Raw genomic sequence first — 57671 nt, 5'->3', positions numbered from 1 at the left:
TTTCGGTACGAACGGAGTGTTCGTACATATCGCAGGTGAGGAGGAGTTGCTGGCGCGTTATGTTTGCACCATGGACGAAGACCGGCACACTTTGCCCGAGATTCCGACCGGTGCCGCAAGTGTCCTCCTCTTAGAGGGAGATTGGCGAACCTATAGTTCAAGTCCCCAGCGAGCTGCAAAGCGCGAAGCTGATCGCGGGAGCTACATGTGGGATGCGCTTATTGAGTATCAGGCGTCATTCGTGCGTGCAGGGACAGCGGTCGGGTTCCCGGGAGAGTCGGCGGACACTATCGATCACGAGCGAATTTTGCGGGCCCTCGCGGCTGAGCGACGGCAGACAAGGCGCGAGCTTGCGGAACATTTTCGATTTGCGCTCTCGAAGAGCGAGCCGGGTAAAAAGTTCGCGCGCATGGTTTTGAGCAGTGGCAATAAATCTGCGGCATACGTATTTCTTACTATGCCTAAGCCGTCTGATATCGATTATGAAGAATATAGGGAAATACGCACGGCTTCATTGCTCGCATACTGTCATGGTATCAAGCAACGTTTTCCTTTCGTGACTGAAGCGGTCGGCATAGCGTCTGAGCCCGTATCAGAGGCGATATCCTCGCAAGACTTCCTGTATGTTGATCTCACAGGGGAGTTGAGCGCCGAGGAGGCTGCTACCTGGAAGGCCGCGATGGAGGAACTCGATGTATTTCAGACTCCTCCCGAGGACTTGACCTGCTTTGCGACAAAAGACCACGAGTTCCCGCTGCCTTTCGAATTCCAAGGCCCGTCGTTCTATGAGTATGGCTCGGGTATCCCAATGAACAGGGCCGAGCGCCGCAGGATGGCGCGGGAGGTTCGGAGAGAAGCTAAGCAGTCGAACAAGCGGAAGCGATAGATGGCAGGCTACGGCGTTGAAGGCGTGGAGATCACGCCCTTATGTTCGTGCGCTTGCGGAAACCGTGAGTCTTGTTTGTACATACTCGATTTCTGTTCGAGTTCTTGTGGCGTTTGGTTGGAGATTTTTGAGGCGGCGCCGAGTGTCAGTCAATCGTCTGATATTTTCTGCACTCGATTGCAAGGCACGATGTATCGACATGGTTACTGGCCTGACGTTGACTGAAGCGGACGTGTGCTGACTGAACGATCATCGTCTCATTTCTTACGAGTGCTTTTGACAGCGAGTGCGGCAATCGTCAACTGGTCATGCAATCAAGTGCACGAGCCTCTTCGATTGCAATCAAATGCAGATGTCTAACCGAAGTTGTTTCGCTGCTCGCTCAGGGAATCCGCTCATCAATTTTGATGGATTCCACCATGGAGCTATGCAAGATTTCAGGCTTGCGCGAAACGTCTGCTTGTACTTCTTGGGCACGTTCGACAAGGCGGATGGGACGCCTTGGCAAATGGCTTGATCGACGAATACTTTCCATGCCAGTGGATCTTTCTGAACACTGTCCTTGAGTTTTGAAATACAAAGAACTAGAACGTCGGAAAACAGGTTGTTCAGTTCGGAAAGATAAGTAACGGGCAGATTTTTGCCATTCACTCTTTCCTCAATCCGAAGAAGAATCGAGAATTTGCTGGGTAGTCCTTTAGCTTTCAATTGCTTGGCTTTGTCGTATACGCAAAGCTGGCGAGGTGATTTTTTTGATCCAACATAGCTGGTGCCATCATAACTTGGTGGCCATTTGCCCGCGCTATTCGGTCGCGATCGTGGCTGATAGTACAAGTGCTCGTTCCATTTCTTCCCGACGAAGTCAACTGCCACTTCGAACTCTCTAAGATAGCCTTTGATGAGGGTGGTGCGGTATTGGGCGGGACCGAGGATTTCTGATTTGTAAATAAACTCTTCGAAAGCCTTGGGGGAAAGTCGCTGCGGGAATATTGTGTACCGGACAAAATAGTCTCCGTAGGTGCTGAGCAGATCAACCTGTATATTTCCACTCAGGAAGATCGCTGTGGATCTTTTGACTGATTTTTTGCTTGTTGGATAGAACGCCTTGGTGCCATACATCTTACAAAGGGTCTTCAGGGAATTAAGTGCTTCCAAGTAGACTTTCTTAGTAATTTTCTTTTGGATGACAGTGCGATCCAATCTGGAAACAAGGCAAACAGTCATTTGAGCCACTCCGTTGGCTTTTCCCTAAGACCTTTTCCTCACGCGCGCCTGTTGTTGTGTCGATGGGGGCGCGATGCGGATTACGGTGGGGTTCGACGCGGCGCGAAATATTGACCCGTGTGATGTCCCGTCTACCCTGTGGTAGATCCGCGATTGCAGGCTTCAGTTGCGTGAGTTGGTTATGGCGTTGTGCCGACTCGACGAGTCGGTCAGCACAACGTGAGGTAATCATTTTTCGAGAAATTCCTTGACCACTTCAGTTCGCCAATATGGGCGCCCGTCGTTTCCGCAGGGGGGCGGGACGCGCCCCTTTTTGAGCCGCTGATAGAACGCGCTAGCGGAGATTTCGCCTAGATACCATTGGAAGTGTGCTACCCGAACTCGCCCGGGTTGATCTAACGAAACAGCGGGGCGTTTGGGCATCGTGTGCCCATTGGGTCGCTTGCGTTGTACCGTTGCCGCCGAGCCAGGACCGGCTGCGGGTTTGCCAGAGAAGGTTACGGTCATATCATGCGCTCCAACGATGGGGCGCACGACGCGCCGCCAGTTAAAAAAACCGGCGATCAATTACGCTCGTGGGAAATTGAGCGCCGGGAGTGCGAACGAACCCTTGCGGGCTCATCGTGATCCACTCCATTGGCGCGATGAGGTTCTGCTTGCTTGTGATATTAGGATGCCACGCGTTGATTCAAGATGCAAACGCCTAAAAAAATCTATGCGACATTCATCTGAAGTACAGCAACATTTTCGGAGTTTGCGGCGCTCAGCAATTCAAGCCGGGTGCCGAGTTTCTGCCAGGCCTCTCGCATTTGCGGCTCGTAGTTATACGTCTGATAAGTTCGCCGAATTCGATTTTCATCAACATGGTTGAGGGTTCGCTCGATTACTTCCGGGAGCACATTTAGCGACTGCATCAGCGTTGCTGCGGTCCGACGGAGATCATGTGACGTCCATTTCTCGTTACCCAACTCCAGCGCATGTGCGTGTTTCACTGTTCGCTTCGCATGAGCGTCGCGCGTGCAAAATCGCAGTTGTCTATCGGCAATCTGCTTGGTGATGCTCTTGCAATCGATGTGACTTTCTCCGCGAGCCGCAGGCATGAGCCAGATGTTGCTGTCGGAGATCGCGAGCAGGGCTTCCACGTGCTCCAGAGCGAATGGCGAAAGGAAGATGGTGTGTGGCTTCGCGTTCTTGGAGTGCTCGGCCGGGATGCGCCATGTGCCGGCATCTACATCGATGTCAGCTCGCCGCGCCTTAGAAAGCTCCCCAACACGAGCGCCCGTAGCCAGCATCAACCACACTGCGTGCCGAGTGGCTTCCGGCAGCCCACTGGAGCAAAGCGCCTTGGGCAGTGCACGCAGTTCGTCTGTCGAGAGCGTGCGATTTCGTTCGGTTTCTTTCCCCCCAGCGTGTTTTTTCTCAATACCGGCAGCGGGGTTGGATGGGATGAGTTCCCGCACGACGGCGAAGCCGAACATTTGTCTCAATTCTGCCAGTAGTCGATTCGCAAGCCGCATGGCGCCTCGGTTCCGGGCGCGATCGAGTACACACATAACGTTCGCGCGCGTCACGTCTGCGGCATATCGCGTTCCCATGACAGGCATGACGTCTTTTTCAAACCCCCGCCGGGTTTCTGCCCCTTTGTCCTTCCTCTTGGTAAGGTCTTTATCTGCCCACTCCTCGAACAACTTGCGAACAGTGGGGCGGGCAAGCTGGCTTTCGAGATCTGTAATCCTCGCCGACTGCTCGGCGCGTGCCCTGAGCTTGGTCGCTCGTTTTTCCTGCGCTGGATCGATCCCCTGTTGGATCAACCTGCGGGCTGCATCTCGCTTGAGTCGAATGTCACCTAGTGCTGCTGTCGGCCACGTACCGCACGAGAGTTCGTGAAACTTACCCTCGCGCTTGTAGGTATAGGCGAAGCTGACGGAGATCCGCCCGGACTTCCCCAACCGAACGCGGCCTTTCAGATTTCCCGTGTCGCGGAGGACTCTGCCATCGTCGGTTGGCGTGAGTCCTTTCAATCCCAGAGCAGTGAGAGCTTTCATAGACTCCTCCCTTTTCCCCCTACGTTTCCCCCTACCGATGCGTCGGTTGGAGTAGGGGGAAACGGGATGCAAACGCATGGCAACGATCCGCTGTCCCCCATGCCTAATAGATGTGCAGCAAGAGCCAGGATTTTCAAGGGCAGGTCAGGTTGCTGGAGCGCCTAAATGGGGTGCAGGTGGTCGGAGGTTCAAATCCTCTCGCCCCGACCAGATAAAGAACCCGCGTCAGCTCAGGCTGACGCGGTTTTTTTCTTGCCGGTCGCTTTTTTGCACATCGCGGCGCGGCCCCGGTAAAATGCAAGGTTGATCCACGGAAAGCGCCGTGATTTAGCGGAAGAGGATTCCCCGAACATGACTGATCTTCGTCTTACCATGCGGTTCGCTGCAGTGCTCGCCACCGGCGCGCTCGTCGCCGGTTGCGGTACGTCGTCGCCCACGAAAGTGGACTACAAGAGCGATTCGAAATCGAAGGAAGCGTCGCTCGCAGTGCCGCCCAACATGCTCGACGAGACGGCCGATCAGCGTTCGCTGCCGCCCCAGGGCGGCGCGACTTCCCTGTCCGCGCTTCAGCAGGTCCAGCAGGCCGCGCCTGCGCTGGACACCGTTGCTCCGGCCGTCGCCGGCATGCATATCCAGCGCGACGGCACCGAGAGCTGGCTCGTGATCGACGGCAAGCAGCCCGCCGACGTCTGGCCGCAGGTTCGCCGCTTCTGGCAGGAACAGGGCTTCCTGCTCGTCGTCGACCAGCGCGACAAGGGCGTGATGGAAACCGACTGGAACGAAACCCATCCGCAGATCAACGACGGCCTGATCCGCAGCGTGATCTCGAAGGCGATGGGCAACTCGTACGTGACGGCCGAGCGCAACAAGTACCGTACGCGTCTCGATTCGGCACCGAATGGCGGCACCTACGTGTTCATCAGCCAGAAGGGGATGCGCGAAGCGATCACGGGCTCGAACAACGATTCGAGCAAGTGGGAAGCGAAGCCGAATGATCCGGCGCTCGAGACCGAATACCTGAAGCGATTGATGGCCGTGCTCGCACAGAACGAGCAGCGTGCGAAGAACGGCGAGCCCCCAATCGCGAACATCAAGGACAACACGGTACCGGTGGCCAAGGACAAGAAGGCCGACGACGCATCGTCGAAGGCTGCTGCAGCGATTGCCGCGCAAAACGTCTCCCGCACGTCGGCGCAAGGCAACGATGCGGCCGATGCTGCCGTCCCGTCGGAAGTCACGCTCGGCGAGCCGTACGACCGGTCGTGGCTGCACGTCGGTCTCGCGCTCGATCGTGCGAACTTCACCGTCGACGATCGTGATCGCACGAAGGGCCTGTATTTCGTGCGCTATGTCGATCCGAAGGATCTGACTTCGGCCGAGCAGGGCTTCTGGAGCCAGTTGTTCCACGGCAAGAAGGAAAAGCAGGCGAAGCAGTACCGTGTCAACGTGAAGGCACTCACGGCCGACCAGACGCGCGTCGCGATCGTCGACGATTCGGGCGCGATCGATACGTCGTCGCCGGCTCGCCAGATCATGGGGCTGCTCGTGAATCAGCTTCGCTGATCTCGACGTTTCTCCGCATCAATGAAAAGCCCGCCACATGGCGGGCTTTTTTCATGGCCAATCGCCGGCGCGCACGAGTGGTGGAGGTTCGGTCCCTCCTCGTGACGTTACGTAACATCCGTGCGTTACGGCGGCGAAACACCGGCCGTATCGTCGGCGTTCAAAAATTTATCCTTATAAATCAATTGGATGGTTGATTCGCGTCAGTTGGCACGCAACCTGCTTTATATGTTGGAATTGTTGAAACAGGGAGGATGGCGTCAGATGCCGGGCGTGCGCCGTGAGCGCCCGATCAACGGTATCGACGTCTTCGAATGTCGACGCGGCAAGCGTCGGCGCAACGGATGACGATCCGCGCCAGCGTGCGGATCTCGATGGCCCCGTCGCCTATCCTCGTAGGGCGACGGTTTCGCCCGCGCTTCTCTGAAGCGCGGGCTATTTTTTTGGGGGGGGGGCCGTCGTGCGGTGCCGTCCGGGCGCAGCCGATGCACGATTCGCGTATTCTCGGGCTTTTCCAGATGAAGGGGAGCGGGAATGGCGGAAATTGCAGTCGTGGCGCTGATCGTGGCGAAGCCGGGCGCCGAGGAGGAGTTGCGTGCTCAGCTCGAAGCGATCGTCGAGCCGACCCGCAACGAAGCAGGAGCGTTGCAGTACGACCTGCATCGGGACCTGAAGGAGCCGGCGCGATTCGTATTCGTCGAGCGCTGGGAAAGCGAGGAGGCACTGGCTGCTCATGCGCGTTCCGCGCACATTCTCGCTTATCGGGAAGCGGCCGCGGACTGGATCGAGCGTTCCGAAATCCGCGTGCTGTCGAAGCTCGTCTGAGCCGGGCGGGGCGACCGGACGTGTCCGGTCGCGGGGTGCGTCAGTGCGACGTGTTGGGTACGTCGAGGATCAGGATGATCGTCCAGTCGGCGTCGCCGTCGTGATGGTACTGGCGCTCGGCGACGATGAACGGTTGCTGCTTGCCTTGCGGGCCGAGGAAAAGCACGTCGCCCTCCATCGGCAGGCATTCGATCGGCGGCAGCGCAAGGAACGCGTCAGCCGAGCCGCGGGGCATCAGTTGCTTGATCTGGCGAGTGGCGGCTTCGGTCCACTCGATGTCGAGTTGAATGTTGCTCATGCTGTCCTCCGCACCGGGGTGCGCACGGGTGGAAAATTTCGGTGCGCGACTTTAGCACAGCGCACGGGCACCGCAACCAAAAAAGCCGAACCCGGTTGCCCGGATTCGGCTTTTCGCTTGTGCGGTGCCGTCGAACTTACTGGCTGGCAGCGTCTGCGGCCTTGGCAGCCTTCTTGCCGGCCTTCTTCGCAGCAGCCTTGTGGTGAGCAGCCTTCTTGCCGTGGTGATGCTCTTCCTGCATCGCCGGCTGTGCAGCTTCAGTCGCTTGCTGCTGCTGCAGCGCCTGTGCGCGTTGCTCGATCTCGGAGATCTTGGCCGGATCGGTAATCGTCTTGATTTCCGTGCTCTCTTGCGCATACGCTGCGCCAGTCAGCGCCGACATCGCTACCAGGATAGCCAGGGACGTCTTCTTCATTGCTTTACCTCCGCTAAGTGGTGATGAACCCGAGTGTTGCCGTTTTGTCTGGCGACTGCAATCGAGTGCGTGTCGAGTGTAACAAAAGTGACGGATCAATGTGCACCGGATCGTGGCGCGACGCAAGGTCCCGTTGAAGTCGCGCAACACTTCGCTCACTCCGTCACGCGCCTGCCATCGTCGCCGTCGCGGTCATTTCCGCTGCGGTTTCCCGGAGCCGTCAGAACCACCCGAGCCATCGATAGACATGGAACTGCGCGATGCCGACCAGTTCGTGCAGCGCCTGCTCGGCGTTGACCACATTGCGCCAGTGCGGCAGCCAGCCCGTTTGCGCACGCCGGCGATTCGCATAAACGGGCTGCGGATCGATCCCGAACCGGTGGAAATCGAGCAATGCGCGGCGCATCTGGTATGAGGAGGTGACGAGAATGCGTGCGTCGTCATACTGTGAGCGTAGTATAGACGCAGTGAATTTCGCGTTTTCGTAGGTTGTGCGGCTATCCGGCTCCAGCACGAGGTCCGCGGGCGCGACGCCTTCGGCGACGAGTTGGCGCCCGTATACGGCAGCCTCGGTTTCGCCGTGATGCTGCGGGTCGCCGCCCGACATCACCACGGTGCAGCGCTCGGCTTGCTGCCGGCAGGTGCGGTAGAGCGCTGCGACCTTGTGGATGCGGGCGGTTCCGTCGGGTGGCGGTCGCAGCCCGGAGTCGCCGTGTTTCGTACCTGCGCCGATGAGAATCAGTGTGGTCCGTCCATGCATGTCCGGGTGCTCGACGGGTTCGACGCCCGCCTCGGTCCAGGCGATCAGCGGCGCGGCGAGCCAGCCTGTCGCGAGCAGCCAGAACAACGCAGCGGCGGCGATCGAGATGATTCGTCGCCGTTTGCGGCAGAGCATGAAACAGATGAAGAGAAGTACAAATGAATCGAACAGAATCAATTTGATTGGGGTATGGTGTCTTTTTATGGACGGCTGACGATCCGGCCCTGACGCGACGCCGAACGTCGGCATCCAGAATCGGTGGTGGTATCGGCGGGCGGAGAAGCCGCCCGGCGCGCCGCTTCGCATTGTCGCTGCACTTTAAGAAAGAATCGAGATGGCCACGTATTCCAACGAAGCGGTGCTCGACGCATTGAGACGAGTGCAGTACCGCCAGGTACCGTGGGCGCGCCGCCCGGGCGTGTTCGAGTATCTCCGTTCGCTCGGGCTGATGGACACGGTCAGGCAGAAAACCGTTGCCCCCGCGCCGGGCTTCCATGCACCGGTCGATATTGCCGTACTGACCGAAAGCGGTCGAGCCGAATTCTCGCGCCTCGAGCGCGACGAGAAATTACTTTCCTGGACCGATCGCCGCATGGCCGACTACGCACTGAGCGAAGCGAGTGCCGTGGCGATTCTCGAAAGCCGCCTGTAGCGGTCGATCATCCCGTCACGCGCATCGCCGCGCGGCTGGCGATAACCAAAAAAAGCCCGTATCGCGAGGATACGGGCGTACCGGATACTTTTGCTGTTGCCACGCTGTGCTCATGGCAACGTTGTGACTCGTCGCGTGCGGCGCAGTTCCCGACCGTGGGCATTTTCTTTGGCGAAATCCCGAAATTGGCAGGACTACGGATGACGCGGGACGTCGGTCGGCTGCGAGCCGATGCGCGCTCGCGCGTTGCTGGCGATGTCGCCGCGCAGGTCGCCACGCGGCACGGTTTGCCGGCTAGGCAGGTTGGCGGACGGCGGCTGGCGGAGGGTGTTCCGGTGATCCTGCTGGCGGTGGGGCGGCTTCACGCGATCGTCGGCGTGGGCCGGAGCGGACAACGCCACGGAAATGACAATGCCGCATGCGACGAGCAGTGACATTGGTTTCATGGCGGGGCTCCCTTCAAGCCGTCGACGCGGCCTGTTGATAATTCGCTAAGGTAAGCGTGGGAGCGCAGGCTTGCTGTAAATATTGGTAAATAGATGTATCGCGGCACGTCAACGGTAATCGACGGCAACGCACGCGTCGCGGACAGGTCGCGTCGCTGAAAGAAACCGGGCGGCCGAAGCCGCCCGATCGAGCATTCGTTACGCCATCTTGACGGGCGCGCGCCAGGATTCCGGATTGGTCCAGAAGGCGCCGCGCAGCCGGTCGCGGCTCGGCGGTGCGGGCGGCTTCGCGGCGCTTGCGCCGATGCGCCCGCGCAGGGAGATCTGCCGGCCGCTCGTGCCGAGTCGTTTCACGATTTCGGCGAGCGTGCCGTCCGCCTGCCATTCGTCGAAGCGACGGCGGCAAGTCGGCGGCGACGGATAGCGGCCCGGCAGCTTCGACCAGCCTTCACCCGTCGACAGCACCCACAGCACGGCGTTCACCACCGAGCGGGCTTCCACGCGGGGGCGGCCGCGCCGCTCACTCCGTGCGGGTTCAGAGCAAAACAGACCCTCGACCAGCGCCCACTCGTTATCTCTCAAATCGTCGAACAGCATCATGTCCTCACCTCAGCGAAGCTAACTCCGGTGCGCTGCCCTGCGCCGCGCACTCTTCAAGCACTCGATCGTCGAGTGCCGGGTGAGGGCGTCCGGTTGGCCGGCAGCGGCGTTTCTGCTCTTCCGTCCGACGAAACCTGCGCCCTGTGCGTCAGGTAATGCACGAAGCGTGCCATGTCGGAGGTAATTCCCTCGAGAGCCGCTTGGCAGCGAGCTAACGGCTAAGTCAGCTAGGGGCGTATAAGACGCCAAAATAACCCGCCAGCAAATCGGGACAATCACCAATCTTGTGCAGTTCGCCCGCACCACGTGCGTTCGCTGACGTATTGCACCGCAGCGAAACATGTGGGGCAGGTGCCTGATTCGCACATCGAAGCCGGATTCGCGCATTAAAATCGCGCATCGATATCGACGATTGATGAGGTCAGGAAATGAACGTCACGCTGCGTCAGCTTCGCGTCTTCATCGAGGTCGCGCGGCTCAAGAGCTTCAGTCGCGCGGGCGACGAGATCGGGCTCACGCAGTCCGCGGTCAGTCGCTGCGTGCGCGAGCTCGAGGCCGAGCTCGGGTTGAAGCTGATCGACCGCACGACGCGCGACGTGCAGCTGACCGATGTCGGTGCAAACCTGATCGCGAGCGTGTCCCGTCTGCTCGACGATCTCGACGACACGCTGCGCGAGATTCGCGAGATCGGCGAGCAGCGCCGAGGGCGCGTGATCGTCGCGGCCAGTCCGACGATCGCGTGCCGGTTGATGCCGCGCGTGGTTGCGTCGTGCGAGCGCCAGTTTCCGTTCGTGACGCTGGGTTTGCGCGACGACGTGCAGAGCGACGTGTTGCGCAAGGTGAAGTCGAGCGAGGTCGATTTCGGCGTCGTGATCGGCCCGCTCACGGTGGCCGATCTCGTCTGCGAATCGTTGATGACCGATTCGTTCTGCCTGGTCGCGCGTGCCGACCATCCGCTCGCGGCGCGTGCCGAGGTGCCCTGGACGGCGCTGGACGGCGAGCGCCTCGTGCTCCTCGATCATGCATCGGGAAGCCGGCCGCTGATCGATGCCGCGCTGGCCGCCCATCGTGTCAACGCGACGGTCATGCAGGAGCTCGGGCATTCGGCGACCGTGTTCGGACTCGTCGAGGCCGGCGTCGGCGTGAGCGTGCAGCCGTGGCTGTCGCTGCCGCTACCGGCCGGCTCGACGCTCGTCGCGCGGCCGCTCACGCCACGCACCGAGCGCACGGTCGAACTCGTGCGCCGCCGCGACCGGTCGTTGTCGCCCGCTGCGCAGGCGATCTGGGAACTCGTGCGGCAGATGCCGGCGAGGGCGGAGGACCTCGACTGACGCGCATCGACGTGCGCCGGCCCTGCTTGCGGGCCGGTACACTACGCGGATCGTGTTCCTCGAAGGCGGTTCTCGATGGTGCATTCCGCAGATTCTCTTCCGCGGGCCGGCGCGCCGGCGGCCCGCGACGCCGTGCACGCGTTGCGTCCGTCGCTGATCCGGGAAGTGGCAAACGCCGGCTTTGGCGTGCCGGACATGCTGCCGTTCTGGTTCGGCGAATCCGATCGCGTGACACCGGACTTCATCCGCGCGGCCGCCGCGGCGGCGCTGCGCGATGGCGTGACCTTCTACACGCACAACCTTGGCACTGCGCCGTTGCGCACCGCGATCGCGTCCTACGTCAGCGCCCGTCACGGGGCGACGGCGGCCGACACCGTGGCCGTGACGAGTTCGGGCGTGAGCGCGCTGATGCTGGCCGCGCAGATGCTGGTCGGTCCGGGCGAGCGCGTCGTCGCGGTCACGCCGCTGTGGCCGAATCTCGTCGAGATTCCGAAGATCCTTGGGGCGCAGGTCGAATGCGTCCCGCTCGGCTATGGCGATGCGGGCTGGCAGCTCGATGTCGGGCGGCTGCTTGCGGCGCTGACGCCCGATACGCGGATGCTGCTGATCAACTCGCCGAACAATCCGACCGGCTGGACGATGTCGCGCAACGACCAGCAAGCCGTGCTCGCCCATTGCCGCCGCCACGGTATCTGGCTGGTTGCCGACGAGGTGTACGAGCGGCTCGCGTTCGACGCAGGCGGCGCGGACGGCGCGCCATCGTTCCTCGACATCGCATCGCGCGACGAGCGGGTCGTCGTCGTGAATTCGTTTTCGAAAGCGTGGGCGATGACGGGCTGGCGCCTGGGGTGGCTCATCGCGCCGGCAGCGGTGATGGTTGACCTGTCGAAGCTCGTCGAATACAACACGTCGTGTGCGCCAGGCTTCGTGCAGGCCGCGGGTGAGGCCGCGCTGCGCGATGGCGAGCCGTTCGTGCGATCGTTCGTCGCGGCACTGCGCGATGCGCGCGATCACCTGGTCGCCGCGCTGCGCACCTTGCCGGGTGTCGAGGTGCCGCCTCCGACGGGCGCGATGTACCTGTTTCTGCGCCTGCCGGGTGCGTCAGACAGCCTCGCGTTCTGCAAGACGCTGGTGCGCGAGGCGGGGCTCGGCCTCGCGCCTGGGCGTGCATTCGGCCAGGAGGGGGAAGGGTTCGTGCGCTGGTGCTACGCGTGCGATCCGGCGCGCCTCGACGCGGGTGTCGAGCGGTTGCGGCGGTTCCTCGCACGGGGCGTGGCCGACCGCTGAAGCGGGGCCGGAGCGGGCGCGGCGCGCTGGCGGCAACCCGTTCGGCTCATCTTTACGCACCGGGCAATTTTGCGTAATATGGCGCTCAGTCACGCGGTTCCGTCGTTGAGCCGTGCTGTTCCGTCCGGTTTGGGCCTGGCCTGAAGTTGGTTCGCCGCCCCCGGTTCGTGCTCCCATCAATATGACCGATCAGAATCGGGCGAGCGCGTCTTCCGTTCCTTTCGTCTGTTTGTTGATCCGGTTCGTTTGACCACAGGGTCTGGCCTAGCTGCATGAATACCCAAGAGGCGAAGATCGTCCTCGAGACTGCTTTGATCTGCGCGCAGGAACCGCTGAAACTCGGCGATTTGCGCAAGCTCTTTGCCGACGGCGTGTCGGCTGACACGGTCCGCACGTTGCTCGAAGATCTGAAACAGGATTGGTCCGGCCGCGGCGTCGAACTGGTGGCGCTGGCAACCGGATGGCGCTTCCAGAGCAAGCCGGCGATGCGTCACTATCTCGACCGCCTGCATCCCGAGAAGCCGCCGAAATATTCGCGTGCGGTGCTCGAAACGCTCGCGATCATCGCGTACCGGCAACCTGTCACGCGCGGCGACATCGAAGAGATTCGCGGCGTGACGGTCAATACGCAGGTGGTCAAGCAACTCGAGGATCGCGGCTGGATCGAAGTGATCGGTCATCGCGACGTGCCGGGACGCCCGGCGCTGTATGCGACGACCAAGCAGTTCCTCGACGACCTCGGCCTGAAGGCGCTCGATGATCTGCCTGCCCTCGAAGAGCCGGCCGCGAACATCGAGGCCGCGCTGCTTGCGCAGCAGGCGATGGATTTCGACGAGGGCATGCCGGTTGCCGGCGACGCCGCGGACGACGCGCCGCAAACGGATGAAGCATCCGCCGGTCAATCGGCCGGCTTGCCGGATGATCCCGCGGCGGACGTCGCGTCGACGCATGAAATCGCGAGCCGCGATACGCTCGATGCTGTCCGCGGGCAAACGGAACAAATGGAACAGGCTGGCGCCGAAGCAGTGCCGGCCGGTGTGCAGCCCGAGCCGCTGCGTGCGGATTGGAGCGAGGAAGATCGCAAGCCGGCTGCCGAAGCGGTTGCCGGAGACGGAGCGGAGGCGGCCGGCGACACGCCCGGCGAGGCTGGCCAGGCCGGCGCCCCCCGTTCCCGTCCTGCGGACGACGAGATGCTGGACGACACGTCCGACAGTCTCGCCGATGCCGTACGAAGCGCCAGTGCACCCATCGGTGCCGATGCGCTGCCGGACGACGAAGCAGAACCTGAACAGCGTCGCGCCTGATCGCGGCCAACTTCTTGCCGCGCCCGCGCCGGGCGCGAGACCTGACATTTTGAGGTTGTTTTGACAGATATCCACGATATTGAATCGTCCGCGCCTGCCGTGCAGGCAGCGCGTGCCGACGATGCACCGGAGCAGGGCGCTTCGGCCGAGGGTGGCGACGAGCGTCCCCGCCGCGGTCTGCGGCGAGGCCCGCGCAGCCTGATCGCGCGGCGTCGCGCGGCAGCCAAGTCGAAGGGCGCCGAAGGCGAGCCGCAGGGCGGCGAAGGCGCTGACGCGCAGCCGGCCGAGGCCGCCGAAGCGCAGCAGCCGACGCGTGCGCCGCGCAAGGAAGGTGCGGCCAAGGGGGCTCGCAAGCCGGCGGCCAAGCGCGAAGGCGCGGCCAAGGCTCAGGGCGGCCAGGGTCGTCGCGGCAGCGCGCCGAAGGCTGAAGGCGGTGCGGCAAAGGTGGAAGGCGATGCGTCCCAGGACGAACTGTTCGCCTACGTGACGTCGCCGGCATTCGACGCGGACAACTCCGCGGGCGGTAGCGGCGTGCGTGCGCCGATGCTGCGTCGCGGCCGTAGCCAGCCGGCGAACAAGCGCGTGCTGTCGCCGGACGACGACGCGCCGAAGCTTCACAAGGTGCTGGCGGAAGCGGGCATGGGCTCGCGTCGCGAAATGGAAGAGCTGATCGTCGCCGGCCGCGTGTCGGTGAATGGCGAGCCCGCGCACATTGGCCAGCGCATCATGCCGACCGACCAGGTGCGGATCAACGGCAAGCCGGTCAAGCGCAAGCTGCCGAACAAGCCGCCGCGCGTGCTGCTGTACCACAAGCCGACGGGCGAGATCGTCAGCCACGCGGATCCGGAAGGCCGTCCGTCGGTGTTCGACCGCCTGCCGCCGATGAAGACGGCGAAATGGCTCGCGGTGGGCCGCCTCGACTTCAATACCGAAGGTCTGCTGATGCTGACGACTTCGGGTGACCTCGCAAACCGCTTCATGCATCCGCGCTACAGCGTCGAGCGCGAGTACGCGGTGCGTGTCGTCGGCGAACTGGCCGAAGGCATGCGGCAGAAGCTGCTGCACGGCGTCGAGCTCGATGACGGCCCGGCGAACTTCCTGCGCATCCGCGACGGCGGCGGCGAAGGCACGAACCACTGGTATCACGTTGCGCTGGCCGAAGGCCGCAACCGCGAAGTGCGCCGGATGTTCGAGGCGGTCGGCCTGATGGTGAGCCGCCTGATCCGTACGCGTCACGGCCCGATTCCGCTGCCGCGCGGCCTGAAGCGCGGTCGTTGGGAAGAGCTCGACGACACGCAGGTGCGCAAGCTGATGGCGACCGTCGGCCTGAAGGCGCCGTCCGAGGAGAAGGGCAAGCGCGCCGGTGCAGGCCAGGCAGAGCGTCGCCAGCCCGATCCGATGCAGACGTCGATGGGCTTCATCGGCCGCGAGCCGGTGCTGACGACGCACGGGCAGCTGGATCAGCCGCGTCGTGGTGGTGGTCGTCGTGGCGGGCCGGGCCTGCCGGGTCTGAGCGGCTACGGCAGCCTGCCGGTCGCACCGTCGGGCTACGGCAATCGCGCCGGCGGCGGCCGGGATGGCAACCGTGCGGGCGGAGGCGGACGCGATGGCAATCGCCCTGGCGGTGGCCGTGGCGATGTCGACGGCAACCGCGCGTCGTATGGCGCAGGCCCCAAGCGCGACGGCGCGGGCCCCAAGCGTGGCGGCAGCAAGGGCGGTAACCGCAACCCGAACGGCAATCGTGCCGAGGGCGCCGGCAACGGCGGCGGCCCGCGCGGCGGTCAGCGTCCGCAGCGCAGCCGCACGCGCAGCCGCTGAGCATTCAGGCATGCGGCGCAAGGCCGCCGGTGTGCCGGCCGGATCGGCATCCGGCCGGTCCTGCCGGCGCGAGGCATTGCGTTTATTGCTTTCGACTGTATATATGTCACGCGGTGCTGGATGGCCGCCGGCATAACCGATCACCGGCATGCCACGATGGCGCCGGTCGATCATGCAGCCCGATTTCGCATTTTTGGACCCGTAAAGGCAGGCGACATGCTGCTTTTACCGGCTGGCTTGGCGTTTGCGCCAAAAATCGCTATAATCGCGGAGTCGCTGGGCGTACGGATTCAATGTGCGGCTCAGGTGCGACCACCAGTAAGAAGATGGGCGTTCCGCCCATTTTTTTTTGCTGAAACGGTTAGGCATCTCGGGTAGCGCTTCCTGCGCCGGCTAAGGCGCGCGCCCGCGGGTGAATCGCGAGCGGCGGGCGCGAACACCTGAGAGGACACAGTGCAACTGACGGAACTGATAGAAACCACGGTCACCGGGCTCGGCTACGAGTTGGTGGATCTCGAGCGCACCGGGCGCGGCATGCTTTGCATCTATATCGATCAGCCTGCCGGCATCTCGCTCGAAGATTGCGAAAAGGTCACGCGTCAGCTCCAGCACGTCTTGACGGTCGAAAACATCGATTACGAACGGCTCGAAGTCTCGTCCCCGGGGCTCGACCGCCCGTTGAAGAAGCTGGCCGACTTCGAGCGCTTCGCCGGCAGCGAAGTTTCCGTGACCTTGAAAAAGCCGCTGGACGGGCGCAAGACGTACCGGGGCATTCTGCACGCGCCGAATGGCGAAACGATCGGTTTGGAATTTGAGAGGAAGAAGGGCGAGGCGGCCATGCTGGATTTCACGCTGGCCGATATCGACAAAGCCCGCCTGATTCCGCAAGTTGACTTTAGGAGCCGCAAATAATGAGTCGCGAAGTGTTGATGCTGGTGGATGCGCTGGCGCGCGAGAAAAACGTCGACAAGGATGTGGTGCTGGGCGCCCTCGAGGCTGCGCTCGCGTCCGCTTCCAAGAAGCTGTTCGACGAAGGCGCCGAAATCCGCGTCCATATCGATCGCGAAAGCGGCGAGCACGAAACCTTCCGTCGCTGGCTCGTCGTGCCCGATGAGGCAGGTTTGCAGGAGCCGGATCGCGAGATCCTGCTGTTCGAAGCACGTGAGCAGAAGCCCGACGTCGAAGTCGGCGAGTATGTCGAGGAACCCGTTCCGTCGATCGAGTTCGGTCGCATCGGCGCGCAGGCCGCCAAGCAGGTGATCCTGCAGAAGGTGCGCGACGCCGAGCGCGAGCAGATCCTGAACGACTACCTCGAGCGTGGTGAAAAGATCATGACGGGTACGGTGAAGCGCCTCGACAAGGGCAACTTCATCGTCGAATCGGGCCGTGTCGAGGCGCTGCTGCGCCGCGATCAGCTGATCCCGAAGGAAAACCTGCGCGTGGGCGACCGCGTGCGCGCTTACATCGCGAAGGTCGACCGCACCGCGCGCGGCCCGCAGATCGAGCTGTCGCGTACGGCGCCCGAGTTCCTGATGAAGCTGTTCGAGATGGAAGTGCCGGAAATCGAGCAGGGCCTGCTCGAGATCAAGGCGGCTGCCCGCGACCCGGGCGTGCGCGCGAAGATCGGCGTCATCGCGTACGACAAGCGGATCGATCCGATCGGCACCTGCGTCGGCATCCGCGGTTCCCGCGTGCAGGCCGTGCGCAACGAGCTCGGTGGCGAAAACATCGACATCGTGCTATGGTCGGAGGATCCCGCCCAGTTCGTGATCGGCGCGCTCGCGCCGGCAGCTGTCCAGTCGATTGTCGTCGATGAAGAAAAGCACTCGATGGACGTCGTCGTCGACGAGAACGAGCTGGCTGTCGCGATCGGCCGCAGCGGTCAGAACGTTCGTCTCGCAGGCGAACTGACCGGCTGGCAGATCAACATCATGACGCCGGACGAATCCGCCCTGAAGCAGGGTGAAGAGCGCGACCGGCTGCGTGCACTGTTCATGGCGCGTCTCGACGTCGACGAAGAAGTTGCCGACATCCTGATCGACGAAGGCTTCACGAGCCTGGAAGAGATCGCGTACGTGCCGCTCAACGAAATGCTCGAAATCGAGGCGTTCGACGAGGACACCGTGCACGAACTGCGCAACCGCGCACGCGACGCGCTGTTGACGATGGCCATCGCGAACGAAGAAAAGGTCGAGAACGCAGCGCTGGATCTCAAGAGCCTCGACGGCATCACGCCGGAGCTGCTCGCGAAGCTGGCCGAACACGGCGTGCAGACGCGCGACGATCTCGCCGAGCTGGCTGTAGATGAACTGGTCGACATGACCGGAATGGAAGAGGATGCCGCTAAGGCGTTGATCATGAAAGCACGTGAACATTGGTTCCAGTGAGAAATGACCATGGCGCACTGATTTGATGGCGGCCGTATGGCCTGACCCGATGCTAACCGCAAGGAATCGGTCCTTGCACTAAGAGGAATGAATGGCGAGTAACAACGTAGCCCAATTTGCCGCGGAACTGAAAATGCCTGCTGGTGTGCTGCTCGAACAGCTGCAGGCAGCGGGCGTCCAGAAAGCGAGTGAAGACGATGCGCTGTCCGAAACGGACAAGGCGCGTCTGCTCGATCATTTGCGCAAGTCGCACGGCGCAACCGACGGCGACAAGCGCAAGATCACGCTGACCCGCAAGCATACGTCGGAGATCAAGCAATCTGACGCGACGGGCAAGGCTCGCACCATTCAGGTCGAGGTCCGCAAGAAGCGTACGTTCGTCAAGCGCGACGACGTGAGTGAGGGTGCGGAACAGGGTCAGGCGCAGGTCGCCGAAGCGGACGACGATGCGGAACTGAAGCGTCGCGAAGAAGAAGCGCGCCGTGAGGCCGAGCTGCTCGAGAAGCAGGCGCAGGAGCTTCGCGAGCGTCAGGAACGCCTCGAGCGCGAGGAAGCAGAGCGCCGCGCCCGCGAGGAAGCGGCTGAAGCCGAGCGTCGTCGCGCCGAGGAAGAGGCAGCGACGAAGCGTGCTGCGGCCGAAGCTGCGGCCGCTCAGCAGCAGGCAGCCGCACAGCAGGCTGCAGCAGCCGAGCAGCAGGAAGCGGCGAGCACGCAGTCCGCGCAGGACGAAGCACGCGCAGCCGCCGAACGTGCGGCTCAGCGCGAAGCGGCGAAGAAGGCTGAAGACGCTGCCCGCGAGGCGGCGGACAAGGCGCGCGCCGAGCAGGAAGAGATCAGCAAGCGTCGTGCGGCGGCAGAAGCCGAAGCGCGTGCGATTCGCGAAATGATGAACACGCCGCGCAAGGCCGTGGTCAAGGCAGTCGAGCCGCCGAAGCCGGTCGAGCCGCCGAAGCCGGCCGAAGCGAAGGGCACGCTGCACAAACCGGCGAAGCCGGAAGGTGCGCAGGCGCGTCCGGCCGTGAAGAAGCCGGCCGGTGCAGCACCGGCAACGACGCAGGCGCCGGCAGGCGCGGGCGACCGCAACAAGAAGCCGGGCGCAGGCAAGGGCGGCTGGCAGGACGACGCGTCGAAGCGTCGCGGCATCAAGACGCGCGGCGATTCGAGCGGCGGCGTCGACCGCGGCTGGCGCGGCGGCCCGAAGGGTCGCGGCCGTCACCAGGACAGCTCGACGTTCCAGGCGCCGACCGAACCGATCGTCCGCGAAGTGCACGTGCCGGAAACCGTGTCGGTTGCCGACCTCGCGCACAAGATGTCGGTCAAGGCCTCTGAAGTCATCAAGGTGATGATGAAGATGGGCCAGATGGTCACGATCAACCAGGTGCTGGACCAGGAAACGGCGATGATCATCGTCGAGGAACTGGGCCACCGCGCGGTTGCCGCGAAGCTGGACGATCCGGAAGCGCTGCTCGTCGAAGGCGAAACGGGTACCGATGCGGAGCAACTGCCGCGTCCGCCGGTCGTCACGGTCATGGGTCACGTCGACCACGGCAAGACCTCGCTGCTCGACCACATCCGCCGCGCGAAGGTTGCTGCTGGCGAAGCGGGCGGCATTACGCAGCACATCGGCGCTTATCACGTCGAGACGCCGCGTGGCGTCATCACGTTCCTCGATACGCCGGGTCACGAAGCGTTCACGGCAATGCGTGCACGCGGCGCGAAGGCGACCGACATCGTGGTGCTGGTGGTGGCAGCCGACGACGGTGTGATGCCGCAGACGAAGGAAGCCATCGCCCACGCGAAGGCAGGTGGTGTGCCGATCGTCGTCGCGATCAACAAGATCGACAAGCCGGACGCGAATCTCGATCGCGTCAAGCAGGAGCTGGTCGCGGAAGGCGTCGTGCCGGAAGAGTACGGTGGCGATTCGCCGTTCGTGCCGGTTTCGGCGAAGACGGGCGCGGGTATCGACGATCTGCTCGAGAACGTGCTGCTGCAAGCCGAAGTGCTGGAACTGAAGGCACCGGTCGAGGCGCCGGCCAAGGGCATCGTGATCGAAGCGAAGCTCGACAAGGGCAAGGGCCCGGTCGCGACGATCCTGGTGCAGTCCGGTACGCTGAACCGAGGCGACGTCGTGCTGGCGGGTACGGCTTACGGCCGCGTGCGCGCGATGCTCGACGAGAACGGCAAGCCGACGAAGGAAGCCGGCCCGTCGATCCCGGTCGAAATCCAGGGTCTGTCGGAAGTGCCGGGTGCGGGCGAGGAAGTGATCGTGCTGCCGGACGAGCGCAAGGCGCGTGAAATCGCACTGTTCCGTCAAGGCAAGTTCCGCGACGTGAAGCTTGCGAAGCAGCAGGCCGCGAAGCTGGAAAGCATGCTCGAGCAGATGGGCGAAGGCGAAGTGCAGAACCTGCCGCTCATCATCAAGGCGGACGTGCAGGGCTCGCAGGAAGCACTCGTGCAGTCGCTGCTCAAGCTGTCGACCGACGAAGTGCGCGTGCAGATCGTGCACAGCGCGGTGGGTGGCATCAGCGAAAACGACGTCAACCTCGCAACGGCATCGAAGGCGGTCATCATCGGTTTCAACACGCGTGCAGATGCACAGGCGCGCAAGCTGGCCGAGTCGAACGGCATCGACATCCGTTACTACAACATCATCTATGACGCAGTGGATGAGGTGAAGGCGGCAATGTCGGGCATGCTGGCGCCGGAGAAGCGCGAAGTCATCACCGGCATGGTCGAGGTGCGCCAGGTCTTCAAGGTACCGAAGATCGGTGCAGTCGCCGGCTGTATGGTGACGGACGGTATCGTCAAGCGCTCGTCGTCGGTGCGCGTGCTGCGCAACAACGTCGTGATCTTCACGGGCGAACTCGAATCGCTGAAGCGCTTCAAGGACGACGTGAAGGAAGTGAAGCAAGGCTTCGAGTGCGGTATGTCGGTGAAGAACTTCAACGACATCGTCGAAGGCGACCAGTTCGAAGTCTTCGAAGTGACCGAAGTCGCGCGTACGCTGTAACCCTCGCGCATCGGCTCATGGGCGGGGCAGGCTTGGGCCTGTCCCGCCCATTTTCATGTGGCGTGCCAACACTGGCCGCCGCTTTATCCTGATAAACGGATCACGGATCGATCATGTCCAGGAAACGTACTTCCCCCAATCGTAACGTGCAGATCGCTGACCAGATTCAGCGCGATCTGTCCGAACTCATCATGCGCGAGGTCAAGGATCCGCGCATCGGCATCGTGACCATCCAGAGCGTGGAACTCACGCCGGATTACGCACACGCGAAGGTCTACTTCACCGCGTTGACCGGCGATCCGGACAAGACGCAGGAAGCGCTGAACCACGCGTCGGGTCACTTGCACAACCTGTTGTTCAAGCGCCTGCACATCCATACGGTGCCGACGCTGCATTTCCACTACGACCAGACGATCGAGAAGGCCGTGGAAATGTCGCGCCTGATCAAGGAAGCGAACTCGACGCGCGCGAAGGATGACGACGAGGCCGACGCGGCCGCCAAGGACGACTGAGCTTGACCGGCCTATGACGACTGCAGCATCCCAACGTCCGCGCGTGCCCCGGCGCGTGCTGGATGGCGTCCTCCTGCTCGACAAGCCCGTCGGCCTGTCGAGCAACGACGCGCTGATTCGCGCGAAGCGTCTGCTGCTCGCGAAGAAAGCCGGTCACACCGGCACGCTCGATCCGCTGGCTTCGGGCCTGCTGCCGCTGTGCTTCGGCGAGGCGACGAAGTTCTCGCAGGATCTGCTCGAAGCGGACAAGACCTACGAAGCGACGATGCGTCTCGGCCAGCGCACGGCCACCGGCGACGCGGAAGGCGAGGTGATCGACACGCGGCCGGTCGAGTGCGATCGCACGGCGGTGGAGGCCGCGCTCGTGCGCTTCACCGGCGAGATCGTGCAGGTGCCGCCGATGTATTCGGCGCTCAAGCGCGATGGCAAGCCGCTGTACGAATATGCGCGGGCGGGGCAGACCGTTGAGCGCGAGGGCCGCAACGTGACGATCCTCGCACTCGACCTGCTCGCGTGCGACCTGCCTGACGTGACGTTTCGCGTGACCTGCAGCAAGGGCACATATGTGCGCACGCTGGCGGAGGATATCGGCGAGGCACTCGGTTGCGGTGCGCATCTGACGATGCTGCGTCGCACGGGCGTCGGTGCGCTGACGCTCGAGCATGCGGTGACGCTCGATGCGCTGTCCGATGCGGACGAAGCGTCGCGGGATGCGTGGCTCCAGCCGGTCGACGCGTTGCTGTCGACGTTTCCGCTGGTTCGTCTCGATGAAACCAGCGCGAAACGGTTCCTGCACGGCCAGCGTCTGCCGCTGTCGGGGCTCGATCCGATCGATGCGGCCGAAGGCGAGCGTGTGCGCGTCTATGACGCCACTCGGCTGCTCGGCGTGGCTCGCAAGGCGAACGGCGTACTTGCGCCGGAACGGCTCGTCGTCACGGCGGCCTGACGCAGCCGCGCGAACGCGCTTCCATCGGGATGAAAAAAGCCCGGTCGACGTGAGATGTCGACCGGGCTTTTTTTGCGTTCAGGCTGCGTGTTCAGTGTGCGGCCGATGCCGCGGCACCTGCATCGCCGCCACCCGCGCGCTCGGGCTTCGTGATCCAGATCAGCCCGATCAGCAGCACGAAGATCGCCGCCGAGATGTAGAAGAGGTCGTTCACGCCGAGCTGCGCGGCCTGCTGCGTGGCCATGTTGTTGATCAGCCCGTGCGCCTGGTCCTGCGTCAGCCCGAGGTTGCCCATCTGCGTGACAGCCTGGTTGAACGTCGGGTTGTAGACGTTCGCCTGCTCGACCAGTTGCGCGTGATGGAAGTTGTTGCGATGGTCCCAGGCCGTCTGGAAGATCGATGTGCCGATACCGCCGCACATGATCCGCACGAAGTTCGATAGGCCCGATGCCGCGGGGATGCGGTGGCCGGGCAGGCCGGACAGCGTGATCGACACCAGCGGGATGAAGAAGCCGGCCATCGCGATGCCCTGCACGAGCGTCGGCAGCGTCAGCGACCACTCGTCGACGCCCGTCGTGTAGCGCGACCGCATCCAGAAGCACAGCGCAAACGTCAGGAACGACGCCGTCGAGATGAAGCGCGGATCGGTGCGCGGCAGATACTTCCCGGTGAGCGGAGACAGCAGGATCGCGAACAGCCCGACCGGCGCCATCACGAGACCGGCGTCGGTCGCGGTGTAGCCGATCTGGGTCTGCAGCCACAGCGGCAGCAGCACGAGGTTGCCGAAGTACAGGCCGTACCCGATCGACAGCGCAACCGTGCCGCCGGTGAAGTTCCGCATGCGGAACAGCGACAGGTCGACGACCGGATGCTCGGCAGTCAATTCCCAGATGACGAAGAACGCGAACGCAATGACGGCGGTCAGCGCGAGCACGATGATGGTCGTCGACGCGAACCAGTCGAGATCCTTGCCCTTGTCGAGCATGATCTGCAGCGAGCCGACCCAGACGACCAGCAGCGCGAGGCCCACGCCGTCGATCGGCGCGCGGCGCACGGTCGACTCCCGATTGCGGTAGATCGCCCACGTCGCGGCGGCGGCGGCGATGCCGACCGGGATGTTGACGTAGAAGATCCACGGCCACGAGTAGTTGTCCGAGATCCAGCCGCCGAGAATCGGGCCGGCGACGGGCGCGATCAGCGTCGTCATCGCCCATAGCGCGAGCGCCATCGGTGCCTTGGCGCGCGGATAGCTCGACAGCAGAAGCGCTTGCGACAGCGGAATCATCGGGCCCGCCACCGCGCCTTGCAGCACGCGCGACCCGAGCAGGAACGGCAGGTTGGGCGAGAGACCGCACATCCACGACGAAATCACGAACAGGATGATCGACGCGAGGAACAGGCGCACCTGCCCGAAGCGATCGGTCAGCCAGCCGGTCAGCGGCACGGAAATCGCGTTCGCGACCGCGAACGACGTGATGACCCACGTGCCCTGGTCGGACGACACGCCGAGGTCGCCCGAGATGGTCGGGATCGCGACGTTCGCGATGGACGTGTCGAGCACGTTCATGAACACCGCGAGCGATACCGCGATCGTCCCGATCACGAGTTGCCCGCCCTGCAAGGGCGGGTGAGAGACAGGAGCCTGTGCCATGTCGGTTGTTTTTCCGGAGTCGGAGCGGTTACATCATCTTCGCGACGGCATTCGACTTCGACGCGGCCGGCGCCGGTGCGTTGCCGCCTGCGTTCTCGGCAATGATGCGGGCGATTTCGGCATCGGCTTCGTCGCCGTACTTCGCGAACACGTTGGTCTCGTAGACGGTGTTCGGCGCGTTCACGAGCTGGTCGCCGCGTTCGTCCTTGATGTCCACGTCGACCTGCATCGACAGGCCGATGCGCAGCGGGTGCTTGTCGAGATCCTTCGGATCGAGTTCGATCCGCACCGGCAGGCGCTGCACGACCTTGATCCAGTTGCCCGTCGCGTTCTGCGCCGGCAGCAGCGAGAACGCCGAGCCCGTACCGGCCGAGAAGCCGACCACCTTGCCGTGATAGACCGCCGACGAGCCGTAGATGTCGGCCGTCAGTTCGACCGGCTGGCCGATGCGCATGTGCTTGAGCTGGACTTCCTTGAAGTTCGCATCGACCCACACTGCGTTCAGCGGCACCACCGACATCAGCGGCGTGCCCGGCGACACGCGCTGGCCGACCTGCACCGAGCGCTTCGCGACATAGCCGGTGACCGGCGCGGGCAGCACGTTACGGGCGTTTGCCAGGTACGCGTCGCGAACCTTCGCGGCCGCAGCCATCACGTTCGGATGCGAGGCGATCGTCGTGTTCGCGGTCAGCGCGCGGTTCGACGCGAGCTGTTGCTGCGAAGCGTCAAGCGACGCCTGGGCGGCGCGAACGGCGTCGCGAGCGTGCGAGATTTCTTCCTGCGACACGGCGCCCGTTTGCGCGACGGCCACGCGGCGGCGGAGGTCGTCCTCGGCCTTCGACAGGTCGGACTGGCGCAGCGCGACTTGCGCGCGGTACTGGTCGTCGTTGACGAACAGGCCACGCACCTGGCGCACCGTTTGCGCGAGATTGGCTTCGGCCTGCTGCAGCGCGACTTGCGAGTCGGCCGGGTCGAGCACGACGAGCGGATCGCCGGCCTTGACGGTCTGCGTATCGTCGGCCTTCACCGCGATCACGGTGCCGGTGACTTGCGGCGTGATCTGCACGACGTTGCCGTTCACGTACGCGTCGTCGGTCCCTTCATGGAAGCGGGCGACGAGGAAGTAGTACAGACCATACGCGATGGCCGCGATCACGATGACCGCGACGAGCAGCGTCATCATCCGTTTGCGCTTGCCATTGTTCTGCGGCTGCGCGCTGGCGGCGTTTTGTTGGTCGCTCATGGCGATTTTCTCCGTCCGTTATTTCGAGTGTCTGCGTAGTGGTGGCGCCGGATCAGTTGGCGGCCTGTTTGGTCGGCTTGTCGGCATCGGGTGCGGCGAGCGGCGTACCGGTCGCGTCGAACCCGCCACCCAGCGCCTTGATCAGCGCGAGCTGCATGTCGCGCCGGCGCATCTTCAGGTTGGTCACCGTCTGCTCCGATGCGAGGCGGTTGCTGTCCGCGGTCAGCACCTGCAGCTGCGGCGACAGGCCGGCCTTGTAGCGGATGACCGCGAGGTCATAGGCGCGCGTCGATGCGTCGAGTGCGCGTTGCGCATCGCCCATCTGGCGATCGACCGCGCGGATCGATGCGACCTGCGTCGCGACGTCGTTCAGCGCACTGATCAGCGTCTGGTTGTAGTTCGCCACCGACAGGTCGAAGTCCGCGTAGCGGCCCTTGAGCTGCGCGCGCAGCGCGCCGGCGTCGAAAATCGGCAGGTGGATCGCCGGGCCGAACTGCGCCTGACGGCTCGCGAAGTTCAGGAATTTGCCCCAGCCGAACGCATCGAAGCCGAAGCCGGCCGCGAGGTTCACGTCGGGATAGAACTCGGCCTTCGCTTCCTTCACGTCGTGCATCGCGGCTTCGACCTGCCAGCGCGCGGCGACGATGTCGGGGCGGCGCGAGACGAGATCGGCCGGCAGGTTGCCGGGCAGCGCGACTTCGCCGCTCGGGTTCAGCACGGGCGCCGCGATCTGCAGCCCGCGATCCGGGCCCTTGCCGAGCAGCGCGGCGAGCTGGTAGCGCACCGTCGTGATCTGGCCATCGAGATCGGACAGCGAAGCCTGGGTCGTCGCGATATTGCCGCGCGCCGTCTGGCGTTCGACGTTGGTGTCGAGGCCTGCCGACACACGGCCGTCGGTGATCTTGCCGACCGTCTCGCGATTGGTGATCTCGCGCTGCGCGATATCGCGCAGCGCATAGAGCTGTGCGAGCGAGTTGTAGGTGCGTGCGACCGACGACGCGAGCGTGATGCGCGCCTGCTGCATGTCGGCTTCGGCCGCCTTCTCCTGCGAGACGGCAGTGTGCAGGCGTTCGCGGTTCTTGCCCCACAGGTCGAGCTCCCACGACGCACTCGCGAGCGCGTTGTTCTCGCTGTACCACTGGCCGCCGTACGGGGGCGGGAACAGCGCGTTCGACGAATACAGCTCACGCGTCCACGAATAGCTGGCTTCCGCCTTCGGCATCAGATTCGAGCGCGACGATTCGATGTACGACGACGCCTTTGCGATGCGCGCCTGCGCCTGTGCGATCGACGGATTGCCCTGCAGGGCTTCGTCGATCAGCTTCGGCAGCTGCGGGTCGCCGAACTGGCTGGCCCAGTCGAGCGCCGGCCACTGGCCGCCCTGGGCCGGCAGGCTCTGGGCGGATTCGAATTGCGACGCGGGAGCGATCTGCTTGTCGCTCTTGATGCCGATGTAGTTCGCGCAGCCCGCCAGCGCCAGTGCGGCGACCGCGGCGGCGACGGCGGCGCGGCACGAGCCGGCGCGCACGGACAACGGGGAGGATTTCATCGCGCTGATCCCTGACTCGGAATGAATGATGGACACTGCAAGGATTTCCTTACATTAATCTGTCAAAAGTAATTGTTATGGCAACTATTACGTGATGCTGCCGCCGGCGGTCTCGCAGTAGTTGCTGAGAATGCGGCGCAGCATGCTCTTCAGGAACCCGACTTCTTCCGGCGTAAACCCGTCCAGCACCTGGTCGAGCACGCTGCGGAAAATCGGCGGCAGCCGTTCGGCGAGCGCACGGCCTTCGTCGGTCAGTTCGAGGCGCACGACACGCCGATCCTCGACGCTGCGCACGCGGGACAGCAGGCCGCGTTTCTCGACCCGGTCGAGCAGGCGCGTGACCGCGCTCGCATCGATCCCGTATTCGCGCGCGAGCTCGGCGGCCGTCGAGCATTTGCCGACCGCGATCATGAACAGCATGCTCGCCTGCGTGCCTGTGATGCCGAGCTCTTCCTGCGTGCGTTGCGTGACGAGGTTGGTCATCACCGACTTCACGCGCGACATCAGATAACCGACGCTGTCGTTCATCTGATACGAGGACAGCGGCGAAACGGGTGGTTGGGTAGAAGAATCCGACATAAAACCCTGAAGCTGCAATAGTTGACTAGGCAGCAGTATAGGCACAGTTGCTTGCCGCGGCAAATGTTAATCGAACGGCAAAGGGCGCGCTTTACGTCACACAAATCCCTTGTACGAATAAGGTCTTTGAGCGCTCCGATGACGTGGGTTTCGATTGACTGGTGTGTCCGAGGGAGAGGCGAGTCGGCCCACTCGTGTTGCGTCGCAACGCGCCGTCAGCTCTCGACATCCGCACGTGCTATAATTTGTGGCTTTCCAAGCTGCAATGCGCGCGCCCGTGAAAAACGAGCGGGCGCTTTTGCGCGTTCAAACGATTTCCAGGTTTCTATGACCCGCGCCCTTCGCAATATCGCCATCATCGCCCACGTCGACCACGGCAAGACTACGCTCGTCGACCAACTGCTTCGCCAGTCCGGCACCTTCCGCGAGAACCAGCAGATTGCGGAGCGGGTGATGGACTCGAACGACATCGAAAAAGAGCGCGGGATCACGATTCTCGCGAAGAACTGCGCGGTCGAGTACGAAGGCACGCACATCAACATCGTCGACACGCCGGGGCACGCGGACTTCGGTGGCGAGGTGGAGCGTGTGCTGTCGATGGTCGACTCGGTGCTGCTGCTCGTCGACGCGGTCGAGGGCCCGATGCCGCAGACGCGCTTCGTCACGAAGAAGGCGCTCGCGCTCGGCCTGAAGCCGATCGTCATCGTCAACAAGATCGATCGTCCGGGCGCGCGGATCGACTGGGTCATCAACCAGACCTTCGACCTGTTCGACAAGCTCGGCGCAACGGAAGAGCAGCTCGACTTCCCGATCGTCTACGCATCGGGCCTGAATGGCTATGCGTCGCTCGACCCGGCCGCGCGCGAAGGCGACATGCGCCCGCTGTTCGAGGCAGTCCTCGAGCACGTGCCGGTCCGCCCGGCGGATCCGGACGCGCCGCTGCAGCTGCAGATCACGTCGCTCGACTATTCGACGTACGTCGGCCGGATCGGCGTCGGCCGCATCACGCGCGGTCGTATCAAGCCGGGCCAGCCGGTCGCGATGCGCTTCGGGCCGGAAGGCGATGTGCTGAACCGCAAGATCAACCAGGTGCTGTCGTTCACGGGCCTCGAGCGCGTGCAGGTCGAGTCGGCCGAAGCGGGCGACATCGTGCTGATCAACGGTATTGAAGACGTCGGCATCGGTGCAACGATCTGCGCGGTGGACACGCCGGAAGCGCTGCCGATGATCACCGTCGACGAGCCGACGCTGACGATGAACTTCCTCGTCAACTCGTCGCCGCTTGCCGGCCGCGAAGGCAAGTTCGTCACGAGCCGCCAGATCCGCGACCGCCTGATGAAGGAACTGAACCACAACGTCGCGCTGCGCGTGAAGGACACCGGCGACGAAACGGTGTTCGAGGTGTCGGGCCGTGGCGAACTGCACCTGACGATTCTCGTCGAGAACATGCGTCGTGAAGGTTACGAGCTGGCCGTGTCGCGTCCGCGCGTCGTGATGCAGGAAATCGACGGTGTGCGTCACGAGCCGTACGAACTGCTGACCGTCGACGTCGAGGACGAGCATCAGGGTGGCGTGATGGAAGAGCTCGGTCGTCGCAAGGGCGAGATGCTCGACATGGCGTCGGACGGCCGCGGCCGTACGCGTCTGGAGTACAAGATCTCGGCGCGTGGCCTGATCGGCTTCCAGAGCGAATTCCTGACGCTCACGCGCGGCACGGGCCTGATGAGCCACATCTTCGACTCGTACGCACCGGTCAAGGACGGCTCGGTGTTCGAGCGCCGCAACGGCGTGCTGATCTCGCAGGACGACGGCGCTGCCGTGGCCTACGCACTGTGGAAGCTGCAGGATCGCGGCCGCATGTTCGTGAAGCCGGGTGACGCGCTCTATGAGGGCATGATCATCGGCATCCACAGCCGCGACAACGACCTCGTCGTGAACCCGATCAAGGGCAAGCAGCTGACCAACGTGCGCGCGTCGGGTACCGACGAAGCCGTGCGTCTCGTGCCGCCGGTCCAGATGTCGCTGGAATACGCGGTCGAATTCATCGACGACGACGAACTCGTCGAAGTGACGCCGCAATCGATCCGCCTGCGCAAGCGCTTCCTGAAGGAGCACGAGCGTCGCCGCGCGAGCCGCGAAGGCGCGGTCGACTAAGCGTTTCGGCCGTTCGCTGCATCACGGAAAAGGCTGCCTGCGGGCAGCCTTTTTTGCATCTGCGCGATGCGCAATCGGGTTGACTGCAAAACACTGTTCCCGCGGGTCGTGGCAATCCGGCAAAACCCCGTCGCGCGGTGCTTTCAGGCACATTTCGCCGTGAACTCCGGTATCGGTTCTGTGATATGCTGCGCGCACGCAAGTTTTAGGTCCTTCCAAGCAAGACTTGATTCGCAATCCGCTAAACGGTCAGGCCGTGTCGCGGAAGGTTGAGTAACCCGCTATTTCTCGAGAAGCTCGAAGAAAGGTGAGCGTAAAATGTCAGATGTAATGAAGCAGTTTCAGCTGAACTCCTATCTGTTCGGCGGCAATGCTTCGTACGTTGAAGAACTGTACGATGCATACCTCAACAATCCGGCATCGGTGCCGGAGAACTGGCGAGAGTATTTCGACGCGCTGCAGAACGTACCTGCAACGGACGGTTCGAATGCCAATGACGTCGCCCATTTTCCGATCGTCGAATCGTTCGCCGAGCGCGCGAAGGCCAATGCCTTCATCCCGCGCGAAAGCACGACCAATCTGGCTGCGGCACGCAAGCAGGTGCACGTCCAGTCCCTCATCAGCGCGTATCGCTTCCTCGGCTCGCAATGGGCCAATCTGGATCCCCTGAAGCGTCGCGAGCGTCCCGCCATTCCCGAGCTCGAACCCGCGTTCTACGATTTCTCCGAAGGCGACCTCGACCAGACGTACAGCGCAAGCAACCTGTACTTCGGTTTCGACCAGGCTTCGCTGCGTGACATCGTCAAGGGTCTGCGCGACACGTACTGCGGCACGATCGGCGCCGAGTACATGTACATCAGCGACCCGGAACAGAAGCGCTGGTGGCAGGAGCGCCTGGAGTCGACCCGCGCGACGCCGAACTTCTCGGCGGACGAGAAGAAGCACATCCTGAATCGCCTGACGGCCGCTGAAGGCCTCGAGCGCTACCTGCATACCAAGTACGTCGGCCAGAAGCGCTTCTCGCTCGAAGGCGGCGAAAGCTTCATCGCGGCGATGGACGAAGTCGTCCAGCACGCGGGCAAGCGCGGCGTGCAGGAAATCATCATCGGCATGGCCCACCGTGGCCGTCTGAACGTGCTGGTCAACACGCTGGGCAAGATGCCGGCCGACCTGTTCGCCGAATTCGAAGGCAAGCACGTCGACGACCTGCCGGCCGGTGACGTGAAGTACCACAAGGGCTTCTCGTCGGACGTGTCGACGGAAGGCGGCCCGGTCCACCTGTCGCTCGCGTTCAACCCGTCGCACCTCGAAATCGTGAACCCGGTGGTCGAAGGTTCCGCGAAGGCGCGGATGGACCGTCGCGGCGACGAAGACGGCCTGCAAGTGCTGCCGGTGCAGATCCATGGTGACGCGGCCTTCGCTGGCCAGGGCGTCGTGATGGAAACGCTGAACCTCGCGCAGACGCGCGGCTACGGTACGCACGGCACGCTGCACATCGTCATCAACAACCAGATCGGCTTCACGACGTCCGACCCGCGCGATGCGCGCTCGACGCTGTACTGTACCGACGTCGTCAAGATGATCGAAGCGCCGGTGCTGCACGTGAACGGCGACGATCCGGAAGCCGTCGTGCTCGCGATCCAGATCGCGATCGACTACCGGATGCAGTTCCACAAGGATGTCGTGATCGACATCGTCTGCTTCCGCAAGCTGGGCCACAACGAGCAGGACACGCCGGCGGTCACGCAGCCGCTGATGTACAAGAAGATCGCGCAGCACCCGGGCACCCGTGCGCTGTACGCCGAGAAGCTCGTGCAGCAGGGCGTGATCACCGCGGAAGACGCCGACAACTACGTGAAGGCTTACCGCAAGGCGATGGACGACGGTCACCACACGGTCGACCCGGTCCTGTCGAACTACAAGAGCAAGTACGCGGTCGACTGGGTTCCGTTCCTGAACCGCAAGTGGACGGATGCAGCCGACACGGCCGTGCCGCTCGCAGAACTGAAGCGCCTCGGCGAACGCATCACGACGGTCCCGGAAAACTTCAAGGTCCACCCGCTCGTCGAGCGCGTGATCAACGACCGCCGCAACATGGCGCGTGGCGACCAGCCGCTCGACTGGGGCATGGGCGAACACCTCGCGTTCGCGTCGCTCGTCGCATCGGGTTACTCGGTGCGCCTGACCGGCCAGGACTCGGGCCGCGGCACGTTCACGCACCGTCACGCGGTGCTGCACGACCAGAACCGCGAGCGCTGGAACGACGGCACGTACGTGCCGCTGCAGAACATCGCTGAAGGTCAGGCGAAGTTCACGGTGATCGACTCGGTGCTGTCGGAAGAAGCGGTGCTGGGCTTCGAATACGGTTACTCGACCGCCGAGCCGAACACGCTCGTGCTGTGGGAAGCGCAGTTCGGCGACTTCGTCAACGGCGCACAGGTCGTGATCGACCAGTTCATCTCGTCGGGCGAAGTGAAGTGGGGCCGCGTGTCGGGTCTGACGATGCTGCTGCCGCACGGCTACGAAGGCCAGGGTCCGGAACACTCGTCGACGCGTATCGAGCGTTTCCTGCAACTGTGCGCGGATCACAACATGCAGGTCGTTCAACCGACGACGCCGGCGCAGATTTTCCACCTGCTGCGTCGCCAGATGATCCGCCTGTTCCGCAAGCCGCTGATCGTCGCGACGCCGAAGTCGCTGCTGCGTCACAAGGAAGCGGTGTCGGACCTGTCGGAACTCGCGAAGGGTTCGTTCCAGCCGGTGCTGGGCGAAACCGACGGCGGCATCGACGCGAAGAAGGTCAAGCGCGTGCTGGCATGCTCGGGCCGCGTGTATTACGACCTCGTCGCACATCGCCGCGAAGCGAAGGCGAACGACGTCGCGATCATCCGTATCGAGCAGCTGTATCCGTTCGCGCACAAGCAGTTCGAAGCCGAAATGAAGAAGTACGAGAACGCGACTGAAGTGGTCTGGGTGCAGGACGAGCCGCAGAACCAGGGCCCCTGGTTCTACGTCGAGCACCATCTGAAGGAAGGCATGAAGGAAGGGCAGAAGCTGGCATACAGCGGCCGTCCGGCTTCGGCCTCGCCGGCGGTTGGCTACTACGCGAAGCACTACGAGCAGCAGAAGGCCCTCATCGAAGGTGCTTTCGGCCGCCTGAAGAGCGCATCGATCGCGAAATAACCGACGGAAGCGAAACGGGAAGGCGCCATGCGCTTTCCCGTCTCTTTTGGCCCGCCGGGCGCGTTGCGCGCCGCACCGGCCGAAGGAATCGCACGAACCTCGTCATTACCCAGATTAAGCATCCAGGAAAATCACATGGCTATCGTAGAAGTCAAAGTCCCCCAGCTTTCGGAGTCGGTTTCGGAAGCCACCATGCTGCAGTGGAAGAAGAAGCCGGGCGAAGCAGTTGCTCAAGACGAAATCCTGATCGAACTCGAGACCGACAAGGTCGTGCTCGAAGTGCCGGCACCGGCCGCGGGCGTGCTCGCGCAAGTGCTGCAGAACGACGGTGACACCGTCGTTGCCGATCAGCTGATCGCAACGATCGACACCGAAGCGAAGGCAGGTGCAGCCGAAGCCGCGGCAGGCGCCGCCGAAGTCAAGCCGGCAGCAGCGCCTGCTGCAGCCGCACCGGCAGCACAGCCGGTCGCCGCAACCGCAGCGGCATCGTCGACCACCGCATCGCCGGCCGCATCGAAGCTGCTGGCCGAGAAGGGCCTGTCGGCGGGCGACGTCGCAGGTTCGGGCCGTGACGGCCGCGTCACGAAGGGCGACGCGCTGGCGGCAGGCAGCGCACCGAAGGCCGCTCCGGCTGCCGCACCGGCGAAGACCGCCGCTGCGAAGCCGTCGCTGCCGGAAGTGAAGGTGCCGGCATCGGCCGCGACCTGGCTGAACGACCGCCCGGAACAGCGCGTGCCGATGTCGCGCCTGCGTGCGCGTATCGCCGAGCGTCTGCTCGAGTCGCAGCAGACCAACGCGATCCTGACGACGTTCAACGAAGTGAACATGGCCCCGGTCATGGAGCTGCGCAACAAGTACAAGGACAAGTTCGAGAAGGAACATGGCGTGAAGCTCGGCTTCATGTCGTTCTTCGTGAAGGCGGCCGTGCACGCGCTGAAGAAGTTCCCGCTCGTGAACGCGTCGATCGACGGTAACGACATCGTCTACCACGGCTACTTCGACATCGGTATCGCTGTCGGCTCGCCGCGCGGCCTCGTCGTGCCGATCCTGCGCAACGCGGATCAACTGAGCCTCGCCGAGATCGAGAAGAAGATCGCCGAATTCGGCCAGAAGGCGAAGGACGGCAAGCTGTCGATCGAGGAAATGACGGGCGGTACGTTCTCGATCTCGAACGGCGGCGTGTTCGGCTCGATGCTGTCGACCCCGATCATCAACCCGCCGCAATCGGCAATCCTCGGCGTGCACGCGACGAAGGAGCGTCCGGTCGTCGAAAACGGCCAGATCGTGATCCGTCCGATCAACTACCTCGCGCTGTCGTACGACCACCGCATCATCGACGGCCGCGAAGCCGTGCTGTCGCTCGTCGCGATGAAGGATGCGCTGGAAGATCCGGCACGCCTGCTGCTCGACCTGTAAGCCGAGTTTCACCGCATTGACCCGCACCGCACGGGCGCGCGACACGCGCGGCCCGTGCGGTTGCACAAGAAGAAAGGATTGTCATGTCCAAGGAATTTGACGTCGTCGTGATCGGTGCAGGCCCCGGCGGCTACATCGCCGCGGTGCGCGCCGCGCAGCTCGGCAAGACCGTTGCCTGTATCGAGAAGTGGAAGAACCCGGCCGGCGCGCTGAAGCTCGGCGGCACCTGCCTGAACGTCGGCTGCATCCCGTCCAAGGCGCTGCTCGCGTCGTCGGAAGAGTTCGAGAACGCGTCGCACCACCTCGCCGACCACGGCATCAATGTCGACGGCGTGAAGATCGACATCGCGAAGATGCTCGGCCGCAAGGACGCGATCGTCGAGAAGATGACGAACGGGATCGAGTTCCTGTTCAAGAAGAACAAGATCACCTGGCTGAAGGGCCATGGCAAGTTCACCGGCAAGACCGATGCCGGCGTGCAGATCGAAGTGAGCGGCGAAGGTGAAACCGAAGTCGTCACCGCAAAGAACGTGATCATCGCGACGGGCTCGAAGGCGCGTCACCTGCCGGGCGTTCCGGTCGACAACAAGATCGTGTCGGACAACGAAGGCGCGCTGACGTTCGATACGGTGCCGAAGAAGCTCGCCGTGATCGGCGCAGGCGTGATCGGCCTCGAGCTCGGCTCGGTGTGGCGTCGCCTCGGTGCCGAAGTGACGGTGCTCGAAGCGCTGCCGGCGTTCCTCGGCGCAGCTGACGAAGCGCTCGCGAAGGAAGCGGCCAAGCTGTTCAAGAAGCAGGGCCTCGACATCCATCTCGGCGTGAAGATCGGCGAAGTGAAGACGACCGCGAATGGCGTGTCGATCGCCTACACGGACAAGGACGGCAACGCGCAGACGCTCGACGCCGACCGCCTGATCGTGTCGGTCGGCCGCGTGCCGAACACCGACAACCTCGGCCTCGAGGCAATCGGCCTGAAGGCGAACGAGCGCGGCTTCATCGACGTGGACGACCACTGCCGCACGGCGGTGCCGAACGTGTACGCGATCGGCGACGTGGTGCGCGGCCCGATGCTCGCGCACAAGGCGGAAGACGAAGGCGTGCTGGTCGCGGAAGTGATCGACGGCCAGAAGCCGCACATCGACTACAACTGCATTCCGTGGGTGATCTACACGTACCCGGAAATCGCTTGGGTCGGCAAGACGGAGCAGCAGCTGAAGGCGGAAGGCCGCGAGATCAAGTCGGGCAAGTTCCCGTTCTCGATCAACGGCCGCGCGCTCGGCATGAACGCGCCGGACGGCTTCGTGAAGATGATCGCGGACGCGAAGACCGACGAACTGCTCGGCGTGCACGTGATCGCGGCAAACGCGTCGGACCTGATCGCGGAAGCCGTGGTGGCGATGGAATTCAAGGCGGCGTCGGAAGACATCGCCCGCATCTGCCATCCGCACCCGTCGATGTCGGAAGTGATGCGCGAAGCGGCGCTCGCCGTCGACAAGCGCTCGCTGAACAGCTGAGCGCGGTATAGCGCCGGCCGGCCATCGGCCGGCGCAGCCGTCTCATGACGAAGGCGGGCGGGGATTCCCGCCCGCCTTCGTTTTTTCCGGTTTGCCCGATGAACGTCACCGAATACTACACGCGCGAACTGACCACGCGCGGCTATCAGTCCGATCCCGCACAGCGCGCGGCCGTCGATCGTCTGCAGGAATGTTTCGACGAGTGGGTCGAGTACAAGGCGCGCCGCTCGAACGCATTCAAGAAGCTCATCAATCATCCCGACCTCCCGCGCGGCGTCTACATGTGGGGTGGCGTCGGTCGCGGCAAGAGCTTCCTGATGGACAGCTTCTACGCGGTCGTGCCCGTGCAGCGCAAGACGCGCCTGCATTTCCACGAATTCATGCGCGAAGTGCACCGCGAGCTCGAGGAACTGAAAGGGCAGGCCGATCCGCTCGACGAACTCGCACGGCGCATCGCGAAGCGCTACCGGCTGATCTGTTTCGACGAGTTCCACGTGTCGGACATTGCCGATGCGATGATCCTGTACCGTCTGCTCGACCGCCTGTTCAACAACGGCGTGCAGTTCGTGATGACGTCCAACTATGATCCCGACGACCTGTATCCGGACGGCTTGCATCGCGATCGCATGCTGCCGGCGATCGCGCTGATCAAGTCCAAGCTCGACGTACTCAACGTCGACGCGGGCGTCGATTATCGCCAGCGCACGCTCGCGCAGGTGAAGATGTATCACACGCCGCTCGGTGCGGATGCCGATCGCGAATTGCGGCATGCGTTCCAGAAGCTCGCGGCCGTTCCCGACGAAAGCCCGCTCCTGCATATCGAGAAGCGCGAGTTAAAGGCGCTGCGCAAGGCGGACGGTGTCGTATGGTTCGACTTCGCGACGCTATGCGGCGGCCCGCGCTCGCAGAACGACTATCTCGAGCTGGCGAGCCGCTTCCACGCGATCGTGCTGTCCGAGGTGCCGCAGATGTCGCCGCGGATGGCGTCCGAGGCGCGGCGCTTCACGTGGCTCATCGACGTGCTGTACGACCACAAGGTCAAGCTGCTGATGTCCGCAGCGGTGCCGGCGGAGCAACTGTATATCGAAGGCCCGATGGCCAACGAATTTGCGCGAACGGTCTCGCGAATCGTCGAGATGCAGTCGAAGGAATACATCGAAACGCCGCGCCGCATCGTCGATACGTCGCTGACCTGAATGCGATTTCCGGCAATTGACGGGATTCAAACGTCAATTCCGGTCAAATTAAAGCAATCCCCGGGTAATTTCGGATTTGTCTTATATTCATTGTTGAGGTGAGCCGATATCGTTGTGTCATGGTTACCAAGGCTGGAGATGTCCATGACACCGTATCGCGATCTGAACGACCAAGAGTGGCGCTGTGTTGCGTCGCTTCTACCCGAAATGCAGCCGCGCACCGAGTTGCGCGGCCGGCCGTTGGCCAATACGCGTGCCGTCCTGAACGGCGTGCTCTGGGTGATCTACAGCGGCGCAACGTGGTCGGCCATGCCGCGTCGTTACCCTTCGTACCAAACTTGCCATCGTCGCTTCAAGGTCTGGCACGAGACGGGTACGTTGATGAGTGTCATGCGTGAGCTCTATGGCGACGCAGGCGTGAAACTGTGCAACGAGTTGTCCACGCGGATGCGCAAGCACACGCAATCGAAGGCGGCGGAAGCACGCAGCAATGCGGCGCCCGCATATCGCGCACCTGGCAGTTATGCGTCGGACACGCTGAAGCATGCAGCGTGATCTTCATCCGTTCCACCTACGCACGCACCAAAACAAAATCGGCCTGACGACTTCGTCGCAGGCCGATTTTTTCATTGCGCCGCGCATTTAAGCGCGAGCCGCATTATTGCTGGCGAACCCAGGTCTGCGAACGACCGAGCAGCGACACGCCGATGTAGCCGCGCACGACGAGTTTCTGGCCGCCGTCTTCAAGCGTCATCTTGCACTTGTAGACCTTGCCGTTTTCCGGGTCGAGAATGTTGCCGCCGTCCCAGTGGTCGCCTTCCTTCTTCATGGCCTTGATGATCGTCATGCCCTTGATGAGCTGATCCTTGCGCTCGTCCGTGCAGGCAGTGCAGCGGCGATCCGGCGTATCGTTCGCGCCGAGGCCCTTCACGACCTTGCCGGTCAGCGCACCGTCACCGTCCTCGGCGATCTGTACGAGTGCCTTCGGCTGATGCGTGTTGTCGTCGATCGTCTGCCACATGCCGATAGGGCTGTCTGCTTGTGCGAACGTGGGGGCGGCGCAAGCGAGCAGTACGCCTGCGACGGCGATTGCACGAAACGGGTGGGTCAGTTGAATCATTGTCGTCCTCCTTGTTTTGCATGTCGTGTGCGATTTGCTCGCACGACCGTCTGCATGGGGCGGGCATGTTGCGAGCTTCGCCAGAATACGTGAAACCGCGTGCCACGTTTGATAGAGGGGACTCTAATCGAAACAGCCCGCGTGGCGCGGGCTGTTTGGTGACCGATCAGTTGAGCTGATATGAGAATGCGGCGTTGATGCGCGGGCTGCGTGACGCGCTTTCGACGGGAGCGTCACCCACCGGCTTCGCGACGTTCAGGTCGAGGCTGTAGAAGCGGCTGTCGGTGAAACGCACGCCGATACCGACCGACGACATGCGGTTCGGCGACGGTGTGCCCGCATGCAGGTACACACGCGCCATGTCGTAGGCGATGTACGGCGTAACGGATTTCATATACGTCCAGCCCGGCGTGAAGCCGCGGTTGACCTCGAGCGACATCCCCCATCCCGAGTCGCCCGACGCTTCGCCCGGCTGATAGCCGAGCGCGTAACGCGTCGAGCCGAACGAGATCTGCTCGGACGTCGGCAGCGAGTCGGGGCTGTATTGGCCGGTCAGCGAGACCGACGTGCCGATCCGGAACGGCCACTCGTTGGTTTGCGTGAAGGTCGCGCCCGTGCGGACGAACGTCAGCGAAGTCGGGTCGGCGTACGTGATCGTCGAGCCGTTGGCCTGGGCGACCTGCGATTTCGACGCGCCGAGGATGTCGAACGCCTTGGCCACGTTGACGCTCAACTTTCGCACTTGCTTCGGCTGGACGCTGGTGTAGTCAAGTTGCAGTTGCAGTACGCGGACCTGCGACCGATTGTTGAGCGTCGCGCCGTTGATCTGGTTCTGGTAATTGTCCTCGTTGTGCGCCGCGTAGCCCGACACCGTGCCGAGCAGGCTGCGCTGGTTGTTCAACAGTATCGGATAGGATGCCGAAAGACCCAGTTTCTCGTTCTTGACCGTACGTTGCACGTACGACGGCAGCCCCGGGTTGTCGGTCGGCTTGCCGCGATAGGTGCTCGCGTCGAGGCGCGTGATCAGGCCGCTGCTGCCCACAGGTACCGCGCCGCTGAATGCGAAATAGGTTTGCTTGTCGCGCCCAGGCGGCGCGAGCGCGGAAATGCTCAGTTGCTCGCCGAACGACGTGAGGCCGTTTTCGGTCGCGGTGATGAGACCCTGGACGCCCGGGTGGTTGAAGTCGATACCGGTGCTGACGTTGAACGGCTTGCGGTCGACCGCGAGCTCGAGCGTGGTGGCACCGTCCGTGGTTTGCGGCGGCGGTACGTTCGCCTTGACCGTGAGGCCGGGCAACAGGCCGAAGGTGTTCACGTAGCGTTCAAACGTCGCGCGGCGCAGCGGGCGATCGGCAGTGATATGCGCGGCGATTGCACGAATCTTCGATTCCATCGCACCGGGCTTGCCGGTGACCTTGACGTCCGATACATAGCCTTCGACTACCGTGATGCGCACGACGCCGTTCTCGAACGTCTGCGCCGGAACGAACGCGAACGACAGCGCGAAGCCGCGATCCTGATACAGCTTCGTCACGCCGTTGGCGGTTTCGATCAGTTCGCCGATCGTGATGTCCTTGCCGACGAGAGGGGTGAAGCGACGCGAGATTTCCTCGAACGGAACGGACTTCACGCCTTCGACCTGGAATGTGGTCGGCGTCAGGTGGCGCGACAGCAACTCCTGCAATTGCGGCGCTTGTGGTGCGACCTGCACGGTCACGTTCGGGCCGGTTTTCGGCGCATTGATCTGGGGCAGGGAGTCGAGCGGGTTACCGCCGACGCGCGTTTGTGCATGTGCCGTGCCTGCTGCCGCGATGGCGAGCAGCATCATCCATCTGTCGAGTCTGGATTTCATTGTTCTTCCTCGTTGGCCTTGCTCTTCGTCTTCTTTGTAATGCCGGCGCGCGACACCAGGGTGCCGCGCGCCGCGTGCCGCAATGCCGGTTGTGTTTGTACGGCCGCGCCATCCGCTCCGGCTGCGAAGGTGCGACCGTCCTCCTTACTTGCCAACGCTACCCAGCGTACCCAGCAATCCCGTTACCGGTGCCAGCAGCCCCGTCGAGTTGCCGCCCGACGTTGCCGTACCCGTGACGCTGCCAACCAGCGACGTGATCGGTGCGAGCGGGCTCGATCCCCCGGCTCCTGCTGCGCCGCCCACTGCTCCGGTGACAGTATTCAGCAAACCGGTTACAGGCGCGAGAGGGTTTGCACTGCCTGCACCACCCGTAGCGCCACCGAGCGTGCCCGTGACCGTCGACACGAGATTCGTGACGGGCGCGAGCGGGCTGCTACCCGAACCGCCGGTCGCGCCGCCGAGTGCGCCCGTGAGCGAACCGAGCGGCGTCGAGCCGAGACCCGACAGCAGGCCGCCGAGCGGATTCGTCGAGCCGGAACCCGACGACGTGCCGTTCTGTACGGTCGCCGTCGAGCCGCCAACGAGGCTCGTGATCAGACCGGGGATCGGTGCCGCGCCGTTCGGGCCGTTCGGGTTGACGAGGCCACCCGCGTTGGTCACGGTGTTGCCGACCGCTGTGACGAGCTGACCGACGTCGCCGACGAGCGGCTGGCTCGACGTGCCGGCGACCTGCTTGCCGGCCGAGCTGATGGCGCCGCCGATCTGGCCGAGCAGGCCTGACACGGGCTGACCGAGGCCGGTGGTCGTGCCGACCTGTTGCGTGACCTGGCCCGCGGTAATCACCAGCGGCGTGATCGCCGAGCTGAGCGGCTGCGTGACTTGCTGTACGGCACCCGACGACAGCGTCGAGCCGACCGTGGTACCGGCCGCCGACAGGCCGTTCGCGACTGTGTCGAGCACCGTGCCGACCGGCGTCGTGACCGGCGCGAGCGGTGCCAACGGGCCGGTGCCCAGCGCCTTGACGGTCGAGCTCAGGCCGGACACCGTGTTGCTCGTCGCGCCGACGACGTTGCCGAGGCCGGCGACCGTGGTGCCGACCGGATCCTTGATGGAGCCGGTCTGGCCGAGCCCGTTGCTCAACGCATCCGCGGCCGCGTTGATGATCGTGCCGGTGCTCGACACGGTGCTACCGACACCCTTCGTCACGCCGTCGCCGAGGCCCGGCAGGCTGACGTTGCCGATCGTGCTGCCGAGGTCGGTTGCGGTCTGGCCGAGCGTGCTGACGGCGCCCTTGGTGCCGGTCGGCGAGCCGCTGGTACCGCTCGTGCTCGGCGTACCGCTCGTGCTCGGGTTGTTATTGTTGCTGCTGCTGGTCGGCGGCGAGCTGACGCCACCACCGCCGCAGGCGGCCAGCAGGCAGGCGGCGGCGAAGGCCGTGAGGGGCGCGCGCCATTGGCGCAGGGCGGCTGTCGTGAGAGAACGTTGCTGGGACATGATGGACTCCTCGCTGTCTTGTCGATTGATGGATGTTGGTTTACTTGCCGTGCGTGCCGCCGAGCAGGCCGCCGATCAGCGACGTGACGGGCGCGAGCGGATTCGACGACGAACCCGAGTTCGTGACGGCGCCCGTGCCGCCGGTCAATGCCGGTGCGCCGACCGCGCTGGTCACCGTGGACACGACGTTCGTCACCGGGGCGAGCGGGCTGCTGCTGCCTGCACCGCCCGTCGCGCCGCCGAGTGCGCCCGTTACCGCGCCGAGGAGACCCGTGACCGGGGCGAGCGGGCTGCCGCTCGTGCCGCCCGTTGCGCCGCCGAGTGCACCCGTGACCGTCGAGACGAGGCCGGTAACCGGGGCGAGCGGGCTGCTGGCGCCACCCGTTGCGCCGCCGAGCGTACCCGTGACCGTCGTGAGGAGACCCGTGAGCGGTGCGAGCGGGTTGGTCACGCCGCCGGTGCCACCCGTGAGCAGGCCGCCGACGGCCTTCACGGTGTTGCCCGTCGACGAGACCGTGTTGCCAAGGCCGGTCGTGGCAGGGTTGCCGCCCGCCGACGCGAGCAGGGCGCCGGCCTGGTTCAGGCCGTTGCCGACCGTGCCGAGCAGCGTGTTGACGGGCGCGCCGAGGCCGGTCGCGGTGCCGATCGTCTGGGTCGTCTGGCCGACCATCGTCGTGATCGGCGTGATGGCCGAGCTGACCGTCTGCGTGACTTGCTGGATCGGGCCGGTTGACAGCACGTTGGACAGCGTGGTGCCGCCGTTCGCTACCGCGTTGCCGACCTGCGTGACCAGGCCGCCGACGGCGCCGGTGACGGGTGCGAGCGGCGACAGCGGGCCGCTGCCGAGGCTGGTGACGAGGTTGCCGGTCTGCGTGACTGCGCCGCCGAGCTGGTTCACGACGCCGCCCGTGCTGGCGACCGTGACGCCGACCGGGTCTTTCGTCGCGCCGAGCTGGCCGAGGCCGTTGCCGACGCCATTGCCGAGTGCCGTGACCGCGCCGCCAACGCTCTGCACGATGCCGCCTGCCGCTTGCGTCGTGCCTGGGTTCACGCCCGGCAGCGACTGGCCGGCGATCGCGGTGCCGACGCCCGACACGGTGCCGCCGATATCCGTGATGAGATTGCTGCTTTTTGCGATGACGGTACCCACTGGATTCGCCGACACGCCGGAGGTGCCGCTCGTACCGCTGGAGGTACCGCTGGAAGTGCCGCTGGACGTTCCACTCGTGGTGCCGCTGGTCGACCCACTCGTCGAGCCGCTGGTGCTGCCCGACGTGCCGCCGCTCGTCGAGCCGGACGTGCCGCCCGAGGTGCCGCCGCCCGACGTGGAGATGGAGTCGCCGCCGCCGGAGCTCGAGCCGCCGCTGATGCCCTTGCTGATCGAACCGGAGCCGCCGCACGCGGAGAGGGAAAGCATGGCTGCAACGGTGGCCGCGATCAGAGTCGTCCGGAACACGCCATGAGGGATAACCTTAATGTCCATTTCTTCCTCGCATTAAAAATGTGTTGTGAACTGCGTTGTGTTGAGTGGTGCGCGGACTACTCTGCAACTGTCGTGCCATTTCGATGCTCGACGGTTCGACAACAGGTTTTAAACGGGGCAATTCCTTGTCGGAAAAGGAAGTTATGGAAATTGAAAGATTGTTGAATCTGTTTAAGGACGGATGAATGAGAACGGTTTCGAGTGTTTCGTAACGTAACGTCACAACATTGGCGTTACGCGTGCGGCGTAACGTGGGGCGCGCGCAGGCTTGGTGGACGAGGCAATTGTTTTACTGGTGGATTAGGTGTGCACATCTAACCTATCGTAAATCCTATGTGTAAGTAGTACCGAAACGCCGTACAAATACGTTGCGCTCCGGGTCATTTTTCTCGATCCAGGCCGTTAAAAGAGGTTGGAAGTTAAATAGGATCGGATATAGAATCCGAAGCAGATGTAAGCAAATGTACGGTTCGGTACACAACGTTCGAGGAGGGTCACTATCGCGAATGTTAACTTGCATCAAATGTTGAGCCATGCCCCTCGGGGCAATCTATAAAGAAAGCGCACCCGGTTGTCGTTGCAGCACATGTGGCGAACAGCGCGGGGCAACGGCTGGATATGCGGGGACGTATACGTATAAAAGGCCAAAGAACGCAAATACAGGCACGAGGAATAAAATGAGAGCAAACATCAAGCGTTTTCTTAAGGAAAACAACGGGGTTACCGCGATCGAGTACGGGCTGATTGCGGGTCTTATCGCTGTCGCGATCCTGGCTGGTGCCTCAACGATCGGCACTAATCTTGGCAATATGTTCACGAACCTCGGGGCGTGTCTGACCACCCCGAGCGGGACGAACTGTACGGCTGCCAGTATCTTTAAGTAACCCACCTGGCGTTAATTGGTACGACCTCGAAACATTGAGTCGTCTTGATGTTGTGGCGGGCGGATTGCCGTTGGCAGTCCGTCCTCCGCGACATTTGTCGCAGGTTGCGGTGCGATGGCACATTTCATTTTCAGCGGGGTGTTCCTGGTCTGGGCTGCGTTCGTCGCAACCAGCGACATCCGTTATCGGCGCGTTTCGAATTCGCTCGTTCTGGCGGGGTTGGTCTTCGGCCTGAGTGGAGCGTATTTCAACGCCGGCCCATTCGGCATTCTCCCGGCGCAGGCGATGATCGGCCTGCTGGTCGGGTTGGTCGCCTTTTTTCCGCTTTTTTTGCTGCGCGTCATGGGTGCGGCGGACGTCAAGATCTTTGCCGCGATCGGCGTGTGGTGCGGCGCACATGCGCTGCTGTGGATCTGGATCGCCGCCAGTCTTGCCGCCGGCATTCATGCTCTGGCCCTGATGCTGCTGTCGCGCACGTCGATCGGCGCGTTGTGGCAACGGGGCCAGCCGGCAATGGTGCTTGGCAAATACCGGGCAACACCTTATGCGGCATGTCTCATGGCGCCAGCTGCTGCATGGGTTGTCTTTCTTGTCGCAACGGGGGGCGTGCGATGAAACGACAGATGTGTCCGCGTGGACGCCGTCGGCAGCGTGGCGCGACGGCAGTCGAGTTTGCGATCGTGTTTCCGTTGTTGTTCGTGATTTTCTACGGCGTCGTCAGTTTCGGGATGATCTTCACGATTCAGCAGAGCCTGACATTTGCCGCCAGCGAAGGTGCACGGGCCGGGTTGGTTTACGCCCCCACTCTTGCGGCGCGCATAACGAACGCCACAACGACTGCGCAGAGTGTCGTGGCCTGGCTGAATGTCGGTACGCCGCAAGTCGTGGCACCGCCGTGCAGTTATGACACGTCGGTTCCACCGTCGTTGTACTGCCTGTCGGTTACGGTGAATTACACCCCCAAGGACTGGATAACAACCATGCCATTTCTGGGAAGCATACTGAATCGACCGTTGACGAGTACGGCGGTCGTGCAGATTCCGCAGTCGATCCTTTGAAGTACGTATCGTGACGCGAAGGGCCCGCTGACGCGCGAATCACGCAGAAACCCATCGGACTTTCATTCCGGCATCCACACAACAACATGGCCAACAATTTAACGAAGATCATCGCGGGACTGCTGATTGCAATCGCCGTATTGCTCGGAATCTACGCGTGGATGCTCGGGCGCAGCACGCAGAATGCGACGCCAGTCCAGCAAACCGTGGCGGCCAGCCCGTTTCCGGTCGTGATCGCGACACGGGTGTTGCCCGCCGGCCAGCCGATCACGGCCGACGCACTGAAGATCAAGCAGACGGCACCGGTACCGACGGGTGCGTTTGCCGATCCGTCCGTGCTCGTTGGCCGGGTGCCGGCAGCGGATATTCCGGCTTCGTCGCCGGTTGTCGCGGGGGCGCTGGTGTCGGGGCTTGCGGAGGACGTACAACCGGGCGAGCGTGCGATCGCAGTGCGGGTCGACGAAACCAATGCGGTCGGCAACCGGTTGCGGCCCGGCAATTTCGTCGACGTATTTCTGAATTTGAAGCGCGAAGGCGGGGGCACGATGCTTGACGGCGAAGTTTCGCAGACGCAGGCGCGGCTGCTGTTGTCGAAGGTGCGTGTGTTGTCGTTCGGCGACGCGACACCCGATCGAGACAGCGGCAATACCGCCAACGGCAACAACGGTCAACCGTCCGGTGTCCGCATCGCGGTGCTTGCGGTGCCGACCGCGCAAGTCGATGCGCTGACGCTCGGCGAGGCGAGCGGGCGCCTGACGTTCGCGTTGCGCAACCCGCGCGACGACGAGCTTGCGATACAGACGGTCGCGGTGCGGACGGACAACAAGCTGTCGCCGTCGGCGCTCGCCGCCGCTGGCGTCTCGCTGCAGCAACTATCCGGCACACAGAGAGCCGCGGTGGTCAATGTGAACGTGCCGCCGTTGCCATCGCGTCTGCCGCCGGCGGTGCGGACGGGCGGGGGCGGCGGAGGCGGCATCGAAGTGATCCGCGGCGGCCGGTCGGAAACGGTTGCCAATTGAACGACATCGACGGCCATCGATATCAGCGACGACAAGTAAAGGGCCGCGTGACGGTCGACCAAACAATGAAAAACACACTGATTGGATTCGCGATTGCTATCTGCACCATGACTTTGGCGTCGTTTGCGAGCGCGAACGGCACGATCGAGCTGGCGGTCGGCGCGCAGCGGCAGCTTTCGGCGGGCCGCGCGCTGCAGCGTGTCGCGGTTGGCGATCCGACAATCGCCGACGTACTGATCATGAAGGGCAGCCGCTCCGGTTCCGTGCTGCTGACGGCGAAGGCACCCGGCGCGACGAATGTGATGCTGTGGGAGCGCGGTCACGACGAACCGACGGTCTGGAGCGTCGAGGTTGTCGACGCGGCGGCGCAAGCGGTGCTCGACGGCTCCACGCCGCGCGTGAATGCATACGGTGGCACTGCCGTGCTGCAGGGTTCGTCGGCGTCGCTCGATGCGCATGCGCGCGCGGCTGCAGTCGGCAAGAACATGAGCGGGAAGGGCGCCGTGATCGATCGCTCGACGATCGCGGGCAAGAGCGTCGTGCAGGTCGACGTGCGGGTCGTTGAATTCAGCCGCTCGGTCCTCAAGCAGGTTGGGTTCAATTTCTTCAAGCAGAGCAACGGCTTTTCGTTCGGATCGTTTTCGCCCGGCGGTGTGCAATCGTATAACGGTGGGTCCCCTGGCGCGGCGGGGTACATTCCGACGCTCGGCTCGCCTGTCTCGTCCGCGTTCAACCTGGTCGTGAACGCTGCGGGCCGCGGGATCTTCGCCGACCTGTCGCTGCTCGAGGCGAACAATCTCGCCCGCGTGCTTGCGGAGCCGACGCTCGTTGCGTTGTCCGGCCAGAGCGCGAGCTTCCTCGCCGGCGGCGAGATTCCGGTGCCGTCGCCGCAAGGGCTTGGCTCGACCGCGATCCAGTGGAAGCAGTACGGTGTCGGACTGTCGCTGACGCCCACGGTGCTGAGCCCGCAGCGGATCGCGTTGAAGGTTGCGCCCGAATCGAGCCAACTCGATTACGTGAACAGCGTGACGATCAGCGGTGTTGCGGTGCCGGGAATCACGACGCGTCGTGCCGACACGACGGTCGAGCTCGGCGACGGCGAGAGCTTCGTGATTGGCGGCCTGATCGATCGCCAGACCATGTCGAACGTCAACAAGGTGCCGCTGCTCGGTGATTTGCCGATCATCGGTACGTTCTTCAAGAATCTGAACTATCAGCAGAACGACAAGGAATTGCTGTTCATCGTGACGCCGCATCTCGTCGCACCGATTGCGAAGGGCGCGGTATTGCCCGCGACACCTGGTGAACTGTCTGAGCAGCGGGACGGGCCGGTTTGGAAATCGTATTTGGGCGGAGCAGCATCGCCGGATGCAGCTCCGGGTTTTTCGAAATGAGTGCGATGCATCGCGAGTCGCGACGTATTGCCACGCCTTGCGTAATCCGGGTTGTTCAACATGAACGCGCGAATCCAATCATTGTGTGAACCCGCCGTGACAGACTATTTCGTTTGCGCATCGCAACAGGAGGCGCACGTCCGCTGGTTGGCCGATACGCTCGTATCGGCCGGTGCGGTCGAGCCTGCGTCACTTGAGCCGGGCGTGCTCGCGCAGCGCATTACGGGTCTCAATCCGGCTCTCGTATTCATCGATTTTTCCGGCGGCAGCACGGCGGCGAGCGTGGCGGCCGCAGCGGTACGCGCATCGCATCCGGGCCTGCCGATCGTTGCGCTCGGCTCGCTCGCACAGCCGGAGAGCACGCTGGCCGCATTGCGTGCAGGCGTGCGCGATTTCATCGACGTGTCGGCGCCGCCAGAGGAGGCATTGCGCACGACTCGCGGACTGCTTGCGAACGTCGGCGAGCCGGCGAGCCGCCATGGCAAGGTCGTCGCATTGCTTGGCGCGCGCGCCGGCATGGGGGTGAGCACGCTCGCTGCGAATCTCGCCGTATGGCTGCAGAAGCGCGCGGTGAGTTCGGGGGGGAGCGGCGAGTCGAATGGCGGCACACCGGCCGGTCGCCAGACCGCGCTCGTCGACCTGGGGCTGCCGGCAGGCGATGGCGCGCTGTTCCTGAATACCCGCTGCGAATTCCATTTCGTCGATGCGGTTCACAACCTGCGCCGCATCGACCGAACCTTCGTGAATACCGCACTGACCCGGCATGAGAGCGGTGTTGCATTGACGACGCTTCCTGCAGATCTCGGCGGGCTGCGCGATGTCTCGTATGCGTCGTGTGCCGGATTGCTGAACCGGTTTCGAGCCTTCTTCGATCAGCAGATCGTCGATCTCGGTGGTTTTTCGAATCGCGAGTTCGTTGCCCAGATGACGACGTCGGCCGACGAGGCGTGGCTCGTCTGCGATCAGGGCGTCGCGTCGATCGTGTCCGCAGCCGATTTGCTCACCGGTTTGCGCGACGCGGGTGTCGACACCGATCGCGTCCGGCTCGTCGTCAACCAGTACGATCCCGCACTCGACCTGACGCCTGCACAGATTGCCGAGCGTCTCGGCCTGGCGCTGGTGGGTACGTTGCCGTCGCGACGCGTCGCGATCGGCCATGCGGCAAACCAGGGCCGGCTCATCGTCGACATGACGGAGCGCGACCCGTACGTTCGCGCGCTCGAGTCGCTTGCCGCGCGGCTGCCGGGCGTGTCGGTCAGATCGACCGCCACGCGACCGGCATCCGGCCTGTCTGCGCTGAAGCGCTTCATTCAACCCTCGTCCAAGCGGTCGTAAGCGATGGCACACGACATTCAATTCGCCGACGGCGCAGCGCCGTTCTCCCAGACGCAGCAATTCCACGACATCAAGAATGCCGCGCATGAACATCTGCTGACGCGCATCGAAGAACTGGGCGCCGAATTCGGCCGATGGTCCCGACAGGCGATCAACCAGTTCGTCGATCTCGAGATCGACAGCTTCGTGCGCCTGCGCCGCATTCCGCTCAACGAGAACGAGGTGCGTACGATCGCCGAGGCGCTGACCAAGGAGCTTGCGGGCTTCGGGCCGATCGAGGACCTGCTCGCGGACCCGGCCGTCGAGGACATCCTGATCAACGGCTACAACGACGTGTACGTGTCGCGTCACGGGATCCTCGCGAGGCTGCCGGTGCGCTTTACCGACAACGCGCACCTGCTGCGGATCGTGCGCCGGATTCTCGCGCCGATCGGTCGTCGGCTCGACGAGTCTAACCCGATGGTCGACGCGCGGCTGCCCGACGGTGGCCGCGTGAACGTCGTGATCGAGCCGCTGTCGATCGACGGCCCGGTCGTATCGATCCGGAAATTCCGCAAGGATCCACTGAAGCCGTCCGATCTGCTCGGCAACGGCACGTTCAACGAAGAGATCAACACGCTGCTCCAGGCAGCGGTCGAGGCACGCTGCAACATTCTCGTGTCGGGCGGCACGAGTTCCGGCAAGACGTCGTTGCTCAACGCGCTCGCGTTCCACATTCCGGAGATCGAGCGTGTCGTGACGATCGAGGATACGGCGGAACTGTCGCTGAACCACCCGCACGTCGTGCGGCTCGAAAGCCGTCCGGGCGGGTTCGACGGCACCGGCGTCGTGTCGATTCGCGACCTGTTGCGCAATACACTGCGGATGCGCCCTGACCGGATCATCGTCGGCGAAGTGCGCGGCGGCGAAGTGCTGGAAATGCTGCAGGCGATGAATACCGGTCACGACGGCTCGATGGGCACCGTGCATGCGAGTTCGCCGCGTGAGTGTCTGTACCGTCTCGAGATGCTTGCCGGCTTTGCTGGCTTCCAGGGCACCGAATCAAGCCTGCGCCGGCAAATCGCGAACGCGATCGACTTCATCGTGCAGATCGGGCGTCTGTCGAACGGGCGGCGGCGGATCCTGTCGATCACCGAAGTGACCGGATTGTCCGACAACATCATCGCGACGCAGGAGCTTTATCGCTATGAAGCGCGCGTGACGCCGGAGGGCGAGGAAGTCGACAACTGGGAAACGCTGGGCATTCATCCGCATTCGCCGAAGCTCGCACGATTCCGTCAGACGCTGACGAGCGGCGGGTTTGGCGGTGGCTTCGGTGGTGGCGGGTTCGGCCGCGGCGGCGGGGGCTTCAATGTATAGCGCGATGGCGTGGGTGCTGGCTTTCGCGATGCTGTGCGTCGCGGCGGCGGTGATGCTGTGGCGTCACGCGGAGAACCGGCGCGTACGGACCGACGCGAAACGCTTTATCGACAGCCGGCTCGAACCGGGCGCACGTGCCGGGGTTGCCGCACGGGCAGCACGGCCGTCGACGGCCGGTGCCGAGCGTGCGATGTCGCCGCAACCTGGTGCTGCACGGAGCGCATCGTCTGATACGTTCTGGAAGCATCAGTATGCGGTCGCATCCGAATATCTGGCGAACCTTGTGAGTCGCGCGGGGATCGAGGATGCGCGCGGCAAGACGCTGGTCGCGCTTGCCGTGTTGGTTGCGATCGCGGCGTTCGCGGGCAACCGTGGTGGCGCGCTCGCGTGCTTCGCCGCGCTCGCGTGCGGCTGCTCGATTTTCGGCGTCTGGCTCGCGTCGCGAATTCAGCGGCGCAGGCTGAAGATCGTCCGGCAGATCCCGTCGTTCCTCGACGGCATCGTGCGTCTCGTGACCCTTGGCAATAGCGTGCCGGCGGCATTCCAGTCCGCGCTGCTGACGACCGAGGAGCCGCTTCGCGGCTGTCTCGATCACGTGTCGAGGATGTTGCGAGGCGGTGTCGAAATCGATCGCGCAATGGTGCACATCGCGAAAATCTACCGGACCGAGGAGTTCGAACTCGTCGGTTCCGTGTTGCGACTGTCGGTCAAGTACGGCGGCCGCGCGGACGTGATGCTCGAGCGCATGGCCGTATTCATGCGCGATCTCGAACAGGCGGAACGCGAGTTGACGGCGATGTCGGCAGAAACGAGGTTGTCGGCGTTCGTGCTCGTGATGCTGCCGATCGGGATCGGCAGCTTTATCGTCGTGACCAATCCGAAGTATCTGCACGGGATGTGGAACGATCCGAGCGGGCGGACGCTCCTGATGTTCGCGTTCCTGTTGCAATTGGCCGGCAGTCTCTGGCTGTATCGAATGGCTCGGCTCAGGTGATGTTATGACAGCGACTCAGATCGGAGCGATTGCCCTGGGGAGCGGCGCACTCGGCGTGCTGCTGTTCGGCATGATCGCATTGTTGCGCGCGAGTGCCGCGACGCGCGCCGAGCGCGCGCTTGTCGATGCGCTCGACCGGCGCATGGCCACGCTCGAAGCAGCGAAAGCGCGGACCGCGCCGGACGGAGGCGAGGCGCCAGTAAAGCCCGCCGTCCGGCGGGGACAGCGCGTCGAACGAATTCTCGATCGCCTGTCGGCGGCTGGTGTGCGCTGGCTCGATACCGGGCTCGGCAAATACGCTGTCGCGGAAGAGGATCGCCGCTTGCTCGAGCAATGCGGGTACGTCGACACGCGCACGCGCGGGCTGTTCCTGAGCGCGCGGGTCGCATGCGGAATCGGGCTGCCGCTGCTGTTCGCGATTTTCGCGAGCGGGCATATGAAGGGCAGCACGTGGATGGTCGGCTTATTTGCCGCTTTCGGGCTCGGCTTCATGTTGCCGAAGCTATACGTGCAGCGCCGCGCGGCGGCGCGGCGTCAAAGCGTGATCGACGAATTGCCGTTGCTCGTCGACATGCTGCGTCTGCTGCAAGGCGTCGGGTTGTCGCTCGATCAGAGCCTGCAGGTCGTGACGAACGATTTTCGCGGAATGATGCCGGTACTGTCGTCGGAAATGGGGATCGCACAGCGCCAGTTCGCGGCAGGCCGGACGCGCGAGCAGTCGTTGCAGCGTCTGTCCGGCGGATTCGACAACGAGGATCTGCGCGCGATCGTGCGATTGATGGTCCAGGTCGACAAACATGGCGGTGCGGTGCAGGAGCCGCTCAAGCAGTTCGGCGACCGGTTGCGCGAGACGCGCCGTGCGATGTTGCGTGAACGGATTGGTCGATTGACCGTGAAGATGACTGGCGTGATGGTGTTGACGTTGCTGCCCGCCTTGCTGATCGTGACGGCCGGACCGGGTTTGCTGGCCGTGACGCACGCACTGTCGTCGCGCCATTGACGGTGGAAGGAAAGACGATGAAGCGGATCAGCGGGATGGCATCGCAAATGGGTGTGGCTGCGGCAGCAGTGCTGCTGCTCGGTGCGTGCGCAACCAAGGAAAACGGGTACGGCGTCAGCTCGCAGACCGAGCGTGCGGCGCTGATGCAGGCGGCCGATCAGAAGCAGTCCGTGCCGGATACGCCCGGGATGTACCTCGGTCTGATCCAGCGGATGCAGGGACAGGGGCTCTACTTTGCATCGCTCGCGCATATCGATGCGTACGACAAGACCTATGGCGCGATTCCGGAGTCGATCCTGTTGCGCGCGGACGCACTGCGGATGACCGACCAGCCGGCCGCAAGCGCGGCCGTCTATACACAACTGCTGAAAACGCCGCTTGCCGCGCGAGGTTATCGCGGGCTCGGGTTGATCGCCGGCGCGGCAGGCGATTTCGACCGTGCGGCGCAGGTGCTCGCGCAGGCGTCGGATCTTGCGCCGACCGATGCGTCGCTGCTGTCCGATCTCGCATACGCGAAGTTGCGCAGCGGCGACGTCGTCGGTGCGCGGGTGCCGTTGATGAAGGCGGCCGAACTGGATCAGCGCAATCCCAAGATCGTCAGCAATCTTGCGCTTTACCTGATCGCGGCGGGGCGTACACAGGATGCTCAGCGGTTGATGAATCAGCAACATCTACCAGCGGATATCCGCAAGGACATCGCCGGCGACGCGGCGAAGATCGTCGCGGCGGCACGGGCGCAGCAGCGTGCGGTCGCGACACCATCGGTGGTGTCGCGTCGCGCTGCCGCAGCGCCGATTACACCGATGGCGAACAATTTCGGCTATGACCAGACCGTGCCACTGTTGCAGCGCTTTGCACAATGAACAGACATCGGGGGAACGACATGAACAATAAACATCATCGAAACGTGCGCGTGGGCCGGATCGCAGCACTCGGTGCGATCGTGTGGATCGTGGTCGGCTCGGCTGTCGCCTATGCACAGGATGCAGGTGCGCCGCGCGCGTCCGATGTCGAGCGCTCGGCGAAGGAATGGCTCGCCATGCAGCGCGGCAATCTTGCTGCTGCGCCGGCGCAACCGGTGCTCGGCGACGTTGCGTCGCTTGTCTATCAACGCTATCTCGACTCGTTCAAGAACAAGATTCCCGACACGATGAATTCGCAGCTCGGCTCTGCCAGCGGCATGTCGGGTGGCGGGCAAGCTGCGCAGTAGGCGAGACGGCGATGCGCACGACTCAATCACACGCGGTTCGGCGGTGCCGGGCCAGCTGCTTGCGCAAACATCACCAGCGCGGCGGTGCCGGGATCATGGCGACGATCTTCCTGGCGATAGCGGTCATTGTGCTGGGTGCGACGGATATCGGACGCTACTATGCCGAACGACGCCATATGCAGTCGGCTGCCGATTTGGCCGCGCTTTCTGGTGTTACGCAGGTCGCCAGCGACGCCACTTGCACGGCAGCAACGACCGCGGTCAATCAAGTCACGAACGTGCCGGCAAGCCTGCTGTCGGGAAAGGCCACTGCAGCCGTGACGTGCGGGATCTGGAGCCCGCCGGCAACCAGCGGCGCCAGCGCACAATTTACGCGTACCTCGGGAGCCCCGCTGCCCGCCAATAACCAATGCGCCGGCTTGTCAGGCGGAGCGGTCGGCGCGGGGCAATCGGTCAACGCGGTGTGCGTGACGGTTTCGGAGCCGGTGAGCGGGATCTTTATCAACGGCGTCACGATCAGTGCGTCGGCTATCGCCAAGAGCGTGCCGACCGACAGCTTCACGCTGACCACGTCGCTGGCTGCGTTGAACGGCGGGTTGGCCAACAAGTTGCTGCAAGTGCTGACGGGGTCTCCGAATGCGCTGAGTCTGAAGGTCCTCGACTACCAGGGTCTGGCGCAAGTCAACCTGAAGCTGGCCGGTATTCTCGCCAATCTGCCAGTCGGCACGACCACGGGCGTATTGAACGGTACCGTGACGCTCGGCCAACTGGCCACTGCCGTATTGCAGGCAGCGACACAGCAAAACGTGGCCGCGGCGAATTTGACGGTGCTGAATGCGCTGAACATCGCCCTTTGTTCGACCGGTGTCTGCACCGGGCCGCAGATCGCGCTCGGCCAATTGGTTTCCGCTGCAACCGCGACCGGAACCTCCGCAGTTGACGCTAGCGTCAATGCCCTCGGATTGCTGTCGACCGCATTGCAGATCGCGAATGGCACGAATTCGGTCGCCATTCCGAGCGTCACGGTCCAGACGCCTACGTTGCTCGCGCCGTTACTGAACGTGACCGTGTCGGGTTCCGTCAAGCTGGGGGCCAATCCGCCGTCCACCGCGAGTGGTCCGCCCGGGCCGTCGAACTGTGGAACGGACAATTGCACGACCAATACGTCGACCGCGCAAGGGAACATTTTCCTCAATACGTCGATATCGCTGCTGTCGAGCTGTCCTACCGGCGGATTGGTCTATCCGGGCGGCAGTTGCCCTTCGGGTAGTCCGACGCCGCTTGCTGCCGTTCAATTGCCGATCACCGCCTCCGTGGCGCCGGCCAAGGCCGGCCTCGCGTCCGTCACCTGTTCCGCGGACGGTACGAAGAGCGCGACTGTGAACGTGCAGACCGGAGTGGCTGCCGTGTATATCGGCGGTTCATCGACTACGCTGCTCAATCTCAACGCACCGTCTGGATATACGCCCGACAGCGGAGCAACCCCGATTCCGCTGGTGACCGTCAGCCTGCAGAGTCTGCTCGACCTGCTCGGCCTTGGTTCCGTGACGGATTTGCTCACTGCTCTGACGTTTGGGCTCATCAACCTGAATCAGATTTTGGTCAACATCGCCATACAGCCAGGACAGGTGACGATTCCTGTTGCCAATCAGAATTGGGCGCCGCTGACGTTTACGTATCCTGGACCTGGGTCGTCCGCGCTGCCGAGTCCTGGGTCGCCGTACATGCTTAGTACGACAACGGGTCAGTTTCTGGCGCCTGCTGTCAAGGGAATAGCCAATAGTGGACTGTCGTTCACGTTGTCGGCGCAGGGTGGCCTTGCAAAGGTGCTGGCCGGCATCTTGAATCCGGTGTTGAATGTCCTGACCGTGCCGCTCCTGAGCGCACTCGGAAGTACGCTCGTTCCGCTGCTCCTGCAACCGGTCGACTCTCTCCTGAACTCGGTCACGGGCCTGCTCGGTCTGAGCCTCGGGAACGCCTATGTCACGAACACACCGGACTCGATCAAATGCGGCAACCCCATGCTGGTTCAATAAATGCCTGAACGTTCAGTCATCAACGCGGGCAGCGTCGCTGCTGCGTGCAACTGCGCACTGATCTGCAATGCAAAGCAACTCGTCAATCACTGAAGCCGCACCCGAAACATGAGAACCACGCCAGCAATCGAAGAGCTCGACCTGTACGTCTGGGAAGGCAAGGCGGACATTGTCGACCGCGTCGCCCGGTGCATGGCGAGCTTCGACGTCGAAGTGATCCGCGCCGACAACGCGACGGTCTCGCCCGAGCGCGCCGCGATGCGGCGGTCGCTGGCGATCATCAGCGTGACGATGATCGAAGGCGGCGCGGCATTCCTGCGCGACTGGCAGGCCAATATCGGCATGCCGGTCGTCTGGGTCGGCGCGGCGCGCGACCACGACGCGTCGCAGTATCCGCCCGAGTATTCGCACATCCTGCCGCTCGACTTCACGTGCGCGGAACTGCGCGGCATGATCGGCAAGCTCGTCACGCAACTGCGCGCGCACGCAGCCGAAACGTCGCATCCGGCCGAACTCGTCGCGCACTCGGAATCGATGCAGGCTCTGCTGCACGAAGTCGATACGTTCGCCGATTGCGACACCAACGTGTTGCTGCACGGCGAAACCGGCGTCGGCAAGGAGCGCATCGCGCAGCTGCTGCACGAAAAACATTCGCGCTACCGGCATGGCGAATTCGTACCCGTGAACTGCGGCGCGATTCCCGACGGTCTGTTCGAATCGCTGTTCTTCGGTCATGCGAAGGGATCGTTCACGGGCGCGGTTGTTGCGCATAAAGGCTATTTCGAGCAGGCGGGCGGCGGCACGCTGTTCCTCGACGAAGTCGGCGATCTGCCGCTGTACCAGCAGGTCAAGCTGCTGCGCGTGCTCGAGGATGGCGCGGTGCTGCGCGTCGGCGCGACGACACCGGTCAAGGTCGATTTCCGTCTGGTCGCGGCGAGCAACAAGAAGCTGCCGCAGCTCGTGAAGGATGGGCTGTTCCGCGCCGATCTCTACTACCGGCTCGCGGTGATCGAGCTGAGCATTCCGTCGCTGGAAGAGCGAGGGGCCGTCGACAAGATCGCGCTGTTCAAGTCGTTCGTCGCACAGGTCGTCGGCGAGGAGCGGCTCGCTCAGTTGTCCGACCTGCCGTACTGGCTGACGGATTCCGTCGCGGACAGCTATTTCCCCGGCAACGTGCGCGAACTGCGCAACCTCGCCGAGCGTGTCGGCGTGACGGTGCGGCAGACGGGCGGGTGGGATGCCGCGCGGCTGCAGCGGCTGATCGCGCACGCGCGCAGTTCGGCCCAGCCGGTACCGGTGGAGAGTGCGGCTGAGGTCTTCGTCGACCGCAGCAAGTGGGACATGAACGAGCGCAACCGAGTCATTGCGGCGCTCGACGCAAACGGCTGGCGGCGTCAGGATACGGCGCAGCAGCTCGGCATCAGCCGCAAGGTACTGTGGGAAAAAATGCGCAAATACCAGATCTTCGACGAGGAGCCCGAGACCCGCGAAAGTGAGTAATTAATGAGATAAAATCGCGCTGAATTACAACGACTCGGGCGGGAATAGAACTTCATGAGCCATATGACGGGGTTGGGAAGGGCGTGCGTATTGTTCGCCCTGGCGGGAGGCATGCAGGGCGCATATGCGCAAAGTCTGGCGGACAGCGGTTCGCCGGCCGTACAGCAGGCATCGGCGCCGGTGGCGGCGATTCCGGTGATCGATTCGCAGACGTCGCTGCAGCCGCAGGCCGGCGAGTCCACGGGGCCGAGCACGGTCGACGACTTGCAGCGCCAGATCCAGGCGCACTCGCTGACGGAAATGCGCACGAGCTACAACGGCAGCTACGGCGCGAGCCTGCTGTTCAACGTGAAGGACGGTGCGTACTTCGTCGCGCTGTTCCAGCAGAAGGCGTTCTGGCGTGTCATCAAGACTTACGACGAAACGCGTGCGGAAGCGATTTATCGCGATTTCTCGCGCCAGGCGGAGCGGCTGGCCGTGAACGAACTGCGGGCGGCGAAGCTGGAATCGCAGAAGGCGCAAATGGACAAGCAGATCGAAGTCACGCAGGATCGCGCGCGGCGTCTGCAGGCCGATATCTCGATCGCACGCCAGCAGCAGGCGGCGGTCGCGGATCGCCAGAAGAGCGTACGCAACGAGACGGCCACATTGCAGGCGCAGCAGGCCGAGCTTCAGTCGCAACTGCGTGCGTTGCAGCAGCAGGTGCGTTCGTTGCAGCGTGAGGCCGATGCGGGCCTGCCGACGACGGCACGCTGAACCCGGCGGCGGTGCGGCGACATGCCGCGCGGCAGCACAAGTAAAAAGGGCAAGCCGGTTGGCTTGCCCTTTTGCTTTACTGGCCGTCCGGCACGATTCGCCGGCGGCGCGTCACGATGACCGGCCCGCTGCCGCCGCGGGAATCCGACGACGAGGCGTTGCCGGATGCGTCGCCGGTGTCGCGCGGTGCGCCGTAGCTTTCGCGCGGTTCACGGGGTTCGCGCGGGGCACCGTAGCCTTCGCGCGGCTCACGCGAGCCGTAACCCTCGCGCGGTTCGCGCGAGCCATAGCCTTCACGCGGTTCGCGGGAGCCGTAGCCGCCGTCGCCGCGCGATTCACGCGGGCCGCCGTGCGAGCCGTACGGGCTGTGACCGCCGCCTTCG

The 57671-nt window shown here is 63.6% G+C and carries 48 protein-coding genes and 1 pseudogene (1 of these 49 running past the window's edge); 33 read left to right on the top strand and 16 right to left on the bottom strand.

All coding sequences use genetic code 11. The features are described from left to right. A protein-coding gene (locus F3J15_RS14640) for a hypothetical protein (protein ID WP_166891921.1) crosses the window boundary here: on the top strand, nt 1-886 show its 3' portion. Its footprint begins 665 nt before the window's first position; the window shows 886 of its 1551 coding nt (coding positions 666-1551); the start codon falls outside the window, past its left edge; its stop codon occupies nt 884-886. 342 nt (nt 887-1228) lie between these two features. Here the strand turns inward: F3J15_RS14640 and F3J15_RS14635 are convergent, their stop codons facing one another. Together F3J15_RS14635 and F3J15_RS14630 are read right to left on the bottom strand one after the other, a co-directional pair. Then, the gene (locus tag F3J15_RS14635) at nt 1229-2110 is read right to left on the bottom strand and encodes a hypothetical protein (protein ID WP_166891919.1); all 882 of its coding nucleotides are present in this window, start codon (nt 2108-2110) and stop codon (nt 1229-1231) included. A 713-nt stretch (nt 2111-2823) separates the two neighbouring features. Beyond that, entirely contained in the window at nt 2824-4155 is a 1332-nt protein-coding gene (locus F3J15_RS14630) for a site-specific integrase (RefSeq protein ID WP_166891917.1), read from the bottom strand. 351 nt (nt 4156-4506) lie between these two features. Here F3J15_RS14630 and bamC point away from each other — a divergent pair, with 351 nt between their 5' ends. Together bamC and F3J15_RS14620 are read left to right on the top strand one after the other, a co-directional pair. Then, complete coding sequence (bamC, locus tag F3J15_RS14625; protein WP_046545486.1) at nt 4507-5718, top strand: outer membrane protein assembly factor BamC; 1212 nt, start codon at nt 4507-4509, stop codon at nt 5716-5718. A gap of 534 nt (nt 5719-6252) precedes the next feature. Further along, nucleotides 6253-6543, top strand: coding sequence for a putative quinol monooxygenase (locus tag F3J15_RS14620; protein WP_166891914.1), 291 nt, complete (start codon nt 6253-6255; stop codon nt 6541-6543). A gap of 40 nt (nt 6544-6583) precedes the next feature. Here F3J15_RS14620 and F3J15_RS14615 read toward each other — a convergent pair whose 3' ends face one another. The 3 genes from F3J15_RS14615 to F3J15_RS14605 form a co-directional block, all read right to left on the bottom strand. Continuing rightward, on the bottom strand, nt 6584-6841 hold the full coding sequence (locus F3J15_RS14615; protein WP_021162409.1) for a hypothetical protein: 258 nt from the start codon (nt 6839-6841) through the stop codon (nt 6584-6586). Between the two features lie 136 nt (nt 6842-6977). After that, nucleotides 6978-7256 carry a hypothetical protein gene (locus tag F3J15_RS14610; RefSeq protein WP_069247812.1) on the bottom strand — a complete coding sequence of 93 codons (279 nt, stop codon included), beginning with the start codon at nt 7254-7256 and terminating at the stop codon, nt 6978-6980. Nucleotides 7257-7476: 220 nt separating this feature from the next. Next, nucleotides 7477-8193, bottom strand: a complete 717-nt coding sequence (locus tag F3J15_RS14605) for a YdcF family protein (RefSeq protein WP_069247813.1) — start codon at nt 8191-8193, stop codon at nt 7477-7479. Between the two features lie 157 nt (nt 8194-8350). Here F3J15_RS14605 and F3J15_RS14600 point away from each other — a divergent pair, with 157 nt between their 5' ends. Next, on the top strand, nt 8351-8668 hold the full coding sequence (locus F3J15_RS14600) for a hypothetical protein (protein ID WP_011351791.1): 318 nt from the start codon (nt 8351-8353) through the stop codon (nt 8666-8668). Between the two features lie 194 nt (nt 8669-8862). On the opposite strand, the gene F3J15_RS14595 is transcribed toward F3J15_RS14600, so the two are convergent. Beyond that, the gene (locus F3J15_RS14595) at nt 8863-9114 is read right to left on the bottom strand and encodes a hypothetical protein (protein WP_089445479.1); all 252 of its coding nucleotides are present in this window, start codon (nt 9112-9114) and stop codon (nt 8863-8865) included. Nucleotides 9115-9312: 198 nt separating this feature from the next. Next, nucleotides 9313-9714 carry a transposase gene (locus tag F3J15_RS14590; protein ID WP_006409263.1) on the bottom strand — a complete coding sequence of 134 codons (402 nt, stop codon included), beginning with the start codon at nt 9712-9714 and terminating at the stop codon, nt 9313-9315. Between the two features lie 428 nt (nt 9715-10142). Here F3J15_RS14590 and F3J15_RS14585 point away from each other — a divergent pair, with 428 nt between their 5' ends. The 9 genes from F3J15_RS14585 to truB all read left to right on the top strand — a co-directional run bounded on the left by F3J15_RS14585 (nt 10143) and on the right by truB (nt 22309). Continuing rightward, nucleotides 10143-11045 (top strand): LysR family transcriptional regulator, encoded by a 903-nt coding sequence (locus F3J15_RS14585; protein WP_046545490.1) that lies wholly within the window; start codon nt 10143-10145, stop codon nt 11043-11045. Between the two features lie 75 nt (nt 11046-11120). Next, nucleotides 11121-12332, top strand: coding sequence for a pyridoxal phosphate-dependent aminotransferase (locus tag F3J15_RS14580; protein ID WP_166891911.1), 1212 nt, complete (start codon nt 11121-11123; stop codon nt 12330-12332). Between the two features lie 272 nt (nt 12333-12604). Then, nucleotides 12605-13636 carry an SMC-Scp complex subunit ScpB gene (gene scpB / locus F3J15_RS14575; protein ID WP_166891908.1) on the top strand — a complete coding sequence of 344 codons (1032 nt, stop codon included), beginning with the start codon at nt 12605-12607 and terminating at the stop codon, nt 13634-13636. 60 nt (nt 13637-13696) lie between these two features. Further along, the gene (gene rluB, locus F3J15_RS14570) at nt 13697-15454 is read left to right on the top strand and encodes a 23S rRNA pseudouridine(2605) synthase RluB (protein ID WP_166891905.1); all 1758 of its coding nucleotides are present in this window, start codon (nt 13697-13699) and stop codon (nt 15452-15454) included. Between the two features lie 453 nt (nt 15455-15907). Then, complete coding sequence (gene rimP, locus F3J15_RS14565) at nt 15908-16366, top strand: ribosome maturation factor RimP (protein WP_014897219.1); 459 nt, start codon at nt 15908-15910, stop codon at nt 16364-16366. Further along, nucleotides 16366-17841: a transcription termination factor NusA gene (gene nusA / locus F3J15_RS14560; RefSeq protein ID WP_006476166.1), complete on the top strand. Its 1476-nt coding sequence runs from the start codon at nt 16366-16368 to the stop codon at nt 17839-17841. Before rimP ends, nusA begins: the two co-directional genes overlap by 1 nt. 91 nt (nt 17842-17932) lie before the next feature. Then, nucleotides 17933-20851: a translation initiation factor IF-2 gene (gene infB, locus F3J15_RS14555; RefSeq protein WP_069247818.1), complete on the top strand. Its 2919-nt coding sequence runs from the start codon at nt 17933-17935 to the stop codon at nt 20849-20851. A gap of 113 nt (nt 20852-20964) precedes the next feature. After that, complete coding sequence (rbfA, locus tag F3J15_RS14550; RefSeq protein WP_039339297.1) at nt 20965-21363, top strand: 30S ribosome-binding factor RbfA; 399 nt, start codon at nt 20965-20967, stop codon at nt 21361-21363. Between the two features lie 13 nt (nt 21364-21376). Beyond that, nucleotides 21377-22309, top strand: coding sequence for a tRNA pseudouridine(55) synthase TruB (gene truB, locus F3J15_RS14545; protein ID WP_069247820.1), 933 nt, complete (start codon nt 21377-21379; stop codon nt 22307-22309). A gap of 91 nt (nt 22310-22400) precedes the next feature. Here truB and F3J15_RS14540 read toward each other — a convergent pair whose 3' ends face one another. The 4 genes from F3J15_RS14540 to F3J15_RS14525 form a co-directional block, all read right to left on the bottom strand. Then, nucleotides 22401-23960, bottom strand: coding sequence for a DHA2 family efflux MFS transporter permease subunit (locus F3J15_RS14540; RefSeq protein ID WP_089445483.1), 1560 nt, complete (start codon nt 23958-23960; stop codon nt 22401-22403). Between the two features lie 28 nt (nt 23961-23988). Then, the gene (locus F3J15_RS14535) at nt 23989-25203 is read right to left on the bottom strand and encodes an HlyD family efflux transporter periplasmic adaptor subunit (protein ID WP_069247822.1); all 1215 of its coding nucleotides are present in this window, start codon (nt 25201-25203) and stop codon (nt 23989-23991) included. 52 nt (nt 25204-25255) lie between these two features. Continuing rightward, nucleotides 25256-26752 carry an efflux transporter outer membrane subunit gene (locus F3J15_RS14530; RefSeq protein WP_089445484.1) on the bottom strand — a complete coding sequence of 499 codons (1497 nt, stop codon included), beginning with the start codon at nt 26750-26752 and terminating at the stop codon, nt 25256-25258. An 87-nt stretch (nt 26753-26839) separates the two neighbouring features. Then, on the bottom strand, nt 26840-27331 hold the full coding sequence (locus tag F3J15_RS14525; RefSeq protein ID WP_069247824.1) for a MarR family transcriptional regulator: 492 nt from the start codon (nt 27329-27331) through the stop codon (nt 26840-26842). A 327-nt stretch (nt 27332-27658) separates the two neighbouring features. Between F3J15_RS14525 and typA the strand changes: the two genes are divergently transcribed. The 6 genes from typA to F3J15_RS14495 all read left to right on the top strand — a co-directional run bounded on the left by typA (nt 27659) and on the right by F3J15_RS14495 (nt 37349). Continuing rightward, the gene (gene typA / locus F3J15_RS14520) at nt 27659-29485 is read left to right on the top strand and encodes a translational GTPase TypA (RefSeq protein WP_039358989.1); all 1827 of its coding nucleotides are present in this window, start codon (nt 27659-27661) and stop codon (nt 29483-29485) included. 318 nt (nt 29486-29803) lie between these two features. Beyond that, a complete protein-coding gene (locus F3J15_RS14515) occupies nt 29804-32668 on the top strand; it encodes a 2-oxoglutarate dehydrogenase E1 component (RefSeq protein WP_069247825.1) in 2865 nt (954 codons plus the stop codon). A gap of 135 nt (nt 32669-32803) precedes the next feature. Beyond that, nucleotides 32804-34084, top strand: a complete 1281-nt coding sequence (odhB, locus tag F3J15_RS14510; protein ID WP_089445485.1) for a 2-oxoglutarate dehydrogenase complex dihydrolipoyllysine-residue succinyltransferase — start codon at nt 32804-32806, stop codon at nt 34082-34084. An 83-nt stretch (nt 34085-34167) separates the two neighbouring features. After that, on the top strand, nt 34168-35598 hold the full coding sequence (lpdA, locus tag F3J15_RS14505; protein WP_166891903.1) for a dihydrolipoyl dehydrogenase: 1431 nt from the start codon (nt 34168-34170) through the stop codon (nt 35596-35598). 98 nt (nt 35599-35696) lie between these two features. Further along, entirely contained in the window at nt 35697-36794 is a 1098-nt protein-coding gene (gene zapE / locus F3J15_RS14500) for a cell division protein ZapE (protein WP_069247827.1), read from the top strand. 144 nt (nt 36795-36938) lie between these two features. Continuing rightward, complete coding sequence (locus F3J15_RS14495) at nt 36939-37349, top strand: transposase (RefSeq protein WP_069247828.1); 411 nt, start codon at nt 36939-36941, stop codon at nt 37347-37349. Between the two features lie 103 nt (nt 37350-37452). Here the strand turns inward: F3J15_RS14495 and F3J15_RS14490 are convergent, their stop codons facing one another. From F3J15_RS14490 to F3J15_RS14475, 4 genes are all read right to left on the bottom strand, one after another. Continuing rightward, the gene (locus tag F3J15_RS14490) at nt 37453-37914 is read right to left on the bottom strand and encodes a DUF2147 domain-containing protein (protein ID WP_069247829.1); all 462 of its coding nucleotides are present in this window, start codon (nt 37912-37914) and stop codon (nt 37453-37455) included. Between the two features lie 166 nt (nt 37915-38080). Further along, entirely contained in the window at nt 38081-39766 is a 1686-nt protein-coding gene (locus tag F3J15_RS14485; RefSeq protein WP_166891900.1) for a ShlB/FhaC/HecB family hemolysin secretion/activation protein, read from the bottom strand. 144 nt (nt 39767-39910) lie between these two features. Continuing rightward, entirely contained in the window at nt 39911-41260 is a 1350-nt protein-coding gene (locus F3J15_RS14480; protein ID WP_166891897.1) for a collagen-like triple helix repeat-containing protein, read from the bottom strand. 40 nt (nt 41261-41300) lie between these two features. Further along, on the bottom strand, nt 41301-42743 hold the full coding sequence (locus F3J15_RS14475) for a collagen-like triple helix repeat-containing protein (protein ID WP_166891894.1): 1443 nt from the start codon (nt 42741-42743) through the stop codon (nt 41301-41303). Between the two features lie 677 nt (nt 42744-43420). Here F3J15_RS14475 and F3J15_RS14470 point away from each other — a divergent pair. From F3J15_RS14470 to F3J15_RS14405, 14 genes are all read left to right on the top strand, one after another. Further along, the gene (locus F3J15_RS14470; protein ID WP_089445491.1) at nt 43421-43627 is read left to right on the top strand and encodes a Flp family type IVb pilin; all 207 of its coding nucleotides are present in this window, start codon (nt 43421-43423) and stop codon (nt 43625-43627) included. 114 nt (nt 43628-43741) lie between these two features. Continuing rightward, nucleotides 43742-44242 (top strand): prepilin peptidase, encoded by a 501-nt coding sequence (locus F3J15_RS14465; RefSeq protein WP_089445492.1) that lies wholly within the window; start codon nt 43742-43744, stop codon nt 44240-44242. After that, nucleotides 44239-44685 (top strand): TadE family protein, encoded by a 447-nt coding sequence (locus tag F3J15_RS14460; protein ID WP_166891891.1) that lies wholly within the window; start codon nt 44239-44241, stop codon nt 44683-44685. The genes F3J15_RS14465 and F3J15_RS14460 overlap by 4 nt, the downstream gene beginning before the upstream one ends. 86 nt (nt 44686-44771) lie before the next feature. Next, complete coding sequence (cpaB, locus tag F3J15_RS14455; RefSeq protein ID WP_166891888.1) at nt 44772-45704, top strand: Flp pilus assembly protein CpaB; 933 nt, start codon at nt 44772-44774, stop codon at nt 45702-45704. A gap of 65 nt (nt 45705-45769) precedes the next feature. Then, the gene (locus F3J15_RS14450) at nt 45770-47098 is read left to right on the top strand and encodes a type II and III secretion system protein family protein (RefSeq protein WP_089445495.1); all 1329 of its coding nucleotides are present in this window, start codon (nt 45770-45772) and stop codon (nt 47096-47098) included. A gap of 60 nt (nt 47099-47158) precedes the next feature. After that, nucleotides 47159-48433: a fimbrial protein gene (locus F3J15_RS14445; protein WP_166891885.1), complete on the top strand. Its 1275-nt coding sequence runs from the start codon at nt 47159-47161 to the stop codon at nt 48431-48433. Between the two features lie 3 nt (nt 48434-48436). Then, a complete protein-coding gene (locus tag F3J15_RS14440; protein WP_089445496.1) occupies nt 48437-49792 on the top strand; it encodes a CpaF family protein in 1356 nt (451 codons plus the stop codon). Then, complete coding sequence (locus F3J15_RS14435) at nt 49785-50786, top strand: type II secretion system F family protein (protein ID WP_166891882.1); 1002 nt, start codon at nt 49785-49787, stop codon at nt 50784-50786. Before F3J15_RS14440 ends, F3J15_RS14435 begins: the two co-directional genes overlap by 8 nt. A 4-nt stretch (nt 50787-50790) precedes the next feature. Continuing rightward, nucleotides 50791-51786 carry a type II secretion system F family protein gene (locus F3J15_RS14430; protein ID WP_089445498.1) on the top strand — a complete coding sequence of 332 codons (996 nt, stop codon included), beginning with the start codon at nt 50791-50793 and terminating at the stop codon, nt 51784-51786. A gap of 17 nt (nt 51787-51803) precedes the next feature. Next, complete coding sequence (locus tag F3J15_RS14425; protein WP_089483889.1) at nt 51804-52649, top strand: tetratricopeptide repeat protein; 846 nt, start codon at nt 51804-51806, stop codon at nt 52647-52649. Nucleotides 52650-52669: 20 nt separating this feature from the next. Further along, on the top strand, nt 52670-52996 hold the full coding sequence (locus tag F3J15_RS14420) for a DUF3613 domain-containing protein (protein ID WP_166891879.1): 327 nt from the start codon (nt 52670-52672) through the stop codon (nt 52994-52996). 11 nt (nt 52997-53007) lie between these two features. Further along, nucleotides 53008-55032, top strand: a complete 2025-nt coding sequence (locus tag F3J15_RS14415) for a pilus assembly protein TadG-related protein (RefSeq protein ID WP_275691216.1) — start codon at nt 53008-53010, stop codon at nt 55030-55032. Nucleotides 55033-55140: 108 nt separating this feature from the next. Beyond that, nucleotides 55141-56532, top strand: a complete 1392-nt coding sequence (locus tag F3J15_RS14410; protein ID WP_089445502.1) for a sigma-54 dependent transcriptional regulator — start codon at nt 55141-55143, stop codon at nt 56530-56532. A 54-nt stretch (nt 56533-56586) separates the two neighbouring features. Further along, nucleotides 56587-57288, top strand: coding sequence for a DUF2968 domain-containing protein (locus tag F3J15_RS14405; protein WP_166891873.1), 702 nt, complete (start codon nt 56587-56589; stop codon nt 57286-57288). A gap of 76 nt (nt 57289-57364) precedes the next feature. Here F3J15_RS14405 and F3J15_RS14400 read toward each other — a convergent pair. Next, nucleotides 57365-57671 (bottom strand): annotated as a pseudogene (locus tag F3J15_RS14400) (RNA chaperone Hfq); the annotation flags it as partial.

Origin of the sequence: Burkholderia sp. Ap-955, from assembly GCF_011753045.1 — a bacterium.
Classification (GTDB): Bacteria; Pseudomonadota; Gammaproteobacteria; order Burkholderiales; family Burkholderiaceae; genus Burkholderia; species Burkholderia lata_D.
The sequence above is the reverse complement of the archived record's forward strand: the minus strand, read 5'-3'. Positions and strand labels throughout refer to the sequence as shown.

Excerpts from the sequence above, each read along its gene's own strand:
- F3J15_RS14590 (WP_006409263.1), bottom strand. The coding sequence starts at position 9,714 with ATGATGCTGTTCGACGATTTGAGAGATAACGAGTGGGCGCTGGTCGAG.
- F3J15_RS14405 (WP_166891873.1), top strand. The coding sequence starts at position 56,587 with ATGAGCCATATGACGGGGTTGGGAAGGGCGTGCGTATTGTTCGCCCTG.
- F3J15_RS14540 (WP_089445483.1), bottom strand. The coding sequence starts at position 23,960 with ATGGCACAGGCTCCTGTCTCTCACCCGCCCTTGCAGGGCGGGCAACTC.
- typA (WP_039358989.1), top strand. The coding sequence starts at position 27,659 with ATGACCCGCGCCCTTCGCAATATCGCCATCATCGCCCACGTCGACCAC.
- F3J15_RS14415 (WP_275691216.1), top strand. The coding sequence starts at position 53,008 with ATGCGCACGACTCAATCACACGCGGTTCGGCGGTGCCGGGCCAGCTGC.
- infB (WP_069247818.1), top strand. The coding sequence starts at position 17,933 with ATGGCGAGTAACAACGTAGCCCAATTTGCCGCGGAACTGAAAATGCCT.
- F3J15_RS14420 (WP_166891879.1), top strand. The coding sequence starts at position 52,670 with ATGAACAATAAACATCATCGAAACGTGCGCGTGGGCCGGATCGCAGCA.
- F3J15_RS14470 (WP_089445491.1), top strand. The coding sequence starts at position 43,421 with ATGAGAGCAAACATCAAGCGTTTTCTTAAGGAAAACAACGGGGTTACC.
- F3J15_RS14480 (WP_166891897.1), bottom strand. The coding sequence starts at position 41,260 with ATGTCCCAGCAACGTTCTCTCACGACAGCCGCCCTGCGCCAATGGCGC.
- cpaB (WP_166891888.1), top strand. The coding sequence starts at position 44,772 with ATGGCCAACAATTTAACGAAGATCATCGCGGGACTGCTGATTGCAATC.
- lpdA (WP_166891903.1), top strand. The coding sequence starts at position 34,168 with ATGTCCAAGGAATTTGACGTCGTCGTGATCGGTGCAGGCCCCGGCGGC.
- F3J15_RS14495 (WP_069247828.1), top strand. The coding sequence starts at position 36,939 with ATGACACCGTATCGCGATCTGAACGACCAAGAGTGGCGCTGTGTTGCG.
- F3J15_RS14595 (WP_089445479.1), bottom strand. The coding sequence starts at position 9,114 with ATGAAACCAATGTCACTGCTCGTCGCATGCGGCATTGTCATTTCCGTG.
- F3J15_RS14620 (WP_166891914.1), top strand. The coding sequence starts at position 6,253 with ATGGCGGAAATTGCAGTCGTGGCGCTGATCGTGGCGAAGCCGGGCGCC.
- F3J15_RS14535 (WP_069247822.1), bottom strand. The coding sequence starts at position 25,203 with ATGAGCGACCAACAAAACGCCGCCAGCGCGCAGCCGCAGAACAATGGC.
- F3J15_RS14530 (WP_089445484.1), bottom strand. The coding sequence starts at position 26,752 with ATGAAATCCTCCCCGTTGTCCGTGCGCGCCGGCTCGTGCCGCGCCGCC.
- F3J15_RS14615 (WP_021162409.1), bottom strand. The coding sequence starts at position 6,841 with ATGAGCAACATTCAACTCGACATCGAGTGGACCGAAGCCGCCACTCGC.
- nusA (WP_006476166.1), top strand. The coding sequence starts at position 16,366 with ATGAGTCGCGAAGTGTTGATGCTGGTGGATGCGCTGGCGCGCGAGAAA.
- F3J15_RS14465 (WP_089445492.1), top strand. The coding sequence starts at position 43,742 with ATGGCACATTTCATTTTCAGCGGGGTGTTCCTGGTCTGGGCTGCGTTC.
- rbfA (WP_039339297.1), top strand. The coding sequence starts at position 20,965 with ATGTCCAGGAAACGTACTTCCCCCAATCGTAACGTGCAGATCGCTGAC.
- truB (WP_069247820.1), top strand. The coding sequence starts at position 21,377 with ATGACGACTGCAGCATCCCAACGTCCGCGCGTGCCCCGGCGCGTGCTG.
- F3J15_RS14515 (WP_069247825.1), top strand. The coding sequence starts at position 29,804 with ATGTCAGATGTAATGAAGCAGTTTCAGCTGAACTCCTATCTGTTCGGC.
- F3J15_RS14525 (WP_069247824.1), bottom strand. The coding sequence starts at position 27,331 with ATGTCGGATTCTTCTACCCAACCACCCGTTTCGCCGCTGTCCTCGTAT.
- F3J15_RS14425 (WP_089483889.1), top strand. The coding sequence starts at position 51,804 with ATGAAGCGGATCAGCGGGATGGCATCGCAAATGGGTGTGGCTGCGGCA.
- F3J15_RS14600 (WP_011351791.1), top strand. The coding sequence starts at position 8,351 with ATGGCCACGTATTCCAACGAAGCGGTGCTCGACGCATTGAGACGAGTG.
- zapE (WP_069247827.1), top strand. The coding sequence starts at position 35,697 with ATGAACGTCACCGAATACTACACGCGCGAACTGACCACGCGCGGCTAT.
- F3J15_RS14485 (WP_166891900.1), bottom strand. The coding sequence starts at position 39,766 with ATGAAATCCAGACTCGACAGATGGATGATGCTGCTCGCCATCGCGGCA.
- odhB (WP_089445485.1), top strand. The coding sequence starts at position 32,804 with ATGGCTATCGTAGAAGTCAAAGTCCCCCAGCTTTCGGAGTCGGTTTCG.
- F3J15_RS14445 (WP_166891885.1), top strand. The coding sequence starts at position 47,159 with ATGAACGCGCGAATCCAATCATTGTGTGAACCCGCCGTGACAGACTAT.
- F3J15_RS14475 (WP_166891894.1), bottom strand. The coding sequence starts at position 42,743 with ATGGACATTAAGGTTATCCCTCATGGCGTGTTCCGGACGACTCTGATC.
- F3J15_RS14460 (WP_166891891.1), top strand. The coding sequence starts at position 44,239 with ATGAAACGACAGATGTGTCCGCGTGGACGCCGTCGGCAGCGTGGCGCG.
- F3J15_RS14490 (WP_069247829.1), bottom strand. The coding sequence starts at position 37,914 with ATGATTCAACTGACCCACCCGTTTCGTGCAATCGCCGTCGCAGGCGTA.
- F3J15_RS14580 (WP_166891911.1), top strand. The coding sequence starts at position 11,121 with ATGGTGCATTCCGCAGATTCTCTTCCGCGGGCCGGCGCGCCGGCGGCC.
- F3J15_RS14635 (WP_166891919.1), bottom strand. The coding sequence starts at position 2,110 with ATGACTGTTTGCCTTGTTTCCAGATTGGATCGCACTGTCATCCAAAAG.
- bamC (WP_046545486.1), top strand. The coding sequence starts at position 4,507 with ATGACTGATCTTCGTCTTACCATGCGGTTCGCTGCAGTGCTCGCCACC.
- F3J15_RS14410 (WP_089445502.1), top strand. The coding sequence starts at position 55,141 with ATGAGAACCACGCCAGCAATCGAAGAGCTCGACCTGTACGTCTGGGAA.
- F3J15_RS14630 (WP_166891917.1), bottom strand. The coding sequence starts at position 4,155 with ATGAAAGCTCTCACTGCTCTGGGATTGAAAGGACTCACGCCAACCGAC.
- F3J15_RS14440 (WP_089445496.1), top strand. The coding sequence starts at position 48,437 with ATGGCACACGACATTCAATTCGCCGACGGCGCAGCGCCGTTCTCCCAG.
- F3J15_RS14450 (WP_089445495.1), top strand. The coding sequence starts at position 45,770 with ATGAAAAACACACTGATTGGATTCGCGATTGCTATCTGCACCATGACT.
- F3J15_RS14435 (WP_166891882.1), top strand. The coding sequence starts at position 49,785 with ATGTATAGCGCGATGGCGTGGGTGCTGGCTTTCGCGATGCTGTGCGTC.
- F3J15_RS14430 (WP_089445498.1), top strand. The coding sequence starts at position 50,791 with ATGACAGCGACTCAGATCGGAGCGATTGCCCTGGGGAGCGGCGCACTC.
- F3J15_RS14610 (WP_069247812.1), bottom strand. The coding sequence starts at position 7,256 with ATGAAGAAGACGTCCCTGGCTATCCTGGTAGCGATGTCGGCGCTGACT.
- F3J15_RS14585 (WP_046545490.1), top strand. The coding sequence starts at position 10,143 with ATGAACGTCACGCTGCGTCAGCTTCGCGTCTTCATCGAGGTCGCGCGG.
- scpB (WP_166891908.1), top strand. The coding sequence starts at position 12,605 with ATGAATACCCAAGAGGCGAAGATCGTCCTCGAGACTGCTTTGATCTGC.